The sequence below is a fragment of the Herbaspirillum sp. C7C2 genome, assembly GCF_022627865.1.
Taxonomy (GTDB): Bacteria; Pseudomonadota; Gammaproteobacteria; order Burkholderiales; family Burkholderiaceae_D; genus Herbaspirillum; species Herbaspirillum frisingense.
This window is the reverse complement of record NZ_JABXGI010000012.1, coordinates 1-56,869: the sequence shown is the minus strand read 5'-3', so window position 1 is coordinate 56,869 and position 56,869 is coordinate 1. Positions and strand designations below refer to the sequence as shown.

The window sequence follows — 56,869 nt, the reverse complement described above, 5'->3', positions numbered from 1 at the left end:
GCCCGGAATTCCAGCGCCTGGTCAACATCATCCACGAAGCGATCACCACGCTGACCCTGCCCGACCTGCCGCCGGAAGTGCACATGCCGGGCGAGCCGATCTCGCGTGGCCGCAAGCGCATGGAGTCGATCCCGCTGATCCCGGTGGGCCAGATCCTGGGTCTGATGAGCCTGCTGCACGACGAGCCGGAGCTGAACAACATCTACGACATCTCCGACGAGATCGGCAAGGAATTCGGCGAGACCATCGCCACCGTCAAGGCCGCCGAAATCCTGGAACTGGTCGATACCCCCAAGCAGGAAGTCTTCCTCACTGACCTCGGGCGCCGCTTCGTGGCGGCCGACCGGCTGGGGCAGCGCGCCATCTTCGCCGAACAGGTCTACAAGCTACGCATCTTCCACATCATCCTGGCGGTGCTGGGCGAGGCCGAGGAAATCGAAGCCGAGCGCGTGTTGAAGGACATCGGCAGCGCCCTGCCCTACGACAATCCGGAAAAGACCTTCGAGACCATGATCGCCTGGGGCCGCTATGCCGGTCTGATGGATTACAACGCCAAGACCGGCATGGTGTTCGTGCCCAAGGACGAGGACGATGAAGGCGGCCCTTCGGCCTGAGCGTAAAACTAAAACCGGGCCCGACACTGACATCGGGCTCATGAAAAACGGCTGATCCCCGATCAGCCGTCAAATCGATGCCAGATCAGCGCACCTGCCTGCGCCGCTGGCCGCACTCAGCGCAGTGCCGGCATCGGCGCGGACCTGCCCATGGCGGCCTGGTCCTGCATCGTCGTCAGCGATTTGTCCTGGCGGATCTTGAAGATCGAGACCACCTTCAGCAAGCCGCTGGCCTGCTGCGCCAGCGACTGCGCGGCCGCGCTGGCCTCCTCCACCAGCGCCGCATTCTGCTGCGTGACCTGATCCATCTGCACCACGGCGGTGTTGATCTGCTCGATACCGCTGCCCTGTTCCTGGGTGGCGGTGGCGATGCTGTTCATGATTTCACCGAAACGCTGTACCGAGTCCACGATCGCGCCCATCTGCTGTCCGGCGCTGGCCACCAGCTGCGACCCGGCGCCCACGTGGGCCATCGATTCGCCGATCAGGTCCTTGATCTCCTTGGCCGCGACCGCGCTGCGCTGGGCCAGCGAACGCACTTCCGAGGCCACCACCGCAAAGCCCCGTCCCTGCTCGCCGGCACGGGCCGCTTCCACGGCCGCGTTCAGGGCCAGGATGTTGGTCTGGAAGGCGATCCCTTCGATGACGCTGATGATGTCGGCCATCTTGCCCGAGCTGGCGGAGATCCGGTCCATGGTCTGTACCACGCGATCGAAGGCTTCGCTACCGGCGCTGGCGGTCTGCGATGCACCGCTGGCCAGGCGCAGCGCCTCACCCGCGTGCTCGGTATTCTGGCGCACGGTGGTGGTCAGCTCCTCCATGCTGGCGGCGGTCTCTTCCAGCGAGGCGGCCTGTTCCTCGGTGCGTTGGGACAGATCGAAGTTGCCCTGCGCGATCTGCCCGCTGGCCACCGAGATGGTTTCGGCGGCCGACTTGATGCCGTGGGCGATCACGTTCAACTGGTGACGCATCTGCTCGATGGACGCCATCAGGCTGGAACCGTCGCCTTCGCGCAGTCGCACCGTGGCCGTCAGGTCGCCACTGGCGATGTCGCGCGCGATGGCCTGGGCTTCGGAAGGTTCGGCGCCCAGCTGGCGCAGGATGCTGCGGGCGATCATGGTCGACGCCACCACACCTACCAGCAAGGCCAGCGCCACGGCGCTGAGCATGATGCCGCGCAGCCATTCATAGGTGGCGCGGGCGCTGGTGGCAGCCTCGTCATTGAGCTGTTCTTCGAACTCGGACAGGTCGGTGAGCGACTTGATCCAGGCCTGCTGCCTGGGCCGCACTTCACCGATAAGCACCTTGATGGCTTCGGCCGGCTTGTTATCCAGGCCCAGCTGCAAGGCCTTGGCCATGAGCGGTACGGCTGCGGCTTCATCGGCCTTGATCTGCGCCAGCAAATTGCGCTCCCGATCGGTGGTGGCGGCTTCGGTGGCAAACATCTTTTCCAGCGTCGTACGAGCATCGCCATAGAGCTTTTCCTGGCGTGCCAGCGTCTGCGCTTCGACTCGCATGCCTTCCTGGTCGTCCAGCAAGGCGATGTTGCGGATGGCGAGGGCACGCTGGCTCAGCGCATTGCGCATGGCACTGACCAGCCTGGTCTCGGCGTTGTTGACGGCGGTGATGTCGGTGAGGGCATCGTTGATGCGCGACATGCCCACCATGCCCAACACGGAAATGCCCAGCAGAAACACGAGAATCAGGCCGAAGCCCAATGCCAGCCTGGTCACGACTTTCAACTTGCCCATGGTATTGCCCCCTTTGCGGTATCCCCCGGCCGGTCTCGGATGGGTCGGGGAGAGTTTGACGGAGCTTGTCGCAGGGAGGCTGCGACGCCAGGTCGCATGAACCTGGCGGCAAAGGATGAGCTGTTGTAATTGTGATGGACATCCGCAGGCAACCGGCGCAGCGGCAAGCAGGAGCAGTCTAAGCCCCCATCCTGCGGGACAAAGCGAGAATCAGCGAGGATTTATCCAGTCACTAAAAAGTTAGGTTTTTACGTACCTTTCAGTTTTGTCCCTATGCCCGCCCTAGTGCTGAGCTTTTCTGCGCCATGGGTTGCACTGGCGCATCATGCGGGCGATTGCGCCTTGCGGCGCAGGCGGCTGGCACTGACTGCAGTGGCCAAGGCCGTGGCCAGCGCGGCCACCCACAGTGCGACACGGATCGCCTCGCCATCCTGCACCGGGCTCATCTGTAGTTCACCATGGGCCAGGGCACCGGCGGTATGGACTGCCAGGATCACGCCCAGCAGCGCGGCGCCCAGGCACTGGCCGAAGGTGCGCATGATGGCCAGCACGCCGGAGGCATTGCCACTGCGTTCGCGCGAGACATTGCCGAGCATCTCGCGGTTGTTGGGGCTCTGGAAAAAGCCGAAGCCCATACCGCACACCAAAGCGCGCCAGCCGATGTCCCAGGCCTGGGCGTGATCGGGCAGCAGGGCCAGCAACACCAGGCCGAGGGTGAACACGGCCAGTCCCAGGCTGGACAGCAGGGCTGGAGAATGACGGTCAGCCAGGCGTCCAGCATGCGGCGCCACCAGCACGATGCCCAGCGGCCAGGGCGTAAACAGGGCCGCCGATTCGAAGGCGCTGTAGGCGTAGGCATTCTGGAACAGGAAAGGCAGGGCCACGAAGGCGATCCCCTGGCCCACGAAGGACGCCAGCGAGGTCAGCGCAGCCAGGGAAAAGCGCGCATTGGAAAAGATATCCAGCGGCAACAGCGGTTCGCGCACGCGGCGCTGGCCGCGCACGAAGGCCAGTGCAGAGATCAGCGCCACCAGCGCATAGGCCGCGGCGGTGAGCGCCGCGTGGGCGCCCTGGCCGGGGTCGGCGAAGTGTGCGCAGGTGTCGGCGGCCATGATGACCGCGCCCATGGCCAGCGCCGACCACAGTGCGCCGGCCATGTCGAAGGGCGGGCGCAGGCGGCCACGCTGGCGGGTGTCCGGGATGGCGCTCCACGACAGCAGCACCGCTGCCACGCCCAGCGGCAGATTGATCAGGAAGATCCACTCCCAACTCAGCGCAGCCAGCAGGGTGCCGCCCAGCACCGGGCCGATGGCGGTGCCGGCCGCCACCAGCACTGCGTTGAGTCCGAGGATGCGGCCCAGCAGGCGGTTCGGGAAGACCGTGCGATGGATCGCCGGCGCGATGCTGAGCATGGCCGCGCCCCCCAGCCCTTGCAGCACGCGCATGGCAATGAGCCATTCCACCGTGGGCGACAGGGCACAGCCCAGCGAGGCCAGCGTGAACACCGCCAGCCCGGCCGTGAACTGGTTGCGAAATCCCAGTCGCGACGACATGGCGGCAAAGGCCGCCAGCGTCATGGCGGTGGCCAGCAGGTAGGCATTGGCCACCCAGACGGAGGCGGCGGCCGAGGTCTGCAGCGCCAGACCGATCTGGGGCAGGGCGACATTGATGATGGTGCCGTCGAATACCGCCATGGTGGTGGCGGTCATCACCGCCAGCATGGCGCGACGGCGGCGCACGCCCGGCAGGCCTTCGTCGCCGGGCAGGTCGGAAAACAGTTCCATGGGAAGATTTCCTGGAAGATAGGATCAGGTCTTCACTATAGCCACCCGCGAGACAAGGCGGAAGACGCACGGCTTGCATTGGATCATTGCATGCGACGCCATGTCACTGCGGCCATGCTAGGATGCCGGCATGACCGAAACCGACCTCAACCTGCTCATTGCGCTCGATGCCCTCATCGCCGAGGCCAGCGTGGCCGGGGCCGCGCGCCGCCTGGGCCTGAGTGCCTCGGCTATGAGTCGCACGCTGACCCGGCTGCGCCAGGCCACGGGCGACCATCTGCTGGTGCGTGCGGGCCGCCAGATGGTGCTGACGCCCTGCGCGGAGGCGCTGCGCGAGCGGGTACGCAACGTGGTGCATGAAGCCCGCTCGGTGTTGCGCCCCTCCGTCCCCGAGCTGGACCTGGCGCGGCTGGAGCGGGATTTCACCGTGCGCGCCAACGAGGGCTTCATCGAAGCCTGCGGTGCCGCCCTGATCGGCGCCGTGGCCGCCGAGGCGCCGCTGGTGCGCCTGCGCTTCGCGCCCAAGGTGGAACGCAGCCCGCTGCCGCTGCGCGAAGGCAGTGCCGATCTGGAGATCGGCGTGGCCAGCGAGATGGGGCCGGAAGTGCGGCTGCAGACCCTGTTCCGCGACCGTTTCGTGGGTGCGGTGCGCATCGGTCATCCGCTGGCGGCATTGCGCCGCGTGAGCGCGGAGCGCTATTGCAGCTTCGAACACGTGAGCGCATCGCCACGGGGCGACCGCAGCAGCCCGCTGGATGCGGCGCTGGCCGAACGCGGGCTGACGCGCAAGGTGGTGGCCATCGTCCCCAGTTTTCCCGCTGCGCTGGCGGTGGTGCGCTCCTCGGACCTGGTGGCCATGGTGCCGTACTCCTTCCTGACCACGGCCGGTGCGCCGCGCAAGGATGGCAGCGCCTCCGGCATCCATCTGTTCGAACTGCCGGTGGCGACCGATCCCATCGTGGTATCGCTGATGTGGCATCCGCGCGTGGAACTGGACCCGGCCCATCGCTGGCTGCGCGAGAAGGTACGCGGTGTCTGCGCCGAGCTGGCACGCACCGGGCCGCGACGTTGATGTCCACGCTTACCTCTTCCCTCTGAAAGACCGCCATGCAACTACAAGGCACTCATCACGTCGCCATCATCTGTTCCGACTACGCGCGCTCGAAGGCCTTCTACGTCGGGCTGCTGGGCCTGCGCGTCATCGCCGAGCATTATCGCGAAGCACGGGACTCCTGGAAGCTGGACCTGGGCCTGCCCGATGGCACGCAGATCGAACTGTTTTCCTTTCCCGCGCCGCCGGCCCGGCCGTCGCGTCCGGAGGCCTGCGGTCTGCGCCACCTGTCCTTCGCGGTGGCCGATGTACAGCAGTGCAAGGAGCAACTGGAGCGACAGGGGGTGGCGGTGGAGGACATCCGCGTGGATGAATACACCGGCCGCCGCTTTACCTTCTTCGCCGACCCCGACGGCCTGCCGCTGGAGCTCTACGAAGTGATCGACCCGGCGCGGTCCTGACACCCATCCCAACAACGCCGCCAGCCCCGCCAAAGACATTGCTCCCGCCCCTCCCATGCCAAACCTCAAGACTTCCGCCTTCTCGCGCCTGAGTTCCACCACCCTGCTCGGCGCGGCCGTGATACTGGGCATGCTCTACTTCGGTCGCGACATCCTGGCACCGCTGGCGGTGGCCGGCATTGCCAGCCTGATCATCCTGCCGCTGGTGCGCCAGCTGGACGCCCTGGGCATCAATCGCGCCGCCGCCGCCATCATCTCGGTGCTGCTGGTGGGTGCCTGCCTGGTGGCCCTGGCAGTGGTGCTGGCATTCCAGCTGGTCAGTGTCACCAGTGACCTGCCGCAATACCGCGAAGCCATCCAGGAAAAGGTGGAGAGCGTGCGCGCCATCACCGAGCGCCCCTTCGCCCGGCTGGAAGCCGAGTTGAGCGCGGTCATTCCGCAACCGGTGCCGGAGGTCAATCGCAGCGGCAAGAAGAACAGCCATGCAGCAGCTGCAGCAGCGGCCGCAGCCAATGCCACGCCCACGCCGGAGGCCGATACCCGCATGTCGGTCAGAGGTGCCCTGCGACGGCTATTCGCGCTGGCCTGGGGGCCGATCGGCCAGGCCGGCATCGTGCTGGTGCTGCTGGTCTTCATCCTGCTGGAACAGGAGTCGCTGCGCGAACGCCTGATCCGCCTGGCCGGCCTGACGGAAATGAGCCGGACAATGCAGGCCCTGGGCGACGCGGCCGAGGGGGTGTCACGCTTCTTCTTTTCGCAGTTCCTGGTCAATCTGGCGTTCGGCCTGATCATGGGCGCGGTGCTGGCCGCCGGTGGCGTGCCGCACGCGGTGCTATGGGGTACGCTGGCTGGCGTATTGCGCTTTGTGCCTTATCTGGGCGCACTGGCGTCGGGCCTGATGATCTCCATCTTCATCGCCGCCATCGATCCCGGCTGGTGGCTGGCATTGTCCTTCCTGGCCTTCTATGTCTGCCTGGAAGTGATCGTGGCCAACTTCGTCGAGCCGCGCATCTATGGTCATAGCTCCGGCCTGTCGCCGCTGGCAGTGATCGTCTCGGCACTGTTCTGGGGTTCGCTGTGGGGGCCGATCGGCCTGTTGCTGTCGACTCCGCTGACGCTCTGCCTGGTGGTGGCCGGCCGTCATGTGGCGGCGCTGGAGCCGATCACCATCCTGCTGGGCGAGGCCCCCGACATGAGCCACGCCGAACGCTTCTACCAGCGCGCGCTGGCCGGCGAATCCGACGCCATCATCCGCGACGCCCGCAGCCATCTGCAGAAGCAGAGCTTTGCCAAGTACTGCGACCAGATCCTGCTGCCTGGGCTGGCGCTGGCGGCGCTGGACCTGCGCCACGGGCGCATCGAGACGGCCCAGCAGGAGCGGCTGCGCGGCTCCGTTTCGCAATTGACCGAGGTGCTTACGCAAACCCCCGGCGCGCCGCGCAGCTTGCGGCGCCGGCGCGAAGTCCCCTTGCTCAACAGCGGCGTGGGAGCGCATCTGCGCGAACTGCGCCTGGCGCGACTGGGGCGCTGGCAGGGCTCGCTGGACGTGCCACTGGGATCGGTGGTGTTGTGCGGCGGTCTGCAGGGCGAACGCGACGACCTGCTCTCCGAACTGCTGGTGCATGCCCTGCGCGTGTCCGGCATCGACGCCCGCAGCATCACGCTGGATCAGCCGGAAGACGAACGCCCGGACAGCAGCAAGGCCGAACTGGTATCCATCGTCTTCCTGGTCTATCCGACCCGCGAACGGCTGGACGCCTGGATGGCGGTGGTGGGGACGCTGCGCAGCAACCTGCCGCAGGCCTTGCTGGTGACGATCCGCCCTTCCTTCTTCAATGAGGAAGTGGACGCGGCAACCGTGAAGGAACAGGTGGACATGGTGCTGTCTTCCTTCGAGGAAGGGCTGGCGCTGGCGTCCACCCATATGCGCCCGGCCATCAAGGTCTGAGCGGCGCGAAAGGTCTCCGGGGCCGGAGCAAAAAATCCTGGCGTAAAAAAATGCCGCCCGCTTGAACGCGGGCGGCATTGTCGTCTGGTGTTGCCGCCCATCAGCGGCATCAGCAGGACGTGGACACTTCTCAGCGCTTCAGTTGCGACAGGTCGCGCACCGCACCGCGATCGGCCGAGGTGGTCAGCGCGGCATAGGCCTGCAGCGCCTGCGACACCACGCGGGTGCGCTCGGCCGGCTTCCAGGCGGCATCGCCACGGGCCTCCATGGCGGCGCGGCGCTTGGCCAGGTCCTCTGCCGTCACACGCAGGTTGATGCTGCGATTGGGGATGTCGATATCGATCAGGTCACCCTCTTCCACCAGGCCGATGGCGCCACCTTCGGCCGCTTCCGGCGAGGCGTGGCCGATCACCAGGCCCGAGGAGCCACCGGAGAAGCGACCGTCGGTGAACAGGGCGCAAGCCTTGCCCAGGCCCTTGGACTTGATGTACGAGGTCGGGTACAGCATTTCCTGCATGCCGGGGCCGCCCTTGGGACCTTCGTAGCGCACGATGACCACGTCGCCGGCCTTGACCTTGTCACCCAGGATGGCATCGACGGCGGCGTCCTGGCTTTCGAACACGCGAGCCGTGCCGGAGAACTTGAGGATGCTTTCATCCACGCCGGCGGTCTTGACGATGCAACCCTTCTCGGCGATGTTGCCGTACAGGACGGCCAGGCCGCCATCCTGCGAATAGGCGTGCTCGCGGTCACGGATGCAGCCGTTGGCGCGGTCCAGGTCGTTGTCCTCGAAACGCTCTGCCTGCGAGAAGGCCACCTGGGTGGGAACGCCGCCGGGTGCTGCGCGGAACAGCTTGTGCACGGCCGGATCGCTGGAGACGCGGATGTCGTATTTCTCGATGGCTTCGCCCAGGGTCTTGCTGTGCACGGTGGGGCGGGAGGTATCCAGCAGACCGGCGCGGGCCAGTTCGCCCAGGATGGAGATGATGCCGCCGGCGCGGTGCACGTCTTCGATGTGGTACTTGTTGGTCATCGGCGCGACCTTGCACAGGCAAGGGACCTTGCGCGAGATGCGGTCGATGTCGGCCATGGTGAATTCGACCTTGGCTTCATGCGCGGCCGCCAGCAGGTGCAACACGGTATTGGTGGAGCCGCCCATGGAGACGTCCAGGGTCATGGCGTTTTCCCAGGTTTCCTTGGTGGCGATGTTGCGCGGCAGGATGGAATAGTCGTCCTGCTCGTAGTGACGCTTGGCCAGTTCGACGATCAGGCGGCCGGCGCGCAGGAACAGTTCCTTGCGGTCGGCGTGGGTGGCGACGATGGTGCCATTGCCCGGCAGCGACAGGCCCAGCACTTCGGTCAGGCAGTTCATCGAGTTGGCGGTGAACATGCCCGAGCAGGAACCGCAGGTCGGACAGGCCGAGCGTTCCACTTCGGCCACGTCGGCATCCGAGATGTTCTGGTCGCCGGCCTGGATCATGGCGTCCACCAGGTCCAGCTTGATGACCTTCTTGTCGGTGTTGACGGTCTTGATGACCTTGCCGGCTTCCATCGGGCCGCCGGAGACGAAGACCACGGGGATGTTCAGGCGCATGGCGGCCATCAGCATGCCCGGGGTGATCTTGTCGCAGTTGGAGATGCACACCATGGCGTCAGCGCAGTGGGCATTGACCATGTATTCGACCGAGTCGGCGATCAGGTCGCGCGAGGGCAGCGAGTACAGCATGCCGTCGTGGCCCATGGCGATGCCGTCATCGACGGCGATGGTGTTGAATTCCTTGGCGACGCCACCGGCCGCCTCGATCTCGCGGGCCACCAGCTGGCCCAGGTCCTTCAGGTGCACGTGACCGGGCACGAACTGGGTGAAGGAGTTGACCACGGCGATGATGGGCTTGGTGAAGTCGCCATCCTTCATGCCGGTGGCGCGCCACAGCGCGCGTGCGCCGGCCATGTTGCGGCCCTGGGTGGTGGTATAGGAACGATAGGTCGGCATGATGGGTGTCTCCTCAGGGCTGCTTAGGGAAAATGGGACGCCAAGAGTGCCTCGGGCGCTACCATTTGTCCAATATATAATTCGACTCGAATTAATATCCTATGGATATTTATCCCACATGAAAAAGCCCGCGCGATGGCGGGCCCGGGGAAGGTGTCGAGGTATGGCTCAGGCTTCCTCCCCTGCCTTTCTCACCGTGATCGGCTCGACCACGCTCAAGAGCAGCACCAGGCATAGCAATGAGGTGCCGACCATGTAGAGGAACACGCTGGTCCAGTCATAGCGGTCCAGCAACATGCCCACCGCCAGCGGCGCGCAGGCGCCACCGATCTGGCCCAGCGAATTGACGATGCCGAAGGCGGTCGGATAGGTGGCCTTGGTGGCCAGCCCCATGGGATAGGCGGAATAACCGGCAAAGCCGATACCCAGCATCAGGCCGGAGAGCATCAGCATGGCGCCCAGGTAGAGCACGCTGTCGGGCGCTTCCACCAGCAGCAGCGTCATCGCCGCAGTACCCAGTGCACCGAGCAGCATCATGGGCTTGCGGCGGCCACCGAGGAGACGGTCGGAGATGATGCCGCCCAGCATGTTGCCGGCCACCGCGCCAATGAAGGGTGCCGAGGCCAGGAAGCCCATCTTGACCGAGGCGAAGCCCTTGACCGTGACCAGGTAGGTCGGAATCCAGGACATGAAGATATTGCTGATGCCGATCATGCAACCGTAACCCAGGGCTACGCCGATCACGTTCCAGGAGGTGAAGACCTGGCGCAGTGTTTCCAGGCGTGGCACGCGGCGGGTGCGGTTGATGCCGTCCAGCCAGGGCATGGGCGTGACCTGGGCACCCACCAGGGGCTTGCTGCCGGCGGCGTTGGCATTGGCACTGCTGGCGGGAGCATCCTGGCTGATGTAGCGGCGTTCGGCTTCGTTGCAGAAACGGTTGTCGCCCGGGGAATTGGTCACCAGGAACAGCCACAGGATGGCCAGGAAAATGCCCGGCACGGCAAAGACGTAGAAGATTTCACGCCAGCCCCAGAGCTGGATGACGATGATGCACACGGTGGGAACGATCAGCGGTCCCAGCTTGGAGGCGGCGATCCAGAGCCCGGTGGCAGTTCCCTTTTCTTCCGGCGGGAACCAGCGGTTGATGACGTTGGTGCAGCCGATGCCCAGCGGGCCTTCCGACAGGCCCAGGCCGACCCGGTAGAGCTGCAGCAGCAGTACCGAAGAGGTGGTCCCCATCAGGCCGGTAAACAGCGAGGTCAGCAGCATGAACACCGAAAACAGGATGCCGGTGGTCTTTTCGCTCAGCCGCTTGTACATCAGGCCGACCGGAATCTGCACGAAACCATAGGCGAAGGAGAACAGGCTCACGATGAGGCCGGCCTCGGTGTTGGAAATGCCGTACTCCTTTTTCATGTACGGCAGGGCGATGCCGAAGTTGGCGCGGTCGGCACAGGCGATGGCCCAGATCAGGAAGATCAGGCCCATCACCACCCAGCGGTAGCGGGTAGGCTTTTGCAGGGTGGCAGCGGCTGATGTGGCTGAAGTTGCTGAAGTTGCAGATGCGGCGGATGCGGCGGATGCGGCTGAACGGTGGCGGCCGACCTGGTCGGCGGCGTCGACATGATTCATCGTCGGACTCCTTGTGGCGTGTCTCGTGGTTATCGTTATTGGCGGCGGGAAGATGACGGTGCCGCCTTCAGGGCGGCAGCGCCCTGCCCGTCCGGTGCGATCGCAGGTGCATGCTTGTCTCCATTGCGGGTGGCGGGCTTTGTTGTGCTTCCCGGCAAAGGGAGATATTGGCGCCCGACGTTCTCGGCGGCCGTCTCGGGATGGCCGACGCTGGGAATCATGGCCGTGCACTGCAATACCGTCCAATCTTTTCTGGCTATCAGGTGATGTGCAGATTGAATCGATGCTGATACCGGATCGCTCACCAATTCCTGAATCAATTGATAGCCTTTTCGGATTGGACGCGCTCCCCGAATGACCGCATCATCCGCCGGCATTGCCATCGAACGAGAAGGAGTCTCCCCATGAAACGCCACGTGCTGCAACTCAATCCCATCCTGGTCCCGGCCATCAACGACAAGCTGGAAAGCCTGTACCACATGCATCGCCTGTTCGAGCAGGAGGACAAGGAAGCCTATATCGCCCGTCACGCCGCGGTCATCGAAGGTGTGATCACGGGCGGTCACACCGGCATCAGCAATGCGCTGATGGATCAGCTGCCGGCATTGAAGGTGGTGGCCGTCAATGGCGTGGGTACCGATGCCGTGGATCTGAACCATGCGCGCAGCAAGGGCTTGCCGGTGACCGGTACCTTCGGCGCACTCACCGAGGACGTGGCCGACCTGGCGCTGGGCCTGATGCTGGCGGTGTGCCGCCAGATCTGTCCGGGCCATGCCTTCGTCCAGCGTGGCGACTGGGTGCGTCATCCCTCGCCGGCGGCGATCCCGCTGGCACGACGCCTGAGCGGCAAGCGCGTGGGCATCGTCGGCATGGGCAAGGTGGGGCGCGCCATCGCGCAGCGCGCCGCGGCCTTCGGCTGCCCGATTGCCTATACCGACCTGCGTGCCATGGACGACCTGCCGCACTGTTTCATTGCTGACCTGCTGCAACTGGCGCGCGAGAGCGATGTGCTGGTGCTGGCCGCCGCCGCCGACAAGGCGCAGGGCATCGTCAATGCTGCGGTGCTCGACGCCCTGGGGCGCGAGGGCGTGCTCATCAACATCGCACGCGGCAAGCTGGTGGTGGAAGAGGATCTGGTCGATGCCCTGCAGCGCGGGGTCATCGCCGGGGCCGGCCTGGATGTGTTCGTGGATGAACCCAACGTGCCGGCCGCCTTGCTGCAGATGGACCAGGTGGTGCTGCAGGCGCACCGCGCCAGCGCCACGGTGGAGTCGCGTACTGCCATGGGCGAAATGGTCCTGGCCAGCCTGGAACAGGGCCTGGCCGGCCTGCGCCCGGAAGGCAGCCTGACCACCTGAGGCCAGCCGGCCGCAACAGGGAGTGCGCCTATAATGCAGGCGCACTCTTCACAGGCGAATCCCCATGCTCGATCTGGCTCAAGTCCGTTGTTTCGTGGTCGCTGCGACCGAACTCAACTTCCGTCGCGCAGCGGCCCTGCTGAACATGACGCAGCCACCGCTGTCGCGCCAGATCCATCTGCTGGAGCACAAGCTGGGCGTGCAATTGTTTGAACGGGTTGGCCGCACGGTGCGGCTGACCACCGAAGGGCGTGTGTTCCTGGCCGACGCCTCGCGCCTGCTGCAGCTCTCCGAACAGGCCGAGAGCACGGTGCGCCGCGCCAGCCAGGGCAAGACCGGGCGCGTGCGGGTGGGCTTCACCGGCGCCGCCGGCTATGAATTGATCCCGGAACTGCTGATGCAGGCGCGCCAGCAATTGCCGGAGATCGACGTGGTGCTGTTCGAACTGATCTCGGTGGCGCAGCTGGAGGCCTTCACCGCCAATACCATCGACATCGGTTTTCTGCGGCCCCTGTCGTCGCGCCAGCCGCTGGAGTTGGCCCTGGTGGACGACGAGCCGCTGGTACTGGCCATGCCCAAGGGCCATGCGCTGGCACGCCATGCGGAGGTGGCCACGGCGCAACTGGACGGCCAGCCCTTCATCATGCATTCACCCACGCATGGCAAGTATTTCTACGAGCGCATCATGGCCATGCTCGGCGCGGCCGATGTCAAACCCGACTTCACCCAGTACATCGACCAGAGCCACACCATCCTCTCGCTGGTCAGGGCCGGCCTGGGCGTGGGCATCCTGCCGGCCTCGGCCCAGCGCTTTCATTACGACCGGGTGGAGTTCCGCCCGTTGGCCGGCGAGGTGCCGCGAGCGGAAATGAGCATGGCCTGGCGCGCCGACCAGGACAATCCGGCGGTCACCGCCTTCCGCCTGATGGCCGCCGACTACTGTGCGACCAGGGCCGCGAAGGCCACCCCCGGTGCAGATGTCGCGCCGGACTGAATTCAAGCGCCTGCGCGGCTCAGGTGTTCATACAGGATGGCCGCGCCGACACCGATCAGCACCACGCCCCCGATGATCTCGGCACGCTTGCCGATGAGGTGACCGAGCACGCGACCGACCATCACGCCGATGGTGACCATGGTGGTGGTGGCCAGGCCGATCAGCAAGGCCGCTTCCAGGATGTTGACGTCGATGAAGGCCAGGCCCACGCCGACGGCCATGGCATCGATGCTGGTGGCGACCGCGGTGAGGGCCAGCATCACCACCGATTGCTTTTGCGGGGCGGCGTCGGCTTCTTCGTCTTCATCGTCCTCGCTCATGCCTTCGCGGATCATGCGCGCGCCCAGCACCAGCAGCAGCGTGAAGGCGATCCAGTGATCCCATTCCGACACCCATTTGGTGGCGACCGAGCCGGCGAACCAGCCGATCAGGGGGGTGATGGCCTCGATCACACCAAACAGCAGACCGATGCGCAGGGCTTGCAGGAAGCGCGGCTTCTGCATGGCGGCGCCCTTGCCGATGGCTGCCGCAAAGGCGTCAGTGGACATCGCAAGCGCGAGGAGAAGGAGTGCGGGGAAATTCATGAAGGGGATTCCTTGGCCGGGCGAAGTCCATGGACGTGCCTGCGCGCCCAGCCTGGCCGCAGGATACGTCTATGGTCTCGCCTACCTGATTGGCTACCCGCGCCACGGCAAGATGTTGCCGAGAATGTTGACACGGGCTCTTCCGGATGACCCGGAAGCTGGCTACTCCCCAAAGAGAAGCCCGGATTTTAAACGAAGACGGTTGGGGTAGACAAGTTGTTGTGGCGGTCGCCGCAAACGGGGTGGATGGCGACACGTATCGTCTCACTCTGCGCCCCTGCGCCCCATTCAATCGTTGAGCAACTGCGTACCGTTTCGACGGACCTGGTCCGGATCGGCCTGCAGCAGACCCAGCGCACTGATGCCGTCGAGCAGCTGGCTGCGCCGGTAGGCCCCATCTGCGACACGGGCCTCCTTGCCGTCCTGCAACTGGGCGGCAAAGTCGCGCACGATCTGGGCCTGCAAGGGGGTGTGGCTCTGGCTCACCAGCTGACCGAGCACGTACTTGCTGACGCGACTGTCCTGGCTGGCCGATTGCTGCAGGCGGGCCTGCGTCATGTAACCGAGGCGGTAGCCGATCTCCAGCCGGCTGTCGGCCTGGTCGTCGATCTGGTGGTAGGTGTAGTTCTGCGATTGACGATCGGTCCCCAGCCGCAACGGCAGGTCGGCTTGCAGGGATTGGTGGTAGGACGCCTTGAGCCGGGCCTGCGCCTGCTGCACGATGGATCGGTCAGCCTGGCGCGCACCGGACAGGCTGGTGTGCTGCGAGACCTGGTAGTCGAAACCATCCACCTCGTCGCGCCGCAGGGGATTGGGCGCCACGCTGGCACCGGTGATGGAGGCCGTGAAATCGGCCAGCCCCGACAACATGCGGCGATCGTTGAGGTCGGCGACCAGCGCCGGCGCCAATTGATCGCCGGGACGCGTCGGCGTCGTGCTGCCGCCATGCAACTGGGCGAAGGCATCCTTGAACAAGTCGGAAAGGGCGGCATCGCCATGGCCGCGACGGGTGGCGGCATCGAACTGCTGCAGGTAACTGGCGATGGCACGCTGGCGTTGCTGCGCGCTGCCAGCGAGGGTCTCGCTGGTGGCATCGACGGCGACCTTCATGGTGCCGGCGGCACTGGTGGCAGTGACACTGCGCTGGCTGGCATCGGCATGCAGTTGCACCTGCAGAGCGTCCCCCAGCGTGGCGTTGAGGTCGAGGGCGGTCAGGTGCTGCTGGTCCAGGTGCATCAGGCCATCCAGGTCCAGCGTGGGCGGCTGGGCAGCCAGCCCCTTGAGCGCCTGCTCGAAGGCATCGCCCAGCGCGCTCATGGCAGCGCGATCGTCATCGTCCAGCGTACCCTGGGCCAGCTTGAAATCGACGGCGATGCCGTCGGCGTTGGCAGCGAGATGGAGCTCGATGCGCGCCCCCGATTGGGTGGTCAGCGAAAGATCGACGCGCTGGCTGGCGAATCGATGCAGTTGATCACGCAGGACCGCCTGCACATCGCTGTTGCCCTGAGTCGCCGTGGTCGACAGCAACACCGACTGCGAGTAGCTGCCGCCCCCCAGGCTGGCCTGGTCCAGCAGGGCCTTGCCCAGACCGGTCCAGCGCTCGCTCATCTGGCCGGCGCCGATGTTGCGCGCCATCAGGGTCGAGAGCGTGTCGCCCTGACGGCTCTCCCATATCGGCGGCATGGATGCAGGCGCCTCACTCAACCGTCCGGACGCCGAATAGAGGGGGAGCACGGGCGCCGGGGGACGGGCGCTGGCGCCGGAAGTGGCAGTAGCGGTCGGGGCCGAGGTCGACGACGCCGTGCCGACGGTGGGCGAGTTGCTACTGGTGAATGCGGCGACCGCTGCAGGAGTGATGGATGTGTAGACCGGCGACGGCGACACGGAGGTCAGTGGGCTCATGAGCGCAGAGGGGCTGGCGACGATACGCTAGCTAACGGCCCCCTGCTGCGATTCTTTAGATGAGCGTACGCGGCGTATCGGCACGCCACGTCTAGCGTGGTCTAGCGGAGTCCGGTCTGGCCTGGCGCATCAAGGCTGCTAAGCGGTGAGGCCGCCTCTCCCGGGGTTTCTATCGGGTCCACATGCGTCATCACATCCAGCACATGATGCGCATCCAGCACCCGGCGCCGGGCATCGGTGGCGATCGCATGGCCTTGCGTGACGCTCAGCGCCCCGTCGATTTCCAGGTGCACGTCCACCTGCGTCAGGTCGCCCATGCGTCGGGTACGCAAGTCATGCAGGCCTTGTACGCCCGGGGTGGCGAGGATGGTGGCGCGGATTGCCTCTGCCTCTTCGGCCGAGACGGCACGGTCCATCAGGTCGTGCAGGGCGCTCCAGAAGAAACACCAGCCGGTGCGCACCACCATCAGGCCGACCACTGCTGCGGCCACCGGATCGAGCAGGGTGAAACCGGCCAGGCTGCCGACGATGCCCAGCGCTACCACCAGCGACGAGGCGGCGTCCGATCGCGCGTGCCAGGCATTGGCCACCAGCATGCTGGAACGCACGCGCTCGGCGATGCGCAACATGTAGCGGAACAGCAGTTCCTTGGCCAGCAAGGCCACCAGTGCCACCCACAGGGCGGTGATGTGTACCGGCGGAGTATGTCCGTAATGCTGGATCTTTTGCGCAGCGGAAATCAGCATGCCCAGGCCGACGGCCAGCAACAGGGCGCCCAGCGCCAGGGAGGCGGCATTTTCGTACCGCTGGTGACCATACTGGTGATCGTCGTCGGCCTGCTTGCGGCTGTGGTGCCCGGCCAGCAGCACCACGAAATCCGAGACCAGGTCCGAGAGCGAATGGATGCCATCGGCAATCAGGGCCTGCGAACCGGTGAACACGCCGGCCGTGACCTGCAGCATCACCAATACGATATTGACCACGATGCTGACCAGCGTACTGATACGTCCGGCGCGGTGGCGGGCGGGATCGCCCTTGAAGTCTTCTATTTGGGTACTTAACATAAAACCAACGATAAGAGCCTAATCTAGAGTCAAAGTCGGCAAAACTTGTGCTATCCATCAAATTACTGGATCATCTTGCCACATTACAATGTCAGCTGTATTGCGCCAGGGGGTGGCGTCGCCGCTTTTTTACGGTCCGGCGTACGCAGGACCGCGCAGACGAGGTGACCAACGAGCGACAACAGCATGCGCCCCCTTCGCATGAAATAACAGCACGGCGCCCCTGGCGAACTGTGTACATCCGCGGCAGCGACGGTGGCGACAACGTCGCGCAAGCAACCCGCGGCAGACCCGGTGCAGCCATTCATCGAGGAACAGCATGAACCAAGCAACTCCGCAACCGCTGTCGTTTGCGTTCGACAGGGCCAGCGGCGAACTGAGCGCAACGTTTACTCCGACGGCGGGCTTCCCGCCGCTGACCCTGGCCTTCCTGAAGCAAGCCATGACCGACCATGGCCTGACCAAGCTGTTCTTCCAGGACTCGGTCCTCAACGCCTTCGTACGCAAGGCCGAGGATGCCAAGGAAGCCGTCACCCAGGTCATCGCCGAGCGCCGTGATGGCGAGTTCTCGCTGGACGTGGCCGACGACCTGATGACGGCATCGTTGACCCTGGTGCCGCCCTACGGCGGTCGCGCCAAGAGCGTGGAAGTGGTCAATGCGATCCGCGCCGCCGGCATCACCTACGGCATCCTGCATGAACAATTGCGCGGTGCGCTGTCCGCCGGTTTCTGCAACAAGCTGGTGGTAGCCCAGGGCTTGATGCCCACGCCTGCCGAGCCGGCCCGTTTCGAGAGTCTGCTGGAAGAGAAGGAAGAAGAGCTGGCCGACATCGAGGAAGATGCGGTGGTTTCCTACGCCGACATGGGCCATATCCTGCTGGTGAAGGTGGGCGACCCGCTGATGCGCCGCATTCCGCCCGTGCCGGGCAAGGATGGTATCGACCTCCGTGGCGGCAAGGTGCCGGCGCGGCCGATTGCCGATGTGGGCTTCGCCAAGGAAAGCATCGGCGCCGAACCCAGCGAGGACGATCCCGATCTGCTGGTGGCGATCGTGCCGGGCCAGCCGACGGTGATCAAGAACGGCGTGAAGGTCAACCCGGTGCTGGATGTGGAGAACGTCGACCTGTCCACCGGCAACCTGAGCTTCGAAGGCACGGTGCGCGTCTCCGGGGATGTGCTGACCGGCATGAAGCTGCACGTGGGCGGCGACGTGGTCGTCAACGGTACGGTGGAAGCGGCCGAGATCGTGGCCGGGGGCAGCGTCACCGTCAAGGGTGGCGTGATCGGCCACAGCGAAGGCGTGACCGCACAGGCGGGTACCACCGCCATCGCCTCGCGCATCAGTTCACAGAAATCGGTGCAGGTGATGTTCGCCGAAAGCGCCCACATCGAAGCCGCCGACGACATCCTGGTGCTGGGCAATGCGCGTCACTGCGAACTGCTGGCCGGTAACGAGATCACGGTCGGCAAGGGCAATCCGCGCACCGGCCACATCATCGGCGGCCGGGTGGAGGCCACCAACATCATCCGTGCCAACGTGATCGGCGCCTCCACCAGCACCCATACCCGCATACAGGTCGGCCTGGATCCCTACCTCGAAGAAAAGATCGCCATCAAGGAACAGGAATACACCCGCAAGGTGTCCGAACTGGACCGCACCATCAAGCAGCAGAGCTACTACAAGCTCAATCCCGAGAAGGCCACCCCGGAACTGCTGCACGAAACCAGCGACAAGCGCAAGGCGCTGGCCTACGAGGTCAAGGTGCTGCTGGAAGAAGTGGGGCAGATGAAGGAAAACATGGTCGCCGCGGAAGATGCGCGCATCATCGTGGCCAAGGCGGTCCATGAGGGTACGGAGCTGCGTATCGGACACGAGGTCTGGCCGGTGCAATCCGACCTCGGTGGCGGTACCGCGCAGTTGTTCGAAGGCGATATCCGCTACAACCCGAAAAAGTGATGCGGCGCCAGTGCGCCTGTGGATAAATCGTTTATACGGTTACACTTGCACTTATCCACAGGCCCGACCACTCTCCCATGCAAGATCAGCTTCCCCACGCCACGCCACCATTGCTGCGCGAACTGGCCACCCGTTCCGCCGACATTTCCCAGGACTGCAACTGCCGTGCCGTCGACACCAGCGGCTGGATCAGCCTGCCGCTCTCGCTGCCGGAGACGCAGCTGGCCGACGTCGCCACCCTGATCACCGATCCCTACGCGGAACCGACCTTCACCGAATATCACCCGGAGGGTACCCGTTACGATTCACCGACGGCGCCCATCGCCCCCGCCTGGTATCCCTACAACCGCTGCAATGTCGCCCGCTGCACGCAGTGCGGTCGGCATTACCTGCGCTACATGGAGGCCGGCGGCTACTTCGTCGACCGCCGCATCCGTGCCCTGGAAAATCCGGCACTGGTGGTCGACCCGGCATGAGCGCCCTGCCCTTCAGCCGCGACTGAGGCGGCTCGACATCAGGATCTGATACAGCGTATCGGCCGGTTGCGACAGGCGGCGCGCCGTCAGGGCCACATATTCCACATCCGGCAGGCGCGGCAGGGCCGCGTGATTGAGCGGCGGCACCAGGTCACGTGAGGACAGGTGCTGCGGCAGGGCCGCCAGTCCCAGGCCACCCCGTGCAGCCGCCATGCAGCCGGCGTGGCTGCCGCTGGTGCAGACGATGCGCCAGTGATGCCCGGACTTGCCCAACGCCTGCAAGGTCGCGGCCCGGGTGATGCTGGGTTCGGGCAGCAGGATCAGGGGCAGCGGCTCGGTCAGGTCCACCAGCGTGTCCGGCCGGGTCAGCCACTGCATCGGCGTGGAAAACATGCTGTGACCGCGCGATTCGCCGGCACGGCGCTTGCCCACCAGCAAATCCAGCTTGCCCTGGTCCAGCGAGGCATAGAGATCGCTGGTCAGGCCGATGGTGATCTCCAGTTCCACTTCAGGATGCTGGCTGCGGAAAGCGGCCAGCATGTCCGGCAGCGGCCCCATGGCGAGATCGTCGGAAGTGCCGAAGCGCACCCGGCCGCGCAGGCGGGGGGCGCTGAACTGGGCCTCGGCGCGGGCATGTGCCTGCAGGATCAGGCGCGCATGCACCAGCAGGCTCTCGCCGTCGGCGGTCAGCGCCAGCGAGTGGGTATCGCGCACGAAGAGGCGCCGCCCGAGGCTTTCTTCCAGCCGGCGGATGTGATCGCTCACGGTCGACTGGGTCAGCCCGAGCTGGCGCCCGGCCTCGGTAAAGCTGGCAGAGGCGGCGGCGGTGGTAAAGGTCTGGAGCCAGAGCGGATTGAGCATGGGGCATTATCATCGGACTTCCCGATGACAGTCAACGCGATCAGAGGGGTTCCCGATGGCAGGCGAATTTCCTATCATGACGACAAACCCCTTTTCCATTGCGAGTACGTCATGAACCGCTTCCTCCCAGACCGCTTCACCCAGTTGCTGATCGGCACCGTGCTGCTGGCTACGCTGTTCCCGGCCACCGGGAGCTTCGAGCATTTCATGCACCTGGCCAGCAATGCGGCCATCTCGCTGCTGTTCTTCCTGCATGGCGCCAAGCTCTCGCGCGAGGCGGCGCTGTCGGGCCTGAAGCAACCGCGTCTGCACCTGCTGACGCTGGGCTCGACCTTCATCCTGTTCCCGCTGCTGGGTCTGGCGCTCAAGAGCGTGGTGCCGGACCTGTTGACGCCGCAACTATGGATGGGCGTGCTGTTCGTCTGCACGCTGTCGTCGACGGTGCAGTCCTCGATCGGCTTCACCTCGATCGCCCGTGGCAACGTGCCGGCGGCGATCTGCGGCGCCACGGCGTCCAACCTGCTGGGCATCGTGATCACGCCGCTGCTGGTGACGCTGCTACTGCACCGGCACCACGAGGCCAATGGCCTGTCGCAGGTACTCAGCATCCTGCTGCAGTTGTTGCTGCCCTTCGTGCTGGGCAACCTGATGCGGCGCTGGATCGGCGAATGGATCAACCGCCACAAGGTGATCGTCAACGTGGTCGATCGCGGCGGCATCCTGCTGTCGGTCTATGCCGCCTTCAGCGTGGCGGTGGTACAGGGCGTGTGGCACCTGTTCCCGCCGGGCCAACTGGCCTTGCTGGTGCTGGTCAATGCAGTGCTGCTGGGCGCGGTACTGCTGATCACCACCTTCGGCGCACGCGCCCTGAAGATGCCGCGCGGCGATGAAATCGTGCTGGTGTTCTGTGGTTCCAAGAAGTCGCTGGCCTCCGGCATCCCCATCGCCTCGGTGCTGTTTGCCGGCAGCGGTGCAGCGGTGGTGCTGTTGCCCATCATGCTGTTCCACCAGATGCAGCTGATGCTGTGTGCCGTGCTGGCGCGGCGTTACGCGGCGCAGCTGGAAGGCGTGGAGGCTGCCGAGGTTGCTGAGGCTGCGACAGCTGGCAAGCCCGGCGCACCGCTGGCGACCTCCCGCTGAAGCGACTCGATTCTTCCCATTTCTTCTTCCCAGGCGAGGGCTACTGACAGAACGTTGTCAGTAGCCCTCGCGCATGATGCGTCGCATGCCACACGGCATGACAAATCCCTCATCAACGACGCAAAGGAAGAAGAACATGCAAACCCAAGTCAACTGGTTCGAGATCGCCACCAAGGATCTGCAGCGCGCCACCCGTTTCTACGAAGCCGTGTTCGCCACGCAGTTGCGCCAGGAGCAGATCAGCGATAGCGGTCCGATGGCCATCTTCGTGCGTGACGACGGCCGCTCGGTCGGCTGCCTGACCGGCCCCGGCTGGCTGGAGCCGACCCGCCAGGGCACACTGATCTATCTCGATGCCGGACCGTCGATCCAGGCGGTGCTCGACCGCGTGGTCGCCGCCGGTGGCGAGCTCACCATGGAACGCACGCAGCTGCCCAACGATATCGGCTATATCGCGCAATTCATCGACAGTGAAGGCAACCGCATGGCGCTGCACGCCATGCACTGAGCGACTGGCCCGGCCAGGTGACGAGCATGCCGGCATCTTGCACAGCAGCATCGAAGTCTGTGGCGGGCCTGCAGCGTGCATGCCAGAATGGCGCGCATCAATTTTCCGCCTGCCTTCCATGCGCCGAGCCGACCGCCTGTTCCAGATCACCCAGTATTTGCGTGGACGCCGTCTCACCACGGCGCGCCAGCTGGCGCAATGGCTCTCGGTCTCGGAACGCACGGTCTATCGCGATATCCGCGATCTGTCGCTGTCGGGCGTGCCGGTCGATGGCGAGGCCGGCGTCGGTTATCGCATCAAGCCGGGCTATGACCTGCCGCCGCTGATGTTCAATGCCGATGAAATCGATGCCCTGGTGATCGGCATGCGCATGGTGCAAGCCTGGGGTGGCCCGCAGCTGGGCGCCTCGGCCGCGTCCGCGCTGGCCAAGGTGGTGCTGGCACTGCCCAAGGAAAAACGCGACTTCGTCGAAGCCACACCGTTGTTTGCCCCGACCGCACCAGATGCCGATGGCCGGGGCGAGCGGCTGGAGGCGATCCGCCAGGCCATCGGCAGCCGCCACAAGCTGCTGCTGCACTACACCGACGCCCAGCAGCGCGCCAGCCAACGCGTGGTCTGGCCGCTGGCGCTGGCTTTCTTCGGCGGCACCTGGCTCCTGGCGGCATGGTGCGAACAGCGCGACGACTTTCGCTCCTTCCGCCTGGACCGTGTGCAACAGATGAGCGAGCAGGGCCATTACCCGGACCGCAATGGCCGGCGTCTGCCCGACTTCGTACGGGCCATGCAACGCCAGGCCCGCAACCAGCCGGCGGCCTGAACCATACGGGCTTGCGGCACCTGCAACGCAAATCGCATATGTAGCTGCAAATTGATTCGTTCGCGCCACAAGTGGCGGCGGGTAGGCTGGAACCGTCCTCTACTTCCGGCGAGTCTGTCTCATGCGTGCTGCCCTGTCCTCCCCTGCCCAAGCTGCCGTTTCGCTGGCCGACCGCTGCGTGCTGTGCGTGGGCGGCCTGACCGGCGCCCGCAATCACTACCGGGCCGAGATCGAAATACGTGCCGGCCGTTTCCTGCATCACGATGGTGGCCGCGAAGACAACCTGCATCGGCTCACGCCCATGCTGGCGGCGGCCGACATTGTCATCTGCGCCTCCGGCAACATCAGTCACAACGCCTGTCACCTGGTCAAGAGCACCTGCAAGAAACTGGGCAAACCCTGTGTATTGGTGAAGGGGACGGGCATCGCGTCCTTCCTCGACGGACTGGGTCACCTGGCCGCCGAGGATGCACCGGCCGACGGTCCCTCGGCACGCGGCGACCGGGTCTTGCGGCGCAAGCGCTAGCAGCCCATCCGCCGCAAAAAATGCCGCGCTGCAGTACGGATTGGAAAAATCGGCAAAAGCCCCCTACAATCGACTCCCTGGCCCGCATTGCCTGGCCGCACAGACAACATGCCGTCACGGCAATTTCCGGGAGTCCGTTTGAAGATCGTAACCCGCCTGAGCAATCGCCTCCTGGCGCTGGTGCTGGCCTGCGCGGCCACCGTCGCACCGGCGGCGCACGCTGCACCGCAGCCCAGTTTCGGCATCGAGGTCGGCAATGCCCTGCTGTGCCTGAACCAGCTCAACAGCAAGTATTTCTTCGATTATCTGGTGGCAGCCTTCGGCCCTCCGTACAAGACCGAGGGTGGCGCCTACTGGTTCAAGGCCACCAATGTCTCGCTGTGGGGCATGCAGGCGACCGACTTCCTGGTCAATGACAGCAGCAGCCAGGCCGATTTCATCGGGGCCTACTTCAACACCACGCCGGTCAAGCTGACCGACGCCATCAAGGCGGCGCTGGGCATCCGCTTTACGCCCGATGATGACACCGCCTACCCGGTGCGACAGTCGCAGGCGGGCAGCAAGATCGTCTACAACGATACCAATGCCAAGATGTATTGCGCCAAGTCCAAATTCCTGGTGCCGGGGCCGGAACAACCTTGAGGTGGTGCCGTAATGGCGCCCCCGCCCGTCCAAGAAAAATGCCGCGCGCTGCAGATTGCAACGCGCGGCATTTGTCCATTTGCACTCCGCGTGACCCTGGCGCGATCAGCCCGGGTCAAGAGGGGACGGGGACCGGCTCAGGCCTGCGCCTTGACCAGATCCTCGGTGGTGCGGATGCAGTCACGGCCGGAGGCCTTGGCCAGTGCCAGTGCCTGTTCCGATTCGCGCAGCACCGTTTCGGGCTCGTCCACCTGGCGCTGTGGCGTCACCGAGGCGATACCGATGCTGATGGTCACCCGTCCGGTCGGGCTGGCGCTGTGGGTGATGTCGAGCTGCTCGATCGACTTGCGGATGCGTTCGGCCACGATCAGCGCGCCTTCCAGCTTCGACCCCGGCAGCAGGACTGCGATTTCCTGGGTCCCGAACCGCGAGAGCAGGTCTTCCGGTCGCACGTTGGTATCGCGGATGGCGCTGCCCACCCGGCGCAATACCTTGTCGCCGGCCATGCGACCGTAGGCGGTGTTGTATTCGTCGAACAGGTCGATGTCGATCATGATCACCGCCAGCGAAAGATTGGTGCGGGCGGCGCGGTTGAATTCCTCCAGCAGGCCACGCTCGAACTGACGACGGTTGGCCAGGCCGGTGAGGGCATCTTCCAGGCCGACGCGGGCCAGGGTCTTTTCCATTTCTTCCAGATGGACGCGCGCATCGTCGCGCTCCTCCACCAACTGCTTGCGCTCGCTCTGCAGGTTCTGCAGTTCGCTTTCAAGACCGCCCAGCGGCCGCAGCAACTGCCCCAGCAGCAGCCAGGACAGCAATGCCGACAGCAGCACCAGCACGATGGCGGCGCCAGCCAGGCCCTGCGTGCCGCTCCACGCCATGGCGGTCAGGACGGCAGCGGTGACGACCACGGCGGCGGTAGCGGCCAGGGTCAGGCGAGTTTGAAGTGTTCGGGACAGGGACATAGGCAGAAACCGATTTTCCTTAAAGAATTCCGGCGCCGGGGGCTGCAAGCGCGGCAGTGACGGCCGGCAATACGGCCACGCGAAATGCTACAGGCTCGGACGCTGCGATGCAACGCGCAATGTCATCCGGGGCGTGGACGCCCTCCCCGTTCTGCCGCACCGTTCACCGCGCCGTGAGGATTGTGGTGAGGATTGCCTTGAGGATGGCCGTCGTGATTGGCGCGCCTGGCCTGCCATCAGGCCACCTGCAGGGCCTGCAGCAACGGCAGCCGGGTGCGGGCGAACAGCCGGGCCTGGGTCGCCAGTTCGGCCAGGTTTTCCTCTTCGCCTTCCAGCCGCACACCGTCGCGCACCAGCCGCTTGCCCTGCGCCGCAACGTGGCGCCAGACCTGGGCCGGCCAGGCGTCGATGTCATCGCCGCAGTGCTGGCGCGCCAGCAGGAACAGCTGCTCGACGCGATCCACGCGCACGCCACCGCCGGTAAGCGGGCTGACCAGATGACTGATGTCACCCTCGTCACTCCCGATGCCATGGGTTGGCGCCAGCGCTGCACGCTGCAGCAGCCAGGCATTCAAGTCGCTGGTGCGGCGCGCGATCTGGGCCTGGGTGGCGGCATCCGACTCGGCAGGCAACGGCGCGGCATGGCCGGTGCCGATCAACATCAGGGCCGAATCGATCACCTGCGAGAGGTTCAGGTTGCGATGCGCCAGCGTCGCCGCCAGGTCGACCAGGGTATGCGGCTGGTAGTCCGACAGGGCTTGCAGGATGGGCTCGTAGATCAGGCGGTTGAGGGTGATCTCGGAGGCCACGTTCTGGATGGTCAGCGGCACCTTGTCCGGCTCGGTCAGCAGGACCACGCTCTGCAGCGCCAGCGCCTGTACCCGCTGGCGCTCGTCGAGGACCTCCCCGCCGCGCACCCAGTAATCGCGCCGGAAGGTCTGGTTGACCATGAAATCGCGCACGCTCTGGTACAGCACCGGGTCGCTGATCTCGGCCAGGCACTGGCGCTGGGCGGGAGTCAGGTTGGCCATGTCGAGATGGTCGATGTAATGCGCCGGGCAGGCGAACTGCAGGCCGGCGCGCGCCAGGCAGCGATGGATGTCGGCGAAGGCTTCGGCATGCCAGTCGCGATTGAAGTATTCGTGGGCGAGGTAGCTGCGCGGTTGCTGCTGCAGGATCTTGAGGCGATCGCGCATGAAGGGATTGGCCTGGGCATAGACCGGATCGGTCTCGAACATCTGCGCGGCGAAGGCCAGCGCGGCATCGATGCGGGCTGCGGTGGGCAAACCCTGCTCGTCATTGCCCACCTGCTGGGTGTGCTGCACCAGCAGGTCGCGCAGCGGCATGAATGCCGACCAGCCGGGCTGGGTGTTGTAGCTCAGGTAGAGCACGCCACCGGGCTTGAGCTTGCGGTCGATGAAATCGAAGATGATCTCGCGGTTTTCCTGCGAGACCCAGCTCCAGATGCCGTGCAGGGCGATGAAGTCGAAATCGGGCAGGTCGTCACGCCGGCAGAAATGCGAGAAGCTGGAATCCTCCAGTTGCGCCCCGCTACCGCTGGCGGCCGCCAGTTCGCGGGCGAAGGCTGCCTGCAGCGGGTTGAAATCATTGCCCCACCAGCGCGTGCCGGACGCGGCCGCATGGAAATTGGTCGACAGCCCCTGGCCGAAACCCAGCTCACAGGCGGTCTGGATGGCCGGCGCACGCAAGCCGTGAAAGGCGAAGGCCAGCGGCAGGCGTGCCGGGTTCAGGCCCGGGTAGTAGCCATAGGTGTAGGCGATGTCGACGACGTAACCGTCATTCCAGTTGTTCAAGGCGGGCTCCGTACGGCAGGGAAGACTGGCTAAGGGATAAGGGACGACTGCCGGCTCAGCGCGCCTGACCGGCATCGCCGCCGGTGGCGTCGGCCGCTGCCGAAGCGGCCAGCACATCGTATTTGCGGGCGTTGCCGCGTGCCAGCTCCACGGGGTACTTGCGGCGGTTCAGTTCCATCTTCTCCAGCACGGCGCTGCGCAGGTCGACGCCGGTATGGTCAGCCAGCTGGATCAGGTAGACCAGCACGTCGGCCATCTCGTGCCGGATGCCTTCGCGCGCGGCGTCGTCAAGCTCGTGCATGGCACCGGTCGGCAGCCACTGGAAATGCTCCATCAGCTCGGCTACCTCCACCGACAAGGCCATGACCAGGTTCTTGGACGTGTGGAAGCGCAGCCAGTCGCGCTCACCGGAAAAGCGGCGGATGATGTCGCGCAGTTCATGCAGGTCGGAGACAGGGGTGGCTGGGGCGGCTGGAGTGGTGGAGCTGGCAGCGGCTGCAGCGGGATCGGCAGGGGGCTGGGCGGAATGATCAGTCATGGCGTCTTGTCCGGGGAGTGCGCTATGGCGCTGTTGTATTGATGCGCATCGGCTTGGCTCGACACTTTATCACCAACCCACACAGACGCAGGCGGGACGATTGATCTGGGACAGTTCCCGTGTTGCCGTAATGAGGCACAATGAGCAAAACACGCGACATTTCGATCACCATGCCGACATCTCTTCGCTCCCCGCTGCGTCTCCTGTCCTGCGTCACGCTGATGCTGGCCCTGCTCGCGGCCGGCTGCGACCGACACGTCGACCAGCAACTGGCCGAGCACGAAGCCGCGCAGACCACCCTGGGCATCACGCCCAAGCAATTCGCGGCGCGCTTCAATGAGCGCCTCGCCGATGTGCTCAAGGACATGCAGGTAGAAGAGCCCGAGCACATGGCCCGTCTTTACATGCTGGACGCGGACCGCCTGCATCCCGGCCAGTACGACTATGTGCTCGACGCCAAGGTCGGTCCGGCCCAGACCACCATCATCGGTACCCTCAACAAGAGCGGCGAGCTGCGCAACGTGGGCGTGATGCTGACCAACAAGACACAGGGCGCCCGCGACGAATTCCTCATCTGTGCCTCCAGCGCCGCGCGCAGCTTCATTACTTCCGGCCAGGACAAGCTGCTGCCCCTTATTACCCGCCTGACCACGGTCGCGCTGGACAATCCGGGACAACGCATGACCGAGGTCGTGGCCGATCAGTTGCTCTCGGTCGAACTGGTGCCGCAAGGCGTGTTGTTCCAGGTGCAGCCGCGCCAGTGATCCCCGCTCGGCGCGACCGATGACGCAGGGAAACTCTGCGGTCGCGCAGGTACAGCACAATAAAACGCCAAGACCGCGAAGGTTTCAACGGGAAATGCCTGCCTGTTTCTCGGATCGAAAAGGCAAGCCAACGTTTAGATTCTGGACATCGTGGTTTCCGTGTTTCCCCGATCACGCCGGGACAGGCTGACGGGAAACATCCATTGCGGAACGGCCATGGATCGCCTTCTTACAGACTCGGGATTCCACGTCAGGTCCATAATCAGCCATGGCCTGTCTTGAAAAACGGGGCTGCAGCACTTGGGGAAGAAGCGCTGCAGCTTTCTATAACAGCGGCAGGACCGTAGCCCGGGCAGGGTCGGGCGGTCCGAGGGCACGGGGGCAAGCATGCGCACGAATCTACCTATCACCACCAATGAACGGTTGCTGGAGGATGGCAAGTCCATCGTTTCCAAGACCGACCTGCAGGGCAACATCCTCTACGTCAATCCTTACTTCGTGGAAATCAGCGGCTTCGAGGAGGCCGAACTGATCGGCGCACCGCAGAATATCGTGCGCCATCCGGAAATGCCGCGCGAAGCCTTTGCCGACATGTGGACCACGCTCAAGGCCGGGCTGCCCTGGAACGGGCTGGTCAAGAACCGCTGCAAGAACGGTGACTTCTACTGGGTACAGGCCAACGTGACGCCGGTGCGGGAAAACGGCCGCGCTGTCGGCTACATGTCGGTGCGTACCCGTCCTTCGCGGGAGCAGGTGCAGGCCGCCGATACCGCGTATCGACGCTTTGTGGCCGGTCAGGCGCGTGGCGTGCGTATCCATCGCGGCGCTGTGGTCCGTACCGGCCTGGTGGGATGGCTGCAAGGTCTGCGTGACCTGTCGGTGGCGCGACGACTGGGCTGGACCATGAGCGTGCTGACACTGATGTTCCTGCTGGGCGGCGTCGTTGCCGGGGCCGCCGTGCAGCGCGCTGGCGGCAGCCCGTACGCGGTGTGGCTGGGGACAGCGCTGGGCGCCATCCTGCTATTGGGTTCGTGGGCGCTGCTGCACGCGAGCATCGTGGCACCGTTGCAGAGGGCCATCCGGTCCGTGCATGGTCTGGCCGGTGGCGACCTCGACCTGCATATCGATACCGACGCTCGCGGCGACATGGGCTTGCTGCTGCAGGCCTTGCAGCAACTCAACGTCAACCTGCGCGCCATCATCGGCGACGTGCGACGCAATGTGGAATCGATGACCATCTCGACCGGTGAGATCGCCAGCGGCAACATGGACCTTTCCGGGCGCACCGAATCGCAGGCCTCGGCGCTGGAGGAGACCGCGTCCAGCGTCGAGCAGTTCGCCGCCACCGTGCGCCAGAACGCCGACTCCGCCGCCAATGCCGACCGCCAGGCACAATCGGCCTCCTCCATTGCCCAGCGTGGCAGCCAGTCGGTGCAGCGCATGGGCAAGACCATGGAAGAAATCGATACGGCCTCGCACAAGATCGTCGACATCATCGCGCTCATCGATGGCATTTCCTTCCAGACCAACATCCTGGCCCTGAACGCGGCCGTCGAGGCAGCCCGCGCCGGCGAACAGGGCCGCGGCTTTGCCGTGGTGGCGTCGGAAGTGCGCACGCTGGCGCAGCGTTCGGCCTCGGCCGCCAAGGACATCAAGGGACTGATCGACGACTCCCGCGCCAAGGTGGAGAGCGGCAACCAGCTGGTGCGGGAGACCGCGCAAGCCATGGGTGACCTGGGCGGTGCAGTGGAAAACATGGCGGTGACCATGGCCGAGATCACGGTGGCCAGCAATGAGCAGAGCGGCGGCATCGAACAACTGAACCAGGCCGTCAATGCCATCGACGAAACCACGCAGCAGAATGCGGCGCTGGTGGAGCAGGCCGCGGCGGCCGCCGAAAACCTGCGCGACCAGGCGGTCAAGCTGAGCCAGGCCATGTCGGTATTCAAGATCAGCCACGGCGCTACGCGCCCCGGCGCATCGGCGGCGCTGCGGCCATCGCGCGCGCAGGACCCGGGCCTGATGCTGGCGCAATAAAGCCGCAGCGAGGAAGCCTGCTTTACACAGCATTGCATATCTTTACGCGCATGGCAGGGGGTGGCACCTTTGCACGGCTGTCGCGCTTGCTTATGATGAACTCCCGCCCGGTGGTCTGCGGTATCGCTGACGATATCGATGCAATCTGCCGGGTGCCTTCGATCTCATCACAAGGGAGTTTCACATGAGCGTATCTTCCGTTTCCTCCGGCAACAGCGGCTTCTACAACACCGTCATCGCACCAATCAAGAAGGTCGCCGTGGAAGTGGGCGACGACATCGAAAGCGCCTACGACACCACGGCCGACGCCGTCTCCTCGGCTGCACATGCGGTGGCCGATAGCGTCAGCTCGGGTATCAAGGCGATCGGCAACATCATCGATACCACGGCCTGAGCCAACCGTTTCACGCGAGCGCATCACCCATGGTGGTGACGGTCGCGTTGACATTGCGTGATGGAATGCGTATCCGGCCATCGCGGTCCGCAGGGCGACATGCAATAATCCGGGCAATCCGACTTCTTCGGCTCGCCCGGACCCTGCCATGCTGCTGTACACCATCTATCTGATCGCCATCTGCGCCGAAGCCGTCTCCGGCGCGCTCATGGGTATCCGCAAGGATATGGATATCTTCGGTATCTGCCTCATCGGTACGGTCGCCGCGCTCGGTGGCGGCACCGTGCGCGACATCCTGATCGGTCACTATCCGCTGGGCTGGGTGGCGCATCCGGAATACCTGGCCTTCACCATCTGCGCGGCCATCGTGGCGGCAGTCGCGGCGCGTGCCTTGCATCACTTCAAATCGGCCTTCCTGGTAGTGGATGCGCTGGGGCTGGTGGCCTTCACCATCATCGGCTGCGACATCGCCCGCAGCTTCGACAACTTCCATCCCGCCATCGTGGTCATGCTGGGGATGGTCACCGGCGTATTCGGTGGCCTGCTGCGCGACGTGCTGTGCAACGAAATCCCGCTGGTGCTGCGGCGCGAGATCTACGCCAGCGTCTCGCTGTTGACCGGCGCCCTGTATGTGCTGATCCTGCATCTGCAGATCGACAGCCGCATCGCCACCCTGAGCTCGCTGCTGCTGGGCTTTTCGGTACGCCTGCTGGCCATCCGCTTCCATTGGGAATTGCCGCGCATGGACAAGGAACGGGTGCGCGGCTTCGACTGAGCTCTGCGCCGCCCACCACGCCCCAGAACGCAAAAAGCCCGCCTCGGATGAGGCGGGCCGTTCATTGATTAACGCTGGATTCACCGCGACCCAGGCTATCTGCTAGGTGTCACCGATCCGACCTGCCCGGCCTATCTGGCCGGTGCGGTCCTGCTCCAGGTGTTCGTCTTGTCCTGGTCCCGGCAGATCTCAGGGATCGGCGGTCCAGTCACTCCATCTACGAGCGCTTAATTAACTATTTGCTCCACGGGACAAGCCCGTGATCGGCGGACGATTTGCTGTACCTGCCACATGCCCGCGCTATCTGCACGGCCACATGGGGCTGGCCACTGGCGATCGCCGGCCGCGCCCTGTGCATCCTGAGCGCAGCGAAACGCCGCGCGGCTGATACAGGAAGGGCTGGCATCCCCTCTTCCGGATCGGGATCGGCCCTGACTATCTGCCAGGTGCCGCTCCGAGGAAGCCCTCGTCCGGAGTGAGGTGATGCCGCTTGGTGCTGCCGGCCTGGCCATCGGAACGTATGGAATACCTTGGCGTTCAGGCGCGGGCAGCGGGGATGTTCGGGTTCGCTTGCGCGAAGATCGAGGTCTTAGATGACCTTGATGTTGGTGGCCTTTTCACCCTTGGGGCCGACACCGCGGTCGAACGACACGCGCTGATTTTCCGACAGGCTGCGGAAGCCATTGGACTGGATGTCCTGGAAGTGCGCGAAGACGTCGGCGCCGCCGGCATCAGGAGTGATGAAGCCGAAGCCCTTGGCATCGTTGAACCATTTGACTACGCCGGTTTGAGTGCTCATGTTTATTCCTTTGGAAAAGTTTGGGACGAATGAAGGCAACATGCCTGCAAGGCACTTGAGACCAAGAACTGAAACCGAAGGAAAGAAAACAGAACGACCGAGGAGGGAACGACAGTCAGGCGGAATTGGAACCAACAAGAATACAACTTGATGCAAGTACAACCAGCATTGTACACGACTAGCAGCAAATTGCCTCTCCTTGTCAACAAATGTGTGGTTTTTATGAAAAACAGGGCGCTGTCACGCCGCATCCCCTCAGCGACATCCCGTCGTCTTACGCGGTAAATCGAAACGGCGAGCAGGGGGAAGAAAAACCGCTTAACCACTTTATGCGACTCCAACGTAATTCCGGTATATTCAGTCGCATGGCCGTGTCCCGTTTGCGCCTGTGCTTGGCGCTGCAAACGGCATCGCGGGTTTCGCTGCATGTCACCAGTCCCTGCGTGCTCAATGCCCCTTCCCGAACGCCCTTTGCCCGATACGGCCGACGACGATGCCAGCCTGCCTGGCTTGCCGGTGCGCTTTGGTATTTCAGCACTGGTGATGGCCGGCATGATCCTGCTGGCGGTGGTGCTGGTGTCGGTGGGCTGGTGGGGCGCGCGTCAGGTCCTGCTGGACATGGCCGAACGCTCGGCCGAGGACGCCGGGCGCATCATGACGGAACGCTCGCGCCGCATCATCGACCCTGCCGTGGCCACGCTGCGCCAGCTGGCATTCGATCCCATCACGCAGGCCGGCACACTGGACGAACGTCTCACTCGGATTGCCGCCTTCTCCATCGACATGGTTGCCAACCCGCTGGTCTCGGCGGTCTATGTGGGCTATCCCAATGGTGACTTCCTGCTGGTGCGGGCGCTACGCGGCGCCGAGCAACGCGAGTTCTTTGGCGCACCGGCGGCAACCGCTTTCCTGGTGCAGACCATCACCGTCAATGGCGCCGGCCAGCCGAAGGGCCAATACCGTTTCTATAGTGCCGAGCTGAAACTGCTGGCCCTGGAAGACCAACCCGCTTACCGTTTCGATCCCCGCACCCGCCCCTGGTACGCCAGCGCGGACCGTTCGCTGGCACCCGCGATTTCGGCACCCTACGTATTCTTTACCACGCGCCAGATCGGCATCAGCCTGTCGCAGCGCGCCCGTAACAGCGACGCAGTGGTGGCCATCGACATGACGCTCGATGACCTGGCGGCCAGCCTGGGAAATCTGCGCCTGACGCCCCACAGCGAACTGGCGCTGGTGGACGAGAACGACAAGGTGATCGCCTACGGTGACATGGGTCGGGTACTGGAGCAGGACGGCGACAACTTCCGCTTCCGCAGCCTGGCCGAACTGGACGTGTCGAGCCTGTCGCTGTTGTCGGCCAAGTCCAGGGCGGGCGAGCAGCGCGCCCTCTACGATGTCAACGGCAGGGAATGGCTGGGCCTGTCCCTGCCCTTCAACGTCATCGACGGCCACACCCTCAATCTGCTGATTGCCGCGCCCGGCGACGAACTGCTGGGTCAACTGGATCGCAATCGCAAGACACTGGTACTGGTGGCGCTGCTGCTGGTGATCGCCTTCCTGCCGCTGGGCTGGTGGGCTGGCCGTGCCATCGGGCGCAGCATGGAACGGCTGGCGCTGCAGGCCGGGCGCATGTCGCGCTTCGACTTCCGTACCCAGGACCGCAAACGCAGCGTGCTGCGCGAAGTCAATATGCTGACCCAGATGGTGGACCACGTCAGCCTGACGGTAGAAGCCTTCCTCGATATCAGTGCCATCCTCAGCACGGAAATCCATGTCGAAGAAATGTTGCAGCAGGTGCTGGAGAAATTCGTCCAGGCCACCCGCTGCGATGGTGGAGCAGTCTACCTGTGGCAGCGCGAGAGCCGGCAGATGCAGCGTGCGGCCGCCTACGGGCAGCAATGCGGACTGACCGATACCATGGCCTACGAGGAACACGGCCCTGCCGCCGACATGGCCCGCGAAACCGACGACAACTGCCTGCGCGTGGAACTGGACCTGCGCGGCCGCAACGGTTCGCTGGAAGGGCTGCTGGTGCTGATGCATGCGCACGACAGCGCTCATGAGGATCCGCGCTTCCTGGCCTTTGCGCGCAGGCTGTCGGGCATGCTGGCCGTGGCCATCGAAACGCGCCAACTGATCGCCGGACAGAAGGCCCTGCTGGAATCCCTGATCCGCCTGATGGCCGACGCCATCGATGCCAAGAGCCCCTATACCGGTGGCCACTGCGAACGCGTGCCGCACCTGGCCATCATGCTGGTGGAGAGCCTGGAACAGGAGCGCGACGGTCGCTACGCCGACTTCAGCCTCAACGAGGACCAGCGCTACGCCTTCCAGCTGGCCGCGCTGCTGCACGATTGCGGCAAGGTCACCAGTCCCGAGCACATCGTGGACAAGGCCACCAAGCTGGAAGTGATCCACAACCGTATCCACGAAGTGCGGATGCGCTTCGAGGTCTTGTGGCGCGATGCCGAACTGGAGCTCCTGCACGAGTACCTGCCTGCGCTGGCACCAGCACAGGCCGAGGCGCTGCGACTGCGACTTGAGGAAAGGCGCAAGCGACTGCACGAGGATTTCGCCTTTGTCGCGCAATGCAATGTGGGAGGCGAGGCGATGTCGGAACAGGCCATCGCGCAGTTGCGCCAGATTGCCGCGCAGACCTGGCAACGTCACTTCGACGACAGCCTCGGACTGGCCGATGAAGAAGCCCGGCGCCTGGCGGCAGCGCGTGGCGGCCAGCCGGCCCAGGCATTGCCGCAGACCGAGCAGCTGCTGGCCGATCGGCCGGAACACATGGTGGCGTGGGATGAGGAACATCGTCCGGCGGTCGAACGCGATGACCCGCGCAACACACTGGGTTTCAACATGAAGCTGCCGCGCTATCGGCAGAACATGGGCGAACTGCACAACCTGACGGTACGGCGCGGCACGCTGACCGAGGAAGACCGCTTCGCCATCAACAACCACATCGTGCAAACCCTGGTGATGCTCAAGAGCCTTCCCTGGCCCGATTCGCTCAAGAGCGTGCCCGACACGGCCGCCAACCATCACGAGAAAATGGACGGCACCGGCTACCCACGTGGCCTGCTGGCGGGCGACCTGCCCTTGCAGGACCGCGTGATGGCGCTGGCCGATGTGTTCGAAGCGCTGACCGCGGCAGATCGTCCCTACAAGCCGGCCAAGACCTTGTCGGAATCGCTGCGCATCATGGCCTTCATGTGCCGCGACCGCCATCTGGATGCGGATTTGTTCCGCTATTTCCTGCGCAGCCGGCTGTGGCAGAACTATGCCGATGACATGCTGCGACCGGCGCAACGCGACGAGGTCGATATCGCAGGCATCGAAGCATTGCTGGTGCCCCCGCCGGCCTGAAGCGCAGGCAGGCCTGGGCCGGCCAGCACTTCCGGCGTAGAATCGGCGGCTGCCGACATTGGCACACCCTCTTATCCCTTGCGAACGCATTCCATGACGCACAAGATCTTCTGGTCGGCGCCTTACCAGACCGAACTTGATACCGTGATCACCCACCTCGATGGCGATCAGGTCCAAGTGGCCGACACCATCTTCTTCGCCTTCTCCGGCGGACAGGAGAGCGACGCCGGCACACTCGGCGGCCATCCTGTCCTCACGGCGGAAAAGCGCGACATGTCCATCGTCTACACGCTGCCGGCCGGGCATGGATTGCAGGTCGGCGATGCAGTGAAGATGCATATCGACTGGGAGCGCCGGTACCGCCTGATGCGCCTGCATTTCGCCGCCGAGATGGTATTGCAGCTGGTGTACCAGTTGCGCCCCGGGATCGAACGCATCGGCGCCCATATCGCAGCGGACAAGGCGCGCGTGGATTTCGCCAGCGAGACCAGCCTGGCGCCGTTGTTCGGGGAAATCGAGGCCGCCACGCAACGGCTGGTCACAGCGGGATTGCCGATCGTCACCGCCTTCAGCGATGAACAGGCCGGGCGTCGCTATTGGGAAGTCGAAGGCTTCGCGCGCATGGCCTGCGGCGGCACGCACCCGCGCACCACGGCCGAAGTGGGCCAGATTCGGCTCAAGCGCAAGAACACCGGTAAAGGCAAGGAACGCATCGAGATCATGCTCGATGCCGGCCTGCAGACTGCCTGAATATCAACAGAGGGCTTGACCATTTCCATCCCGTTGATCCCCGAGGAAGAAGTCGAACTGACGGCTATCCGCGCACAAGGCGCAGGCGGACAGAACGTCAACAAGGTATCGAGCGCGATCCACCTGCGCTTTGACATCCACGCCTCTTCCTTGCCGGATGAGATCAAGCAACGTCTGCTGACATGGTCGGACCAGCGCATCAGCAAGGACGGCGTCATCATCATCAAGGCGCAGACACATCGCAGCCAGGAAAAGAACAAGGCGGAAGCCTTGCAGCGCCTCCAGGAAATGCTGGCCCTGGCCGCGGCGGTACCGGTGCCGCGCCGCCCGACCCGCCCGACCCGTAGTTCCCAGCGGAAACGACTGCAGAGCAAGACACAGCGCGGCGAGATCAAATCGATGCGCGGCAAGGTGCGCGACTGATGCCGGCCCGGGCCGCCGAACAGGGTCAGCGAGGACCGCAAGAATTCCCGCCTGGCTCCAGGGTAACGAGGTAACATGGACTTTTGCATCGCAAAGGGATGATCCATGGGCAAGCCATCAAGCGAGCAAGCCATGGTCAGGCGATGAACACACCGGGTCAATTTCATCAATGGAGGGGGATGTCACCATGTCGGAAGCAAAGAAATATCGTCTCGTCACGCGCAGCGACTTCGATGGTCTGGTCTGTGCAGTCTTGTTGAAGCATCTGGACATGATCAACGAGATCCTGTTCGTCCACCCCAAGGACATGCAGGATGGCAAGATCGCCATCAGCGACAACGACATCACCACCAACCTGCCCTTCGTTGCGGGCGTGCATCTGGCCTTCGATCACCATCTGTCCGAAACCATCCGCAACACTGGTGAACGCAAGAACCACGTGATCCATCCGGAGGCGCCGTCGGCTGCGCGCGTGGTGTATGACTACTACGGTGGTGACAAGACTTTCCCGGCGGCATGGGCCGACATGATGGCCGCCGTCGACAAGGGTGACTCCGCCCGCTTCAACGAGGAGGAAGTGCTCAACCCGCAAGGCTGGGACCTGCTGAACTTCCTCATGGATGCGCGCACCGGCCTGGGGCGCTTCCGCGATTTCCGCATCTCCAACTACAACCTGATGATGGACCTGATCGAGCTGTGCAAGACGCACACCATCGATCAGATCATGGATTCGCCGGACGTCAAGGAACGTCGCGAGCTGTATTTCGAACATGCGGAGAAATGCAAGGAGCAGATCCGCCGCTGCGCCACGATACACAAGAACCTGGTCGTGCTGGACCTGCGCAAGGAAGAGACCATCTTCGCCGGCAACCGCTTCATCATCTACGCCCTGTTCCCGCAGACCAACATTTCCATCCACGTACTGTGGGGCCTGAAGAATCAGAACACCGTCTTCGCCACCGGGAAGTCCATCCTCAACCGCAGCTCCAAGACCAATATCGGTGCACTGATGCTGGAATACGGCGGCGGCGGACACGAGAACGCCGGTACCTGCCAGGTGGACAACGAACGTGCAGAAGAGGTGCTGGAGGCCTTGATCACACGGATCAACAAGGACGGCTGAAAAGCACGCAGCGCCTGCCGGCCGGCCCCCGACTTGGGCCGCACGGCGGGCCTCTGCTTGCTACCGTGCATGGTGGCGGCGGTCCGCACCGCCACGGTACCGCTACGTCATCAGCGCTGTCGACGCGACAGGCGTTTCGTCTTTCCGCAAGCACCATCACGCTGGCGCATGAGCGTGCATGCTTCATCAGTTCAATCACCCGCCCGTCGCTGCATGTCTTCATGCGACGCCAGCGCGGAATTTGCCTTTGGCGGCTCTTCAGCCCGCCGTCTGCCGTGCCGTTAACTGTCTGTGATGTCTGCGATGTCTGTGAAATGAGGTGCAGCACTTCCGGGAGGAATGATGAAGCTCAACGATTTCAGGATCGGCATGCGACTGGGGTTCCTGGCGGCACTGTTGCTGGCAGCGACCGCCTTCGTCGGAGTACGTGGCTGGCTGGTGCTGGACGAGATCTACGGCCAGGGCGCGCAGGCGATGCAGAAAGGCGCGCTGATCGAACAGTCGGTGGACGCCGCACGCAGTGCCCAGGTGCAGTTCAAGATCCAGGTGCAGGAGTGGAAGAACACCCTGTTGCGCGGCAAGGACCCTGACGCCTTCAACAAATATCGCCAGGCATTCATCGATGAGAGCGCCGCCACCCAGGCCTCGCTGAAGAAGCTGGAGAAGCTCATGCCGCAGATCGGCATGAGCCAGGAGGCAGCGCGCAAGGCACAGGAGGCGCATGCCGAGCTGCTGACCAGGTACCTCGATGCCTTGAAGGCTTATGCCTCCGACGACCCGGCATCGGTCGCCCGGGTGGACGAACAGGTCAAAGGTGTAGACCGCCTGCCGACCAGGATGATCGACGACATCGTCGCCGCCGTACTGGCCCATGCTCACCAGATGCGCGACGAGATCAACGCCGACAGCCAGGCCGACTACCTGCATGCGCGGACATTGCTGAGCGCGTCCATTGCGCTGTCGTTGCTGGTGGGCATCGGCATCACCTGGTGGCTGGTGCGCAGCATCGTGCGACCGCTCGGCGTGGCGGTGCAGATTGCGCAGACCGTCGCCGCAGGTGACCTGCGTTCGGACGTCGCTGTATCGGGCAAGGATGAAACCGCGCAGTTGCTGCATGCGTTGAAGGAGATGAACGGCAACCTGGCCAACATCGTTTCGGAAGTGCGACACGGTACCGGCGCCATCACGGTCGCTGCCACCGAAATCGCCAACGGCAACCGCGACCTGTCGGAACGCACCGAGGAACAGGCCAGCTCGCTGGAAGAAACCGCAGCCTCGATGGAGGAGATCACCTCCACCGTGCAGAAGAACGCCGACAACGCCCACCATGCCAACCAGCTTGCCGGAGCCGCCTCCGGCGTCGCCGTGCGTGGTGGGCAGATGGTCGGGGCGGTGATCGAAACCATGCAGGCCATCGAAGAGAGTTCGCGCAGGATTGTCGACATCATCGGAGTGATCGACGGTATTGCCTTCCAGACCAATATCCTGGCGCTCAATGCGGCGGTGGAAGCCGCACGCGCCGGCGAGCAGGGGCGCGGCTTTGCGGTGGTGGCGTCCGAGGTGCGCTCGCTGGCCCAGCGATCGGCCACGGCGGCCCGGGAAATCAAGGAACTGATCAACGACTCGGTCGGCAAGATCAATGCCGGTACCTCACTGGTCGGTGGCGCCGGCGATACGATGCAGGAGATCGTAGCCTCGGTCCAGAAGGTCGCCGCCATCATGGACAACATCACCGATGCCAATCGCGAACAGAGTGCTGGCATCGACGAGGTCAACAAGGCCGTGGTGCAGATGGATATGGTCACCCAGCAGAACGCGGCGCTGGTCGAGCAGGCCGCAGCGGCGGCCGAGAGCCTGCAGGTTCAGGCCGAAGGCCTGGAGCGGGCGGTGGCGGTGTTCAAGCTGAGGTAGGAAGCGGAGGCGGCTATAAGGAAAAAGGCATGTCGGAGCCCGACATGCCTTTTGATTTTTTGCCCCAACGCCGGGTTACCGGGTTTACGCCAGCTTTTCAAACACCAGGTCCCACACCCCATGCCCCAGACGCAGGCCACGGTTCTCGAACTTGGTGGTGGGACGATAATCCGGACGCGGTGCATAGCCCGAGGGATCGGTAGAGGTGTTCTTCAGCGTCAGCTCCGCGCCCAGCACTTCCAGCATCTGGATCGCATAGTCTTCCCAGTCGGTGGCGCAGTGGATGTAACCGCCCACGGCCAGGCGCGAGCTCAGCAGCTGCACCAACGGCGCCTGGATCAGGCGGCGCTTGTTGTGGCGCGCCTTGTGCCAGGGATCGGGGAAGAACACGTGCACGCCCGCCAGGGCGCCTGGCACGATCATGTTGTTGAGCACTTCCACGGCGTCGTGCTGGATGATGCGCACGTTATCCAGGTTGCCTTCACCGGCCAGTTTCAGGTAGCTGCCCACGCCGGGCGTATGCACTTCCACGCCGATGAAATTCTTTTCCGGCATCAATGCGGCGATCTTGGCGCTGGTCTCGCCCATGCCGAAGCCGATCTCCAGCACGGTCGGCGCCGAGCGGCCGAAAGCGGCCTGCAGATCCAGGGCTTGCTTGGCATAGGGCAGCATGAACCTGGGGCCCAGTTCTTCCAGCGCACGACCCTGTGCATTGGAGACGCGCCCGGTGCGCGTGACGAAGCTGCGGATGCGGCGCTCGCTCGGATCATAGAAAAGCGGCTTGCCGGATTTGTTCTCAGACATGGATGACTCGTGAATCGGTGAAGCGCGGCCCTGAATCCCTCGTGTGCCGGAGGCTTCCGGCGGCAGGCCGCATGCGGTATGGAGCGGGTGAAGGGGATCGAACCCTCGTCTTAAGCTTGGGAAGCTTCTGCTCTACCATTGAGCTACACCCGCGTGTGGGTGGGCATTATACCGGGTTACGACGGGTCTTTTCCAGCATCGGGGATTGACCAAGGGGAGGATTGACGAGAAGTCAGCATCGTCAGGACCGCGGCCCGCCTGTCCAGCATGCAGCGATCTGCACATGCTTGAGCTGATGGAAGCGGTCCGCTACCTCACAGGCCTGCCCCGACGATCAGTGGCGCATGGTGATGCTGAATCGGGCACATCCCCCCCTCAACGATCTTCCGGCAACAACCCATGCTCCTCAATCGCCTTGCGCGCCGCCGGCTCTGCAAACATCGTCAGAAAGGCCCGTGCGGCGACAGCAGAAGCAGAGTGCGCGCCCACTGCACCGGCATAGACGGTGTAGTTCTGGATGGCGGCGGGTAAGGGACCGACCAGGTGGGCGCCTTTGACCTGCAGGATTTCGCTCTGCTGATGCAGTGCCAGCGCGGCGCTGCCATCGACCAGCTTTTCGGCCACCAGACCGCCAGGCACCAGGACTTCCTTGGCATGCATCTGGGCGGCGATGCCGAGTTTCTCAAACAGCTTTTCCAGATAGATCCCGCTTGACCCTCCGGCCTTGGGATCGATCAGCGCTACCGATGGCGCGTCCAGCAATGCTTTCCTGAACTGGGCGACGGTGGCGATGGCCGGCGCCGGGGCGCCCTGCTTTACCGCAACCGCGATGCCCACGCGCGCAATCGGGCGGCTGCTTGCCAGGTTGAGATAGCCATCCTTGCCCAGGCCTTTCAATACGCCGTCTGGCACGACGACCACATCAAAAGCGGCACCTGAGCGCACACGTCTGTCCATGACGCCCGCGGTGGCGTTTTCCACTGTCACATGGATGCCGCTGCGCTGCTCAAGGTCGGCTGCCACGGTGCGGACGACGGGTGCAATGGCGCCGGCAGCAAGGATCTTGAGATCGCCGGCCGCGGCGGGCAGTGCGATCAGGGCGGACAAGGCGGCGGCTACAAGAAGCGGGAGACAGAACGGGCGCACGATTTCTCCAGAGGTGGAAGTGCAGCGGATGGGAACAGAGGAAGGAAAGCAGAAAGCGCGTCGGCGCTGATTATACGACGCGTGAAGGTGGAGCGTTTGTTCCCTGCTGGCAGGCCTTGCATGAAGACGACCGGCGACGTTGACGTAGAACGGACTGGAGCGGATTGCGCCGATGGCGACGACAATCCCGATCCATCCCCCGCCCCGCTCAGGTCTGCATCTCTGCGATCAACGCGATGATCTGAGCGCCGTAGGTTTCCAGCTTTTTCTCACCCACGCCGGTGACGTGGCGCAGGTCATCCAGCGATTGCGGTCGGGCCTTGGCGATTTCGCGCATGGTCGCATCGTGGAAGATGACATAGGCCGGGACATTGTGGGCGCGCGCGGTTTCGACGCGCCACCAGCGCAGCTTTTCGAAGAGCGCCTGTTCTTCGGTGTCGAGATCGGTCTCGACGAAACCGGAACGCTGGGAGCTGCGCTTGGCCTTTTCCGGCTTGCGGTAACGGCGCAATTGCACCTGCTGTTCACCCCGCAGCACCGGGCGGGCGGCTTCGGTGAGCTTGAGGGCGCTGTAGTTCTCGGCATCCACCGTCAGCAGTCCCAGGGCGATGACCTGGCGCAGGATGGCACGCCATTCGGCTTCGCCACGATCGCTGCCCACGCCGAAGACGGAGAGCTGGTCGTGCCGCCACTGCTTGACGCGCTCGCCGTCGATACCGCGCAGCACCTCGATCACATGACCTGGCGCGAAGCGCTGGTCGACCCGATAGACGGTGGACAGCAGCTTCTGCACCTCGACGGTGGCATCGAAGGACACCGGGGGCGTGAGGCAGGTATCGCAATTGCCGCAGGGGCCGGACTTCTCACCGAAGTAATCGAGCAGATGCACGCGCCGGCAGTGCAGGGTTTCGCACAGGGACAGCATGGCGTCGAGCTTGGTGCTCTGGACGCGTTTGAAACTGTCGTCGGCTTCGGATTCATCGATCATGCGGCGCTGCTGCACCACGTCCTGCAGGCCATAGGCCATCCAGGCGTCGGCGGGCAAGCCGTCACGGCCGGCGCGGCCGGTTTCCTGGTAATAGCCTTCCACGCTCTTGGGCAGGTCCAGGTGGCAGACGAAGCGTACGTCGGGCTTGTCGATACCCATGCCGAAGGCGATGGTGGCGACCATCACGATCCGGTCCTCGCGCAGGAAGCGCGCCTGGTTGGCGGTGCGCAGCGCGTAGTCCATCCCGGCATGGTAGGCCAGGGCATTGATGCCTTCGCCGCGCAGGAATTCGGCGGTTTCCTCGACCTTCTTGCGCGAGAGGCAATAGACGATGCCGGCATCCTCGGGGTGTTCGCTCTTGATGAAGTCCAGCAGCTGTTTGCGACCGTTGGCCTTTTCCACGATCTGGTAGCGGATGTTGGGGCGGTCGAAGGAAGAGACGAACTGGCGTGCATCTTCCAGTTGCAGGCGGTGGATGATTTCTTCGCGGGTCTGCTGGTCGGCGGTCGCCGTCAGGGCGATGCGCGGCACCTGCGGGAAGCGCTCGTGCAGTACCGACAGCTTGATGTATTCCGGCCGAAAATCGTGGCCCCATTGCGAGACGCAGTGCGCTTCGTCGATGGCAAAGAGGGAAATGCGGGAGGATTCGAGCAGTTCCAGGCAGCGCGGCGTCATCAGCCGTTCGGGGGCGACGTAGAGCAGGTCGAGGTCGCCCTGGCGCAGGCGGCGCTCGATCTGCATGGCTTCGTCGAAGCTCTGGGTGGAATTGAGGAAGGCGGCGCGCACGCCGACTTCGGCCAGCGCGTCCACCTGGTCCTGCATCAGGGCGATCAGCGGCGAGACCACCACGCCGGTGCCGGCGCGCAGCAAGGCCGGTACCTGGTAGCACAGCGACTTGCCGCCGCCGGTGGGCATGAGCACCAGGGCATCACCGCCTCCGGCGACGTGCTGGACGATCTCGCCCTGATGACCGCGAAAGGACGAATAACCGAACACCGTCTCCAGCACATGCAATGCGCGTTCTTGCTGGGTGGCGCCGGCGGGCAGGGAATCGAAATCGACCATGGAAAAACCTGAAGCTGCTGCGTAGCGAAGGCGCTATTTTATTGCAGCCAGCCCCGGGACACCGCGAACAACAGGAAAACACCCAGTACGGCTCGATAGATGATGAAGGGCCAGGTGGAGAAACGCTCCAGGAATTTCATCAATCCCCAGATGGCGGCAAAGGCCGAGACGCTCGCCACGGCCAGGCCAAACAGCAGGACACCCCAGGCTTCCAGGGGGATGTGGGCGTGCAGCAGCACGGCCAGTTCCTTGAGGCCCGCCAGGGCGATGGCCGGCAAACCCAGCAGGAAGGAGAAGCGTGCCGCCTCTTCCCGGCGGAAATTGAGGAACAGGGCCGCGGTGAGCGTGGAGCCGGAGCGGGAAACGCCCGGGATCAGCGCGCCAACCTGCGCCAGGCCGACGATGAGGGCGTCGCGCAGGCGCATCTGGTCGACGCTGCGGCGATGCCGGCAGACCAGTTCGGACAGCGCCAGCAGCAGCGCCATGACGATGCAGGACCAGCCGATCACGGACAGGCTGCGCAGCGGCGAGCCGCAGGCGTTGAGTACGTGCGACAGCGCCAGGCCGGCAATGCCGATGGGGATGGTCGCCAGGATGATGGCCACGGCCAGCTTGAACATGGGGTCGCTGAAATCGCGACGGCGCCAGGCCGCCAGGCTGCCGCCGGTGACGGCCGAGACATCGCGCCGGAAGTAGCTGATCACGGCGGCCAGCGCCGCCAGTTGCATGGCGGCCGAGAAGGCAGAACCCGGATCATGCCAGCCGAGAAAGGCCGGCACGATGCGCATGTGGGCAGTGGAGGAAATGGGGAGCAGTTCGGTGATGCCCTGGACGATGCCGAGGAAACCGATCTGCGCGTAGCTCAGGGAGGCAAAGCCGATATCAAGCCCGGCGCTGCAGACGTTGGCCATGGAGTGTGCTCTGAAGGGGGTGGCGAAAGAGAGTTGTGAACGCCGCCGGCATCTAGGGCCAGTTCACACTAAATCTGCGAGTGCGAACAGGCCATAGGACGGCGGGTGCTGCAGTGTACCGCGCCGGGGGCGGCGCTGGCTGACAGGGTCCTGACGCGGGCGTTTTACTCGACCCAGGCCACCACGCCGGTGTAGGCGGTGACCAGCACGATGATGCCGAAGACGATGCGATACCAGGCGAAGATCGTGAAATCGTGCGAGCTGATGTAGCGCAGCAGCCAGCGTACGCACAGGAAAGCGGAGACGAAGGCGGCTACCGTGCCCACCGTGAACAGGGGGACATCGGCCGCCGACAGCAGCGCGCGCTCCTTGTAGAGCGAATAGATGGTGGCGGCGAACAGGGTCGGGATGGCCAGGAAGAAGGAAAACTCGGTAGCGGCCTTGCGCGACAGGCCGAACATCATGCCGCCGATGATGGTGGCACCGGAGCGGCTGGTGCCGGGGATCAGGGCGAAGGCCTGGGCGATGCCGACCTTCAGCGCGTCCAGCGGGGTCATGTCGTCCACGGTTTCGACGCGGGCCGAGGCCATGCTCATGCGATCCTTGTTGCGACGTTCCACCCAGAGGATGATCAGGCCGCCGACGATGAAGGCGATGGCCACCGAGACCGGGTTAAACAGCACTTCCTTGATACGGCGACTGAACAGAAAGCCCAGGATGGCGGCCGGCAGGAAGGCAATGATCAGGTTGATGACCAGGCGCTGCGCCTTGCGGTCGGTGAACATGCCGCAGAGGACAGTGGCGATGCGCACGCGATATTCCCAGCAGACGGCGAGGATGGCACCGGCCTGGATCACGATTTCGAAGACGTCGGCTTTTTCCTTGGAGAAAGAGGGGCCGGTGAATTGCAGCAGGCTGTTGGCCAGGATCAGGTGGCCGGTGGAGGAGATGGGCAGGAATTCGGTCAGGCCTTCGACAATGCCCATGATGAGCGCCTTGAGCGCGAGGATGGTATCCATACGGTAGCTGGGGGTGGCTTTTTCTGAGGAGTTGAAGGGAAATGGTGCTGATCACGCAGGCTGGCCAGCGAAATCGGTACCGATATGGCCGGAATCGTTCAATTGCACCCTCAAGAAGGCACATCGACAAGCCCGCATCGGTGCAAACCGGCGTTTCGACCGCACGAACCTGAAAAAAGTGCAGTCGGTGCAGTGCAACAAATTCGGATTCTACCTTAGCAACGTGACAAAACTCGCGTTTTCCTTTGGTGATAACGCGCTACCATGCGGTTTTTCATTCACCTGCGGGAATCTGCATGAGCGCTTTCACCATCTATCACAACCCGCGTTGCGGCACCTCGCGCAATGTGCTGCAGGCGCTGCGGGACGGCGGCGTCGAGCCGACCATCATTGAATACCTGAAGACCCCGCCGGACCGGGCGACCCTCAAGCAGCTGATCGCCGCCATGGGCGTGCCGGTGCGCGAGGTGGTGCGGACCAAGGAAGCGCTGTACCAGGAACTCGGGCTGGATGCGGCCACGGTCAGCGATGAGCAATTGATCGATGCCATGCTGGAACATCCTGTGCTGATCAACCGCCCTATCGTCGTCGCGCCCAAGGGAACGATGCTGGTGCGTCCCAGCGAGCGGCTGGCGGAAATCTTTCCCTGAGCTTCCTTCCTGACATTTCCTGAACGCAATCGGGAGGCATCGGGACGGTATCCGCACCGTATCGGCAGTCATTTGACCTCAATCGCGCTATACTTGGCTGATCCGTGGTACAACGCGGGAGTTCTCTCCCCATCGAATCAGGAGCAGCGGTGCATCATCGACACGAAGAAAGTACTGCCGATCTGAAGGAGCTGACGACCATCGCTCCGATCAGCCGAGAAGCCCATGCCGCCCACCTCAAGGAAAAGGTGGATACCCGGCGCCTCATCGAAGATATCCGCGATGAAGCGCGACGGCGGCGCGAGGAAGCCTACTAACTACTTAGGGGCGAGCCTACCGGCGTCAGTTCGTGGCGCAGGCGCAGTCAGCGCCTCCAGTCTCGTCAGCCAGGCGATGGCCTGGCTACGGTCGTCGCCGCACATCTCTGCCGAAGGCTGCAGCCCTGCGCAGAAAGCCGGTCGCCCGGCCTGTCCGAATATCTTGCATCGCATGTCCTGATCCAATTGCACACACGGCACGTTGGCCGGCTTGCCGTCGGGCATACCGGGGATCGGGCTGGTGATGGAGGGGGCGATGCAGCAGGCGCCGCAGGCATCTCGGCACTTCATTTGGCTTCCTGTTGGGACGGTGGGCCTGCATTGTAGTCCATCGCCGCCTGCGGGCAGTGAAAGCCCACCGCTGTCACATTGCTTGCGTCCTGCTTGCGTCCTGCTTGCGCCAGCGGCTTGACGTCGGCGCAGCTTGCCACTTACAGTGCCCCGTCCCGGTCATTTTGCTTCTCATGTCTGCCTTATCCAAAGAACCGCGTTGGGAACGACGCAAGCAGGACCGCCCCCAGGAATTGCTGGCGGCGGCCCTGGAATTGTTCGTGGAGCGCGGCTATGCAGCGACCCGCCTGGAAGATGTGGCTACCCGCGCTGGTGTTTCCAAGGGCACCCTCTATCTCTACTTCGACAGCAAGGAAAGCCTGTTCAAGTCGGTGGTACGCACCAATATGCTGCCGCTGCTGGATCAGGCCGAAGCGCGCATCGCAGGCCACGCCGGCAGCAGTGCCGACCTGCTGCGCGACCTGATCATGCACTGGTGGGAGGCCGCCTCGCACTCCGGGGTGATGGGCATTGCCAAGCTGATGATGGCCGAATCCGGCAACTTCCCCGAACTTGCGCGTTTTTACCATGAAGAAATCACTGCCCGGGGCGACGCCACCGTGGTCCGCGTGCTGGAGCGCGGCATGGCATGCGGGGAGTTCAGACAGATCGATGCAGAAGCGATGAAAAAGGTCATCGTGGCTCCGGTGGTCATGCTCATGCTCTGGGATCAGTCACTGGCCCCCTGTGCAGTGGCCCCGATCGATCCACGCAGCTATCTGGAGAACATGATCGACCTCTGCCTCAATGGGCTAAGGGCCTGAAGCACGGGCTACAGATGGCCGCCCGCTACGCATCCGCCCCCGGATCGGCACGCAACAACAGGCCCATACTCGCATTGCATTGAGGAAAACCCGCAACAGAAGCGCCGGCCGCCGCTTTTTCCCGGCATAGATGGGCTGATTAGCTGGGCGGTGTTTGATAAAATGCTGCCTTTCCGTCGCTATTAGATTAGATCGAGCCACCGCCATGAATATCGAACAAGCCCGCTTCAACATGATCGAACAGCAAATCCGTCCCTGGAATGTGCTGGCGCAGGATGTGCTGGACCTGCTGATGGTCGTCAAGCGTGAAGAATTCGTCCCGGCCGCCTATCGCAGCCTGGCGTTCTTCGACACCGAGATCCCCCTGCCGGGCGGTGAAAACATGCTGGCCCCCAAGATCGAAGCGCGCATGCTGCAGGAAGCCAACGTCAAAAAGCACGAATACGTGCTGGAAATCGGCGCCGGTTCGGGATACATGGCGGCTCTGCTGGCGCACAAGGCGCGTCACGTGACCACCGTGGAAATCTCCCCCGAGCTGAAGACACTGGCCGAGCAGAACCTGTCCGACTACGGCGTGGCCAACGTGGATGTGCAACTGGGTAACGGCGCCCAGGGCTGGACCGGCGCCGACGGCAAGGCCGGCGAATACGACGTGATCGTCATTTCCGGTTCGCTGCCACTGCTGCCGGAAGCCTTCGGCAAGCAACTGAAGGTGGGTGGCCGCCTGCTGGCCATCGTCGGTTCCGCACCGGTAATGGAGCTGCAACTGATCACCCGCACTTCGGAACATGTCTTTGAAACCGTGAACATCGTGGAAACCATGGCCAAGCCGCTGCATGCAGCGCTGGTGCCGTCCCACTTCACGTTCTGAACCTGACAGGAAAGCATCATGGAGCACATCTCCGCCCCGGAACTGGCCGCCTGGATCAATGATCCCGACCGCCCCACGCCCCTGCTGCTGGACGTGCGCGAGCCCTGGGAACACCAGACCTGCCACATCGCCGGTACGCAACTGGTGCCGATGAACACCATTCCCGGCCGTTTTTCCGAGCTCGACGAAGAACAGCCGGTAGTGTGCATCTGCCACCATGGCGGCCGCAGCATGCAGGTCGCGGCTTTCCTGGAGCGCCAGGGCTTCACCAAGGTCATCAACCTGAGTGGCGGCGTGCATGCCTGGGCCACGCAGGTCGATCCGACCATGCCGACCTACTGAGTCGACGCTTCCCTCCCGCCATGTGGCCCGGTCAGACCGGATCGCATGGCGCGGCAAGGCGGCCTGCCTTCTTCTACGGGTCGCCCTTCCCTACCTCGCTCAGCTCACCACTTCCTTCACTTCTTGCACTTTCTGCAGTGAAGGTGCCGCCTTCAAGGCGTACAAAGACGCTGCCAGCACGCGTTCACCTTCCACGACCAGGTCAAAACTCTCGGGTGAAAAGAACCAGTCCGTCAGCAAGCCACTGAAGGTCGCATGGGCCATCAGGCAGGCCAGGCGGATGTCCAGCGTGGCCGGCAGTTGCCCACGCGCTACCGCATTGCCGAGGATCTGCTCGAGTCGCAACATACCGTCGACGTGGCACTCACGCTGCCGGATCAGGATGGGGTCGTGGGCATCGGCAAACTCGCACTTGTTGAAGATGATGTCGAACACGCGCCGGCAGCGCTCATCGGTTGCGGCCATCGTCAGCACGTAGATGCCGCTGCGCAGGAACTGTCCCAGCGGATCGGCCACCTGCGGGCTGGCGTTCTCTTCCAGCACGGCCTCCATCGGCAGGCGCACGCGCTCGCACATGGCGTCGAAAAGGTCGCTCTTGTTCTTGAAATGCCAATAGATCGCGCCCCGCGTGACGTCGGCCGCCTTGGCGACGTCGGCCAGCGAGGTCTGCGAAACACCGCGTTCATGGAATACCTGCTCGGCAGCATCAAGGATGCGGGCGCGCGTTTCCAGTGCTTCTTCCTTGGTGGAACGGGCCATCTCAGCAACCTCCGGAGAGCATCCAGTTGGAATCATCCATCGGCAAGCTTTGCTGCGTGCGCACATCTTCAGTGAACATTATTTGAACCTGAACAATCGCGCTTAAGCAGAAACTGTCATGGAGTGGAAAGAATTCGTCGTACACAATATCGGGCCATCTGTTTTGTCTTGCCGAGACCCGCTTATCGCGACGGGCCATGCGGAAGAGCTCGGTTTCAACACTGCGGAAACGGTATCAGAGTGCCTTCTGCAGGAAAATGCAAGGAATCGCTCATATTTAGCTACGCCGTTTCGAACAAGTTTGTTAAATTAATGTGATGTTTCGGAGAAATACATACATACATGAATGTATGTATAATAGCATCCGCTTCAAGCCCCTGTCGTAAGTCCTTTGCAAAAATTCGTCGCCCTAGCCGGGAAGCGGGCGGGGGATTTTTCGCATTGCAACAATGCCTCATCCTGCCGTCCCGCCAACTTCAGCCGGCGACGACAGGCACAGCATCATCGTCATCACCGGTTTTACCGAATTCGTTTCATCGCCGCCCTGGCGGCTTCAACTTTACTTTCGTGCGAGATATCTATGAGCTCAGTCAGTCGTTTCACGCGCCTTACCATGACCGTCGCCGTTGCCGCTGCGCTGGTCGCCTGCGGACAGAAACCCGCCGCCCAAGGCGGCCAGATGCCGCCGGCAGAGGTGTCGGTGGTGACCATCGCCCCGCAACGCGTGGCCATTACCAATGAACTGCCGGGCCGGGTGGAAGCCTTCCGTGTGGCGCAAGTACGCGCACGGGTGGCCGGTATCGTGCAAAAGCGCGTCTTCAAGGAAGGCAGCGAGGTCAAGGAAGGCCAGGTCCTGTTCAAGATCGATCCGGCCCAGTACAAGGCCAGCCTGGAAAGCGCACAAGCCACACTGGCACGTGCCCAGGCCAACCTGACCCAGACCTCGTTGACGGCGCAACGCTACAAGCCGCTGGTGGAAGTCAACGCCGTCTCCAAGCAGGAATATGACAACGCGGTCGCTGCCCAGAAGCAGGCAGAAGCCGACGTGGCCGCCGGCAAGGCTGCCGTGCAGACCGCCAGCCTGAACCTGGGCTATGCCACCGTGACCTCGCCCATCTCCGGCCGCATCGGTCGCGCGCTGGTGACCGAGGGCGCGCTGGTGGGGCAGGGCGATGCTACCCAGCTGGCGCTGGTGCAGCAGCTCGATCCGGTCTATGTCAACGTCACCCAGTCCAGCGCCGACCTGTTGAAGCTGCAGCAAGCCATGGCGGCGGGCCAGTTGAAGAGCGTGGGCGAGAACAAGGCCAGCGTGACCCTGGTGCTGGAAAACGGCCAGCCCTATGAACAACCGGGCAAGCTGCTGTTCTCCGACATCAGCGTGGACGAGAGCACCGGTTCGGTCTCGCTGCGCGCCGAGTTCCCCAACCCCAAGCGCCTGCTGCTGCCGGGTACCTATGTGCGTACCAAGATCGAACAGGCAGTGGACGAACAGGCCCTGCTGGTGCCACAACAGGCTGTGATGCGTGATGCCGGCGGCTCGTCGGTGCTGGTGGTCAATGCCGAGAACAAGGTCGAGCCACGTCCGGTCAAGACGGGCGGTGCGCGTGGCAACAACTGGCAGGTCCTGGACGGCCTGAAAGAGGGTGACCGCGTGATCGTGGAGGGCCTGCAGAAGGTTCGCCCGGGCGCTTCGGTCAAACCGGTGCAATGGAATCCCGCGGGCGCTCCCGCACAAGCGCAAGGCCAACCGGCCAAGCAAGACCCGAGCGCCCAACCGAAAGCTAACTAAGAGGCTGCCAGATGGGAAAGTTTTTTATTGATCGCCCCGTATTCGCGTGGGTGCTAGCGATCTTCATCATGCTGGCCGGTGCGCTGGCCATCACCGGCCTGCCGGTGTCCCAGTACCCCAACATCGCGCCGCCGACCATCGTGGTCACGGCGACCTACCCGGGTGCGACCGCACAGACCCTGGACGATTCGGTGACCAGCCTGATCGAACAGGAAATGAACGGCGCCGATGGCCTGCAATACATCGAGTCGCAAAGCCAGGCCAATGGCCAGGTGCAGATCACCATCACCTTCTCGCCGGAAACCAATCCGGACCTGGCGGCGGTGGATGTGCAGAACCGCCTGAAGCGCGTCGAGGCCCGTCTGCCGGCTGCGGTGACGCAGCAGGGCGTGCAGGTGACCAAGTCGCGTTCCAACTTCCTGCTCTTCATCGGTCTTTCCTCGACCGATGGCAAGCTCGATCCGGTGGCGCTGGGTGACTATCTGTCGCGTAACGTCCTGAACGAAATCAAGCGTGTCCCGGGCGTGGGTCAGGCACAGCTGTTCGGTACCGAACGCGCCATGCGCATCTGGATCGATCCGAACAAGCTGATCGGCCTGAACCTGACCCCGGCAGACGTGACCGCAGCCATCCAGGCACAGAACGCGCTGGTGGCCGGCGGTACACTGGGCGCCCTGCCCAGCCCGGGCACCCAGCAGATCGCCGCCACCGTGGTGGTGAACGGTCAGCTGACTTCGCCCGAGCAGTTCGGCAACATCGTACTGCGCGCCAATGCCAACGGTTCGTCGGTGCGACTGCGTGATGTCGCCCGGGTCGAGGTTGGTGGCCAGAGCTACGACACTTCCGGTCGTCTGGACGGCAAGCCCTCCTCCTTCATCGGCGTGCAGCTCTCGCCCACCGCCAATGCGCTGGGCACCGCTACGGCCGTACACAAGAAGATGGACGAGCTGGCCAAGTACTTCCCCACTGGCGTGAAGTACACCATCCCCTACGACACCTCCAAGTTCGTCAAGATCTCGATCGAAGAAGTGGTCAAGACCCTGATCGAAGCGATCGTGCTGGTGTTCCTGGTGATGTTCCTGTTTCTGCAGAACATCCGCTACACCATCATCCCCACCATCGTGGTGCCGGTGGCGCTGTTGGGTACCTTTGCCACGCTGCTGCTGTTCGGCTTCTCGATCAACGTGCTGACCATGTTCGGCATGGTGCTGGCCATCGGTATCCTGGTGGACGATGCGATCGTGGTGGTGGAAAACGTCGAACGCATCATGAGCGAGGAAGGGCTCTCGCCGGCTAACGCCACCCGCAAGGCCATGGGCCAGATCAGCGGCGCGCTGATCGGTATCACCCTGGTGCTGATCGCGGTGTTCATCCCGATGGCCTTCTTCGGCGGTGCCGTGGGTGCGATCTATCGTCAGTTCTCGCTGTCGATGGTGGCTTCGATGGTGTTCTCGGTGTTGATGGCCTTCACGCTGACGCCGGCGCTGTGCGCCACCATCCTCAAGCCGGTCGAAAAGGGTCATCACCACGAGAAGAAGGGCTTCTTCGGCTGGTTCAACCGCAAGTTCAACAGCACCGCCGCCGGCTATCAGGGCGTGATCGCCCGCATGCTGAACAAGGCTGGCCGCTACATGATCGTCTATGTCGTGATCGTGGCCTGCGTGGGCTTGCTGTACGTGCGCCTGCCCGCCTCCTTCCTGCCCAATGAAGACCAGGGCTACATCATCACCAACGTCCAGTTGCCGCCGGGCGCAAGCACGGCGCGCACCACCGAGGTGGTCAAGAAGATCGAAGAGTATTACCTCAAGGACCCGGCAGTGGAACACGCCATTGCTGTGCTGGGCTTCTCGTTCTCGGGTAATGGTCAGAATGCGGCACTGGTGTTCACCCCGCTGAAGGACTGGTCCGAACGCGACAAGTCCCAGTCGGCGGATGCCGTCGCGGGCAAGGCCTTCGGTGCGTTCTCGCAGATCAAGGATGCGATCGTGTTCCCGCTGAACCCGCCGCCGATCCCGGAACTGGGTAATGCCACCGGCTTCACCTTCCGTCTGCAGGATCGCGCCGGGATGGGCCACGCTGCACTGGTGCAGGCCCGCAACCAGATCCTGGGCATGGCTTCGCAGAGCAAGGTGCTGGCCGGTGTGCGTCCGGAAGGTCTGGAAGATGCGCCGCAGTTGCAACTGGACATCGACCGCGACAAGGCCAACGCCCTGGGCGTGCCGTTCTCGGCAATCAACAGCGTGCTGTCCACGGCGCTGGGCTCGTCCTACGTGAACGACTTCCCCAACCTGGGTCGTCAACAGCGCGTGATCGTACAGGCTGACGCCACCCGTCGTCTGCAACCGGAAGACCTGACCAACCTGTACGCCCGCAATTCCAATGGCGGCATGGTGCCGTTCTCGGCCTTCGTCACCGCGAAGTGGATCAATGGTCCGGTGCAGCTGATCCGCTACAACGGCTACCCGGCCATGAAGATCGCCGGTGGCGCTGCTCCTGGCCGCAGTACCGGTGAGGCGATGGCGGAGCTGGAATCCTTTGTGGCCAAGCTGCCGCCTGGCTTCGGCTTCGAATGGACTGGCCAGTCGCTGGAAGAAAAGACCTCCGGCAACCAGGCTCCCGCCCTGTATGCACTGTCGCTGATCGCGGTGTTCCTGGTGCTGGCGGCGCTGTATGAAAGTACGTCCATTCCGCTGGCGGTGATGCTGGTGGTGCCGCTGGGCATCCTGGGTGCGCTGCTGGGCGTGACGTTGCGCGCCATGCCAAACGACGTGTACTTCAAGGTGGGCATGATCGCGGTGGTGGGTCTGTCGGCCAAGAACGCGATCCTGATCATCGAATTCGCCAAGGATCTGCAGGCGCAGGGCAAGGGGTTGATCGAGGCGACGCTTGAGGCGGTTCACCTGCGTTTCCGTCCGATCATCATGACCTCGCTGGCCTTCATCCTCGGTGTGCTGCCGCTGGCGATTGCCTCCGGCGCCGGCTCTGCCAGCCAGCGCGCCATCGGTACCGGCGTGATGGGCGGCATGATCACGGCGACCGTACTGGCGGTGTTCCTGGTGCCGATCTTCTTCGTGGTCGTGCGCAAGATATTCAAGGGTAGCGATCGTCAGCGCAAGTTCGACGCTGACCATTCGCCCAAGATCAATGTGGAGAACAACAATGGCTAATCTGTCGTTGCCGCGCTCGCCGCGCCTGCTGCAAATGTGCGCAGCGCTGCTGGTGGCCGGTGTCCTGGGGGGCTGCTCGCTGGCCCCCACTTATGAGCGTCCGCAAGCGCCGGTGGAAGCCGCCTATCCGGCGGATGCCGCTGGCCGTGCCGAGCTGCAGGCTGTCAACCTGGGCTGGCGCCAGTTCTTCCCCGACCAGCGGCTGCAGCAGCTGATCGCGGCCGCTCTGGAGAACAACCGCGACTTGCGCACTGCCGTGCTCAACATCGAAGAAGCCCGGGCGCAATACCAGATCGCCCGTGCCGATCTCCTGCCCAATCTGAACGTCACTGGCAATGCTGCGCGTACCCGTACGTCGGCCAGCCAGTCGCTGACGGGCCAGCCTGTGATCAGCAACAGCTACCAGGTGGGCCTGGCGGTGCCAGCCTACGAGCTGGACTTCTTCGGTCGCGTGCGCAACCTCAAGGATGCGGCGCTGGCCAGCTATCTGAGTACCGAAGAGGCACAGAAGTCGGCACAGATCAGCCTGGTCGCGCAGGTGGCGCAGGCCTACCTGTCCGAGCGCTCCTATGCCGAGCAGCTGCAACTGGCCAATGACACCCTCAAGTCGCGTGAATCCAATCTGGATCTGGCGCAAAAGCGTTTCGACGTAGGTGCCAGTTCTGCGCTGGATTTTCGCCTGACGCAGACGCTGGTGGAATCGGCTCGTGTGGCCAAGGCCCAGTTGGAACGTCAGCGTGCACAAGCCGAGAACGCCCTCACGCTGCTGGTGGGCAAAAAGGTGGGCGACCTGCCACCCGCGCAACTGCTGTCGGATGAAAAGATCGTGACCGACATCCCCGCTGGACTGCCTTCGGAGCTGCTGACCAATCGCCCTGACATCCGCTCGGCCGAGCAGAGCCTGCTGGCAGCCAATGCCAACATCGGTGCGGCGCGTGCGGCATTCTTCCCGCGCATCTCGCTGACAGGCAGCTTCGGCAGCGCCAGCAGCACACTGGGTGGATTGTTCGAGAGTGGTTCGGGCGCATGGAGCTTCGGCCCCTCACTCTCGCTGCCCATCTTCGATTTCGGCCGCAACAGCGCCAATCTGGACCTGGCTGAAGTACGCAAGAACAAGGCTGTAGTGAGCTATGAGAAGACCATCCAAACGGCCTTCCGCGAAGTTGCCGACGCGCTAGTCGCGCGCGGGACTCTGGATGACCAGGTCAAGGCGCAGGAGGCTTTCCTGGCGGCCCAGCAGGAGCGGCTGAAGTTGACTGATCTGCGTTTCAAGAACGGGATTGCGTCTTCACTGGATCAGCTTGATGCACAGCGGGACCTGTTCTCTGCACAACAGGCCTTGATCCAGGCTCGCCAGCTGCGCTTGAACAATGCCATTGATCTGTATAAGGCATTGGGTGGTGGTATCAACGAGAACACCTTGAGTGTTGCAGCCAAGCAGTAAGTTTTATGGCGATCTGTTGAGATCGTGTTGTGGATGGAAGTAAAAAAGCCGGCATTGCCGGCTTTTTTATTGTCTAGTGGTTTCGAGGGTTGGGTGCCTGAGTGAGGTCACTCAGTGCTCGTTAGTGCTCGTTCGGATGTTGCTTGATCAAGTCATCAGTGATGGGTGTCGAGGGAGTGTCTCGGGGCTGTGGATAAGATAAGTCCTGAGCAAACTCGAAGGCCACTCTGTGCATAAACTAAGTTGTCTAATTATTGAGGCCACACTGGACGCTACTTTGCGCCTTGTTTGTTCCCCGAATACTAAGTTTTCGACTCGATGTCGTGCCATCGATGCGTCGGACTTTCAACGCGATGGGCGGTGGACAAGATATCCAATCAAGGGGTTGTGTATCACCTGGGCGCTTTCGTCCGGCCGGTTCAATGGGCGATATTTCAGCCGCAATTCATGCTCATCAGAAGTGATGACGTGCAGCCCGTAGGAACGGCTCTCGCTGTTCAGGAGGGAGCGGCGGAGTGAGCGCCTTACCAGCTCTGCTATCCGCGTCACTGGAACCCCAGTCGAAGTCAGCCTAATGAGAGCAGGGAACGCGATGCTCATCAGCCCGGGCCTGTTGAGTTGTATGCAGCCGGGTGGGATGGGTGCGTGTTTTTGCCGCCGCAAAGCAAAAACCCTCGCTACTTTCGTAACGAGGGTTTTTGGGAGTAACAAGCCTGACGATGACCTACTTTCACACTGGTTGCAGCACTATCATCGGCGCGAAGTCGTTTCACGG

49 protein-coding genes, 1 tRNA gene and 1 pseudogene (1 of these 51 cut by a window edge) are annotated in these 56,869 nt (G+C 63.7%); 30 read left to right on the top strand and 21 right to left on the bottom strand.

Annotated elements, in window-relative coordinates:
* A protein-coding gene (locus HWE04_RS15995) for an ABC transporter ATP-binding protein (RefSeq protein ID WP_006461896.1) crosses the window boundary here: on the top strand, nt 1-614 show its 3' portion. It extends 730 nt beyond the left edge of the window; 614 of the gene's 1,344 nt are visible here — the last part of the coding sequence; its start codon lies beyond the left edge, outside the window; its stop codon occupies nt 612-614.
* 116 nt (nt 615-730) lie between these two features.
* Here HWE04_RS15995 and HWE04_RS15990 read toward each other — a convergent pair whose 3' ends face one another.
* On the bottom strand, nt 731-2,365 hold the full coding sequence (locus HWE04_RS15990) for a methyl-accepting chemotaxis protein (protein ID WP_241813011.1): 1,635 nt from the start codon (nt 2,363-2,365) through the stop codon (nt 731-733).
* Between the two features lie 323 nt (nt 2,366-2,688).
* On the bottom strand, nt 2,689-4,149 hold the full coding sequence (locus tag HWE04_RS15985; RefSeq protein ID WP_241813010.1) for an MFS transporter: 1,461 nt from the start codon (nt 4,147-4,149) through the stop codon (nt 2,689-2,691).
* A 130-nt stretch (nt 4,150-4,279) separates the two neighbouring features.
* On the opposite strand from HWE04_RS15985, the gene HWE04_RS15980 reads away from it, so the two are divergent.
* Genes HWE04_RS15980 through HWE04_RS15970 form a run of 3 tightly spaced genes read left to right on the top strand, consistent with a single transcriptional unit; the run spans nt 4,280 to nt 7,609 of the window.
* Nucleotides 4,280-5,221 (top strand): LysR family transcriptional regulator, encoded by a 942-nt coding sequence (locus HWE04_RS15980; protein ID WP_077236910.1) that lies wholly within the window; start codon nt 4,280-4,282, stop codon nt 5,219-5,221.
* A 35-nt stretch (nt 5,222-5,256) separates the two neighbouring features.
* Nucleotides 5,257-5,661, top strand: coding sequence for an SMU1112c/YaeR family gloxylase I-like metalloprotein (gloA2, locus tag HWE04_RS15975; RefSeq protein WP_241813009.1), 405 nt, complete (start codon nt 5,257-5,259; stop codon nt 5,659-5,661).
* Between the two features lie 55 nt (nt 5,662-5,716).
* The gene (locus HWE04_RS15970; protein ID WP_241813008.1) at nt 5,717-7,609 is read left to right on the top strand and encodes an AI-2E family transporter; all 1,893 of its coding nucleotides are present in this window, start codon (nt 5,717-5,719) and stop codon (nt 7,607-7,609) included.
* Between the two features lie 130 nt (nt 7,610-7,739).
* Here the strand turns inward: HWE04_RS15970 and ilvD are convergent, their stop codons facing one another.
* From ilvD to HWE04_RS15955, 3 genes are all read right to left on the bottom strand, one after another.
* Entirely contained in the window at nt 7,740-9,602 is a 1,863-nt protein-coding gene (gene ilvD, locus HWE04_RS15965) for a dihydroxy-acid dehydratase (protein ID WP_077236907.1), read from the bottom strand.
* A 168-nt stretch (nt 9,603-9,770) separates the two neighbouring features.
* Complete coding sequence (locus HWE04_RS15960) at nt 9,771-11,234, bottom strand: MFS transporter (protein ID WP_241813007.1); 1,464 nt, start codon at nt 11,232-11,234, stop codon at nt 9,771-9,773.
* Nucleotides 11,235-11,269: 35 nt separating this feature from the next.
* Nucleotides 11,270-11,611 carry a hypothetical protein gene (locus HWE04_RS15955; protein WP_241813006.1) on the bottom strand — a complete coding sequence of 114 codons (342 nt, stop codon included), beginning with the start codon at nt 11,609-11,611 and terminating at the stop codon, nt 11,270-11,272.
* 27 nt (nt 11,612-11,638) lie between these two features.
* Between HWE04_RS15955 and HWE04_RS15950 the strand changes: the two genes are divergently transcribed.
* On the top strand, nt 11,639-12,592 hold the full coding sequence (locus tag HWE04_RS15950) for a 2-hydroxyacid dehydrogenase (RefSeq protein ID WP_241813005.1): 954 nt from the start codon (nt 11,639-11,641) through the stop codon (nt 12,590-12,592).
* Nucleotides 12,593-12,656: 64 nt separating this feature from the next.
* Complete coding sequence (locus tag HWE04_RS15945) at nt 12,657-13,586, top strand: LysR family transcriptional regulator (protein WP_241813004.1); 930 nt, start codon at nt 12,657-12,659, stop codon at nt 13,584-13,586.
* A gap of 2 nt (nt 13,587-13,588) precedes the next feature.
* Here HWE04_RS15945 and mntP read toward each other — a convergent pair whose 3' ends face one another.
* The 3 genes from mntP to HWE04_RS15930 all read right to left on the bottom strand — a co-directional run bounded on the left by mntP (nt 13,589) and on the right by HWE04_RS15930 (nt 17,136).
* Nucleotides 13,589-14,170 carry a manganese efflux pump MntP gene (gene mntP / locus HWE04_RS15940; RefSeq protein WP_241813003.1) on the bottom strand — a complete coding sequence of 194 codons (582 nt, stop codon included), beginning with the start codon at nt 14,168-14,170 and terminating at the stop codon, nt 13,589-13,591.
* Nucleotides 14,171-14,458: 288 nt separating this feature from the next.
* Nucleotides 14,459-16,072: a hypothetical protein gene (locus HWE04_RS15935; RefSeq protein ID WP_241813002.1), complete on the bottom strand. Its 1,614-nt coding sequence runs from the start codon at nt 16,070-16,072 to the stop codon at nt 14,459-14,461.
* A gap of 101 nt (nt 16,073-16,173) precedes the next feature.
* A complete protein-coding gene (locus HWE04_RS15930) occupies nt 16,174-17,136 on the bottom strand; it encodes a cation diffusion facilitator family transporter (protein WP_241813001.1) in 963 nt (320 codons plus the stop codon).
* 319 nt (nt 17,137-17,455) lie between these two features.
* On the opposite strand from HWE04_RS15930, the gene HWE04_RS15925 reads away from it, so the two are divergent.
* Nucleotides 17,456-19,093: a DUF342 domain-containing protein gene (locus tag HWE04_RS15925; RefSeq protein ID WP_241813000.1), complete on the top strand. Its 1,638-nt coding sequence runs from the start codon at nt 17,456-17,458 to the stop codon at nt 19,091-19,093.
* 77 nt (nt 19,094-19,170) lie between these two features.
* Nucleotides 19,171-19,569, top strand: coding sequence for a hypothetical protein (locus HWE04_RS15920; RefSeq protein ID WP_051110868.1), 399 nt, complete (start codon nt 19,171-19,173; stop codon nt 19,567-19,569).
* Nucleotides 19,570-19,581: 12 nt separating this feature from the next.
* Here the strand turns inward: HWE04_RS15920 and HWE04_RS15915 are convergent, their stop codons facing one another.
* On the bottom strand, nt 19,582-20,430 hold the full coding sequence (locus HWE04_RS15915) for a LysR family transcriptional regulator (protein WP_102661594.1): 849 nt from the start codon (nt 20,428-20,430) through the stop codon (nt 19,582-19,584).
* Nucleotides 20,431-20,541: 111 nt separating this feature from the next.
* On the opposite strand from HWE04_RS15915, the gene HWE04_RS15910 reads away from it, so the two are divergent.
* The 5 genes from HWE04_RS15910 to HWE04_RS15890 all read left to right on the top strand — a co-directional run bounded on the left by HWE04_RS15910 (nt 20,542) and on the right by HWE04_RS15890 (nt 24,063).
* Complete coding sequence (locus HWE04_RS15910) at nt 20,542-21,570, top strand: bile acid:sodium symporter family protein (RefSeq protein ID WP_241812999.1); 1,029 nt, start codon at nt 20,542-20,544, stop codon at nt 21,568-21,570.
* A gap of 136 nt (nt 21,571-21,706) precedes the next feature.
* Nucleotides 21,707-22,078 (top strand): VOC family protein, encoded by a 372-nt coding sequence (locus tag HWE04_RS15905; RefSeq protein ID WP_006461911.1) that lies wholly within the window; start codon nt 21,707-21,709, stop codon nt 22,076-22,078.
* A gap of 118 nt (nt 22,079-22,196) precedes the next feature.
* Nucleotides 22,197-22,895: a helix-turn-helix transcriptional regulator gene (locus HWE04_RS15900; protein WP_241812998.1), complete on the top strand. Its 699-nt coding sequence runs from the start codon at nt 22,197-22,199 to the stop codon at nt 22,893-22,895.
* Nucleotides 22,896-23,016: 121 nt separating this feature from the next.
* Entirely contained in the window at nt 23,017-23,421 is a 405-nt protein-coding gene (locus tag HWE04_RS15895; protein ID WP_241812997.1) for a DUF2325 domain-containing protein, read from the top strand.
* Between the two features lie 138 nt (nt 23,422-23,559).
* Nucleotides 23,560-24,063, top strand: coding sequence for a hypothetical protein (locus tag HWE04_RS15890; RefSeq protein ID WP_077236900.1), 504 nt, complete (start codon nt 23,560-23,562; stop codon nt 24,061-24,063).
* Between the two features lie 137 nt (nt 24,064-24,200).
* Here the strand turns inward: HWE04_RS15890 and HWE04_RS15885 are convergent, their stop codons facing one another.
* From HWE04_RS15885 to HWE04_RS15875, 3 genes are all read right to left on the bottom strand, one after another.
* On the bottom strand, nt 24,201-25,028 hold the full coding sequence (locus HWE04_RS15885) for a diguanylate cyclase (RefSeq protein ID WP_241812996.1): 828 nt from the start codon (nt 25,026-25,028) through the stop codon (nt 24,201-24,203).
* A 236-nt stretch (nt 25,029-25,264) separates the two neighbouring features.
* Nucleotides 25,265-26,842, bottom strand: coding sequence for a methyltransferase regulatory domain-containing protein (locus tag HWE04_RS15880; protein WP_241812995.1), 1,578 nt, complete (start codon nt 26,840-26,842; stop codon nt 25,265-25,267).
* A gap of 55 nt (nt 26,843-26,897) precedes the next feature.
* Entirely contained in the window at nt 26,898-27,380 is a 483-nt protein-coding gene (locus HWE04_RS15875) for a nucleotide pyrophosphohydrolase (protein ID WP_077236898.1), read from the bottom strand.
* 140 nt (nt 27,381-27,520) lie between these two features.
* Here HWE04_RS15875 and HWE04_RS15870 point away from each other — a divergent pair, with 140 nt between their 5' ends.
* The 4 genes from HWE04_RS15870 (at nt 27,521) to HWE04_RS15855 (ending at nt 31,350) form a co-directional block, all read left to right on the top strand.
* Nucleotides 27,521-28,144, top strand: coding sequence for an attG domain containing protein (locus tag HWE04_RS15870; protein ID WP_077236897.1), 624 nt, complete (start codon nt 27,521-27,523; stop codon nt 28,142-28,144).
* A gap of 387 nt (nt 28,145-28,531) precedes the next feature.
* Nucleotides 28,532-30,181 carry a PAS domain-containing methyl-accepting chemotaxis protein gene (locus HWE04_RS15865; RefSeq protein WP_241812994.1) on the top strand — a complete coding sequence of 550 codons (1,650 nt, stop codon included), beginning with the start codon at nt 28,532-28,534 and terminating at the stop codon, nt 30,179-30,181.
* 184 nt (nt 30,182-30,365) lie between these two features.
* Nucleotides 30,366-30,575, top strand: a complete 210-nt coding sequence (locus HWE04_RS15860; protein ID WP_077236895.1) for a protamine P1 domain containing protein — start codon at nt 30,366-30,368, stop codon at nt 30,573-30,575.
* A 148-nt stretch (nt 30,576-30,723) separates the two neighbouring features.
* A complete protein-coding gene (locus HWE04_RS15855; RefSeq protein WP_006461921.1) occupies nt 30,724-31,350 on the top strand; it encodes a trimeric intracellular cation channel family protein in 627 nt (208 codons plus the stop codon).
* A gap of 589 nt (nt 31,351-31,939) precedes the next feature.
* Here the strand turns inward: HWE04_RS15855 and HWE04_RS15850 are convergent.
* Nucleotides 31,940-32,149: a cold-shock protein gene (locus HWE04_RS15850; RefSeq protein ID WP_006461922.1), complete on the bottom strand. Its 210-nt coding sequence runs from the start codon at nt 32,147-32,149 to the stop codon at nt 31,940-31,942.
* A 450-nt stretch (nt 32,150-32,599) separates the two neighbouring features.
* Between HWE04_RS15850 and HWE04_RS15845 the strand changes: the two genes are divergently transcribed.
* The 5 genes from HWE04_RS15845 (at nt 32,600) to HWE04_RS15825 (ending at nt 39,728) form a co-directional block, all read left to right on the top strand.
* A complete protein-coding gene (locus tag HWE04_RS15845; RefSeq protein ID WP_241812993.1) occupies nt 32,600-35,521 on the top strand; it encodes an HD domain-containing phosphohydrolase in 2,922 nt (973 codons plus the stop codon).
* A 93-nt stretch (nt 35,522-35,614) separates the two neighbouring features.
* Nucleotides 35,615-36,271 carry an alanyl-tRNA editing protein gene (locus tag HWE04_RS15840; RefSeq protein ID WP_241812992.1) on the top strand — a complete coding sequence of 219 codons (657 nt, stop codon included), beginning with the start codon at nt 35,615-35,617 and terminating at the stop codon, nt 36,269-36,271.
* Nucleotides 36,272-36,286: 15 nt separating this feature from the next.
* Entirely contained in the window at nt 36,287-36,694 is a 408-nt protein-coding gene (gene arfB, locus HWE04_RS15835) for an alternative ribosome rescue aminoacyl-tRNA hydrolase ArfB (RefSeq protein WP_006461925.1), read from the top strand.
* A gap of 187 nt (nt 36,695-36,881) precedes the next feature.
* Entirely contained in the window at nt 36,882-37,817 is a 936-nt protein-coding gene (locus tag HWE04_RS15830) for a hypothetical protein (protein ID WP_006461926.1), read from the top strand.
* A gap of 342 nt (nt 37,818-38,159) precedes the next feature.
* The gene (locus tag HWE04_RS15825) at nt 38,160-39,728 is read left to right on the top strand and encodes a methyl-accepting chemotaxis protein (RefSeq protein ID WP_241813053.1); all 1,569 of its coding nucleotides are present in this window, start codon (nt 38,160-38,162) and stop codon (nt 39,726-39,728) included.
* A gap of 84 nt (nt 39,729-39,812) precedes the next feature.
* Here HWE04_RS15825 and trmB read toward each other — a convergent pair whose 3' ends face one another.
* The 6 genes from trmB to HWE04_RS15795 all read right to left on the bottom strand — a co-directional run bounded on the left by trmB (nt 39,813) and on the right by HWE04_RS15795 (nt 45,661).
* Nucleotides 39,813-40,532 (bottom strand): tRNA (guanosine(46)-N7)-methyltransferase TrmB, encoded by a 720-nt coding sequence (gene trmB, locus HWE04_RS15820; RefSeq protein WP_241812991.1) that lies wholly within the window; start codon nt 40,530-40,532, stop codon nt 39,813-39,815.
* 79 nt (nt 40,533-40,611) lie between these two features.
* Nucleotides 40,612-40,685, bottom strand: a tRNA-Gly gene (locus HWE04_RS15815).
* Nucleotides 40,686-40,907: 222 nt separating this feature from the next.
* Nucleotides 40,908-41,639, bottom strand: coding sequence for a molybdate ABC transporter substrate-binding protein (locus HWE04_RS15810; RefSeq protein WP_241812990.1), 732 nt, complete (start codon nt 41,637-41,639; stop codon nt 40,908-40,910).
* Between the two features lie 247 nt (nt 41,640-41,886).
* Nucleotides 41,887-43,731 carry a DNA helicase RecQ gene (gene recQ / locus HWE04_RS15805; protein WP_241812989.1) on the bottom strand — a complete coding sequence of 615 codons (1,845 nt, stop codon included), beginning with the start codon at nt 43,729-43,731 and terminating at the stop codon, nt 41,887-41,889.
* A 38-nt stretch (nt 43,732-43,769) separates the two neighbouring features.
* Nucleotides 43,770-44,642 (bottom strand): undecaprenyl-diphosphate phosphatase, encoded by an 873-nt coding sequence (locus tag HWE04_RS15800; protein ID WP_077236889.1) that lies wholly within the window; start codon nt 44,640-44,642, stop codon nt 43,770-43,772.
* A 164-nt stretch (nt 44,643-44,806) separates the two neighbouring features.
* Nucleotides 44,807-45,661: an undecaprenyl-diphosphate phosphatase gene (locus HWE04_RS15795; protein ID WP_006465546.1), complete on the bottom strand. Its 855-nt coding sequence runs from the start codon at nt 45,659-45,661 to the stop codon at nt 44,807-44,809.
* A 296-nt stretch (nt 45,662-45,957) separates the two neighbouring features.
* On the opposite strand from HWE04_RS15795, the pseudogene arsC reads away from it, so the two are divergent.
* Nucleotides 45,958-46,308: pseudogene (gene arsC, locus HWE04_RS15790) on the top strand (arsenate reductase (glutaredoxin)); the annotation flags it as partial.
* Nucleotides 46,309-46,460: 152 nt separating this feature from the next.
* A complete protein-coding gene (locus tag HWE04_RS15785; protein WP_166758416.1) occupies nt 46,461-46,628 on the top strand; it encodes a hypothetical protein in 168 nt (55 codons plus the stop codon).
* Here HWE04_RS15785 and HWE04_RS15780 read toward each other — a convergent pair whose 3' ends face one another.
* Nucleotides 46,629-46,919 (bottom strand): YkgJ family cysteine cluster protein, encoded by a 291-nt coding sequence (locus tag HWE04_RS15780; RefSeq protein WP_006465544.1) that lies wholly within the window; start codon nt 46,917-46,919, stop codon nt 46,629-46,631.
* A gap of 173 nt (nt 46,920-47,092) precedes the next feature.
* Between HWE04_RS15780 and HWE04_RS15775 the strand changes: the two genes are divergently transcribed.
* The 3 genes from HWE04_RS15775 to HWE04_RS15765 all read left to right on the top strand — a co-directional run bounded on the left by HWE04_RS15775 (nt 47,093) and on the right by HWE04_RS15765 (nt 48,935).
* Nucleotides 47,093-47,722, top strand: a complete 630-nt coding sequence (locus HWE04_RS15775; protein WP_241812988.1) for a TetR/AcrR family transcriptional regulator — start codon at nt 47,093-47,095, stop codon at nt 47,720-47,722.
* A gap of 205 nt (nt 47,723-47,927) precedes the next feature.
* Nucleotides 47,928-48,593 (top strand): protein-L-isoaspartate O-methyltransferase family protein, encoded by a 666-nt coding sequence (locus HWE04_RS15770; RefSeq protein ID WP_006465542.1) that lies wholly within the window; start codon nt 47,928-47,930, stop codon nt 48,591-48,593.
* Between the two features lie 18 nt (nt 48,594-48,611).
* Nucleotides 48,612-48,935 (top strand): rhodanese-like domain-containing protein, encoded by a 324-nt coding sequence (locus HWE04_RS15765; RefSeq protein ID WP_077236884.1) that lies wholly within the window; start codon nt 48,612-48,614, stop codon nt 48,933-48,935.
* 99 nt (nt 48,936-49,034) lie between these two features.
* Here HWE04_RS15765 and HWE04_RS15760 read toward each other — a convergent pair whose 3' ends face one another.
* Nucleotides 49,035-49,694, bottom strand: a complete 660-nt coding sequence (locus HWE04_RS15760; protein ID WP_077236883.1) for a TetR family transcriptional regulator — start codon at nt 49,692-49,694, stop codon at nt 49,035-49,037.
* 580 nt (nt 49,695-50,274) lie between these two features.
* Between HWE04_RS15760 and HWE04_RS15755 the strand changes: the two genes are divergently transcribed.
* The 3 genes from HWE04_RS15755 to adeC are packed head-to-tail and all read left to right on the top strand — an operon-like array spanning nt 50,275 to nt 56,094.
* Entirely contained in the window at nt 50,275-51,483 is a 1,209-nt protein-coding gene (locus tag HWE04_RS15755; protein ID WP_077236881.1) for an efflux RND transporter periplasmic adaptor subunit, read from the top strand.
* Between the two features lie 11 nt (nt 51,484-51,494).
* The gene (locus HWE04_RS15750; RefSeq protein ID WP_241812987.1) at nt 51,495-54,650 is read left to right on the top strand and encodes an efflux RND transporter permease subunit; all 3,156 of its coding nucleotides are present in this window, start codon (nt 51,495-51,497) and stop codon (nt 54,648-54,650) included.
* The gene (gene adeC, locus HWE04_RS15745; RefSeq protein WP_274620148.1) at nt 54,643-56,094 is read left to right on the top strand and encodes an AdeC/AdeK/OprM family multidrug efflux complex outer membrane factor; all 1,452 of its coding nucleotides are present in this window, start codon (nt 54,643-54,645) and stop codon (nt 56,092-56,094) included. Before HWE04_RS15750 ends, adeC begins: the two co-directional genes overlap by 8 nt.
* The last annotated feature ends 775 nt before the right edge of the window (nt 56,095-56,869 follow it).

Excerpts from the sequence above, each read along its gene's own strand:
- HWE04_RS15990 (WP_241813011.1), bottom strand. The coding sequence starts at position 2,365 with ATGGGCAAGTTGAAAGTCGTGACCAGGCTGGCATTGGGCTTCGGCCTG.
- HWE04_RS15985 (WP_241813010.1), bottom strand. The coding sequence starts at position 4,149 with ATGGAACTGTTTTCCGACCTGCCCGGCGACGAAGGCCTGCCGGGCGTG.
- HWE04_RS15980 (WP_077236910.1), top strand. The coding sequence starts at position 4,280 with ATGACCGAAACCGACCTCAACCTGCTCATTGCGCTCGATGCCCTCATC.
- gloA2 (WP_241813009.1), top strand. The coding sequence starts at position 5,257 with ATGCAACTACAAGGCACTCATCACGTCGCCATCATCTGTTCCGACTAC.
- HWE04_RS15970 (WP_241813008.1), top strand. The coding sequence starts at position 5,717 with ATGCCAAACCTCAAGACTTCCGCCTTCTCGCGCCTGAGTTCCACCACC.
- ilvD (WP_077236907.1), bottom strand. The coding sequence starts at position 9,602 with ATGCCGACCTATCGTTCCTATACCACCACCCAGGGCCGCAACATGGCC.
- HWE04_RS15960 (WP_241813007.1), bottom strand. The coding sequence starts at position 11,234 with ATGAATCATGTCGACGCCGCCGACCAGGTCGGCCGCCACCGTTCAGCC.
- HWE04_RS15955 (WP_241813006.1), bottom strand. The coding sequence starts at position 11,611 with ATGCCGGCGGATGATGCGGTCATTCGGGGAGCGCGTCCAATCCGAAAA.
- HWE04_RS15950 (WP_241813005.1), top strand. The coding sequence starts at position 11,639 with ATGAAACGCCACGTGCTGCAACTCAATCCCATCCTGGTCCCGGCCATC.
- HWE04_RS15945 (WP_241813004.1), top strand. The coding sequence starts at position 12,657 with ATGCTCGATCTGGCTCAAGTCCGTTGTTTCGTGGTCGCTGCGACCGAA.
- mntP (WP_241813003.1), bottom strand. The coding sequence starts at position 14,170 with ATGAATTTCCCCGCACTCCTTCTCCTCGCGCTTGCGATGTCCACTGAC.
- HWE04_RS15935 (WP_241813002.1), bottom strand. The coding sequence starts at position 16,072 with ATGAGCCCACTGACCTCCGTGTCGCCGTCGCCGGTCTACACATCCATC.
- HWE04_RS15930 (WP_241813001.1), bottom strand. The coding sequence starts at position 17,136 with ATGTTAAGTACCCAAATAGAAGACTTCAAGGGCGATCCCGCCCGCCAC.
- HWE04_RS15925 (WP_241813000.1), top strand. The coding sequence starts at position 17,456 with ATGAACCAAGCAACTCCGCAACCGCTGTCGTTTGCGTTCGACAGGGCC.
- HWE04_RS15920 (WP_051110868.1), top strand. The coding sequence starts at position 19,171 with ATGCAAGATCAGCTTCCCCACGCCACGCCACCATTGCTGCGCGAACTG.
- HWE04_RS15915 (WP_102661594.1), bottom strand. The coding sequence starts at position 20,430 with ATGCTCAATCCGCTCTGGCTCCAGACCTTTACCACCGCCGCCGCCTCT.
- HWE04_RS15910 (WP_241812999.1), top strand. The coding sequence starts at position 20,542 with ATGAACCGCTTCCTCCCAGACCGCTTCACCCAGTTGCTGATCGGCACC.
- HWE04_RS15905 (WP_006461911.1), top strand. The coding sequence starts at position 21,707 with ATGCAAACCCAAGTCAACTGGTTCGAGATCGCCACCAAGGATCTGCAG.
- HWE04_RS15900 (WP_241812998.1), top strand. The coding sequence starts at position 22,197 with ATGCGCCGAGCCGACCGCCTGTTCCAGATCACCCAGTATTTGCGTGGA.
- HWE04_RS15895 (WP_241812997.1), top strand. The coding sequence starts at position 23,017 with ATGCGTGCTGCCCTGTCCTCCCCTGCCCAAGCTGCCGTTTCGCTGGCC.
- HWE04_RS15885 (WP_241812996.1), bottom strand. The coding sequence starts at position 25,028 with ATGTCCCTGTCCCGAACACTTCAAACTCGCCTGACCCTGGCCGCTACC.
- HWE04_RS15875 (WP_077236898.1), bottom strand. The coding sequence starts at position 27,380 with ATGACTGATCATTCCGCCCAGCCCCCTGCCGATCCCGCTGCAGCCGCT.
- HWE04_RS15870 (WP_077236897.1), top strand. The coding sequence starts at position 27,521 with ATGAGCAAAACACGCGACATTTCGATCACCATGCCGACATCTCTTCGC.
- HWE04_RS15865 (WP_241812994.1), top strand. The coding sequence starts at position 28,532 with ATGCGCACGAATCTACCTATCACCACCAATGAACGGTTGCTGGAGGAT.
- HWE04_RS15860 (WP_077236895.1), top strand. The coding sequence starts at position 30,366 with ATGAGCGTATCTTCCGTTTCCTCCGGCAACAGCGGCTTCTACAACACC.
- HWE04_RS15855 (WP_006461921.1), top strand. The coding sequence starts at position 30,724 with ATGCTGCTGTACACCATCTATCTGATCGCCATCTGCGCCGAAGCCGTC.
- HWE04_RS15850 (WP_006461922.1), bottom strand. The coding sequence starts at position 32,149 with ATGAGCACTCAAACCGGCGTAGTCAAATGGTTCAACGATGCCAAGGGC.
- HWE04_RS15845 (WP_241812993.1), top strand. The coding sequence starts at position 32,600 with ATGCCCCTTCCCGAACGCCCTTTGCCCGATACGGCCGACGACGATGCC.
- HWE04_RS15840 (WP_241812992.1), top strand. The coding sequence starts at position 35,615 with ATGACGCACAAGATCTTCTGGTCGGCGCCTTACCAGACCGAACTTGAT.
- HWE04_RS15830 (WP_006461926.1), top strand. The coding sequence starts at position 36,882 with ATGTCGGAAGCAAAGAAATATCGTCTCGTCACGCGCAGCGACTTCGAT.
- HWE04_RS15825 (WP_241813053.1), top strand. The coding sequence starts at position 38,160 with ATGAAGCTCAACGATTTCAGGATCGGCATGCGACTGGGGTTCCTGGCG.
- trmB (WP_241812991.1), bottom strand. The coding sequence starts at position 40,532 with ATGTCTGAGAACAAATCCGGCAAGCCGCTTTTCTATGATCCGAGCGAG.
- recQ (WP_241812989.1), bottom strand. The coding sequence starts at position 43,731 with ATGGTCGATTTCGATTCCCTGCCCGCCGGCGCCACCCAGCAAGAACGC.
- HWE04_RS15800 (WP_077236889.1), bottom strand. The coding sequence starts at position 44,642 with ATGGCCAACGTCTGCAGCGCCGGGCTTGATATCGGCTTTGCCTCCCTG.
- HWE04_RS15795 (WP_006465546.1), bottom strand. The coding sequence starts at position 45,661 with ATGGATACCATCCTCGCGCTCAAGGCGCTCATCATGGGCATTGTCGAA.
- HWE04_RS15780 (WP_006465544.1), bottom strand. The coding sequence starts at position 46,919 with ATGAAGTGCCGAGATGCCTGCGGCGCCTGCTGCATCGCCCCCTCCATC.
- HWE04_RS15775 (WP_241812988.1), top strand. The coding sequence starts at position 47,093 with ATGTCTGCCTTATCCAAAGAACCGCGTTGGGAACGACGCAAGCAGGAC.
- HWE04_RS15770 (WP_006465542.1), top strand. The coding sequence starts at position 47,928 with ATGAATATCGAACAAGCCCGCTTCAACATGATCGAACAGCAAATCCGT.
- HWE04_RS15765 (WP_077236884.1), top strand. The coding sequence starts at position 48,612 with ATGGAGCACATCTCCGCCCCGGAACTGGCCGCCTGGATCAATGATCCC.
- HWE04_RS15760 (WP_077236883.1), bottom strand. The coding sequence starts at position 49,694 with ATGGCCCGTTCCACCAAGGAAGAAGCACTGGAAACGCGCGCCCGCATC.
- HWE04_RS15755 (WP_077236881.1), top strand. The coding sequence starts at position 50,275 with ATGAGCTCAGTCAGTCGTTTCACGCGCCTTACCATGACCGTCGCCGTT.
- HWE04_RS15750 (WP_241812987.1), top strand. The coding sequence starts at position 51,495 with ATGGGAAAGTTTTTTATTGATCGCCCCGTATTCGCGTGGGTGCTAGCG.
- adeC (WP_274620148.1), top strand. The coding sequence starts at position 54,643 with ATGGCTAATCTGTCGTTGCCGCGCTCGCCGCGCCTGCTGCAAATGTGC.